Raw genomic sequence first — 57,671 nt, 5'->3', positions numbered from 1 at the left:
CCTATGCGCGACGGGGTGAGATCACGCCCGAGATGGAGTTCGTGGCCGTACGGGAGAACGTTTCGCCTGAGGTGGTCCGGGAGGAGATCGCGGCCGGGCGGGCGGTGCTGCCGGTCAACGTCAACCATCCCGAGATCGAGCCGATGATCATCGGCAAGCGGTTCCTGGTGAAGGTCAACGCCAACATCGGCAATTCCGCGGTCACTTCCTCCATCGAGGAGGAGGTCGAGAAGATGACCTGGGCGACCCACTGGGGCGCCGACACGGTCATGGACCTGTCCACCGGCCGCAACATCCACACCACCCGCGAGTGGGTGCTGCGCAACTCCCCCGTCCCCATCGGAACGGTGCCGCTCTACCAGGCACTCGAAAAGGTCGACGGCCGCGCCGAGGAGCTGACCTGGGAGATCTACAAGGACACGGTCGTCGAACAGGCCGAACAGGGCGTGGACTACATGACCGTCCACGCGGGCGTGCGGCTGCCGTTCGTACCGCTGACGGCGAACCGCAAGACGGGCATCGTCTCGCGCGGCGGCTCGATCATGGCGGCGTGGTGCCTCGCGCACCACAAGGAATCGTTCCTGTACGAGAACTTCGAGGAACTGTGCGAGATCCTCGCCGCCTACGACGTCACGTACTCGCTCGGCGACGGCCTGCGGCCGGGTTCGATCGCGGACGCCAACGACGAGGCGCAGTTCGCGGAGTTGCGGACGCTCGGGGAACTCAACACGATCGCGAAGCGTTTCAATGTTCAGACCATGATCGAGGGCCCGGGACATGTCCCGATGCACAAGATCAAGGAGAACATCGACCTTCAGCAGGAGATCTGTGATGAAGCTCCGTTCTATACGCTCGGCCCGCTGACGACGGACGTCGCGCCGGCGTACGACCACATCACCTCCGGCATCGGTGCCGCGATGATCGCCTGGTGGGGCACGGCCATGCTCTGCTATGTCACGCCCAAGGAGCACTTGGGCCTGCCCAATCGTGACGACGTCAAGACCGGCGTCATCACCTACAAGATCGCCGCCCACGCAGCCGACCTCGCCAAGGGGCACCCCGGTGCGCAGGAGTGGGACGACGCGCTGTCCGACGCCCGCTTCGAGTTCCGCTGGGAGGACCAGTTCAACCTGGCCCTCGACCCGGACACGGCACGGGAGTTCCACGACGAGACGCTTCCGGCGGAGCCGGCCAAGACGGCGCACTTCTGTTCGATGTGCGGGCCGAAGTTCTGCTCGATGAAGATCTCCCACGACATCCGCCGTGAGCACGGCGGGAGTCGGGAGGAGATCGAGGTCGGGATGGAGCAGAAGTCGAAGGAGTTCGCGGCGGCGGGCAACCGGGTGTATCTGCCGATCGCCGACTGACGACGACCGGCTAGCTCTTCGACGGACCCTCGGCAGGCCTGAGGCACAGGGCATGGTCGACGAGGGTGCCTGTCGCGCGGTTGAGTGCGGCCAGGTCCGGCGGTGCGGTGGTGGTCGTGATGGAGACCGTCACCGCGCGCCTGCCGTCCGCGCTCACCGCGGGGCGGGTGTTGACGCCCGCGCCGTCGCCCTCGTGGGTGTAGTAGAAACCGCCGCAGGAGAGCGGGATCTTGCGCAGGCCGAGGCCGTAGGTTCCTTCGGGCATCTCGGCCACGTCCTCCGGGTCGTCGGTCCGCTCGACGGTCTGCCGCATCTCGCGCCACTCCTCGGCGGGGAGCAACCTGCCGTCGGCCAGGGCGCGGAAGAAGGTGTTCAGGTCGGCGGTGGTGCTCACCACGCCGGAGTCCGCGGTGTGCTGGAGGCTGTGGTCGGTGACGTCGAGACGCTTGCCGTCGGCGGTCGTCAGGTACGCGTTCACGTGTGGATCGGGCAGGAACGGGTCGAGCCCGGGGATGGAGGTGTTGCGCAGTCCCAGTTTCGCGATCACCCGGTGTGCGACCAGGTCCTGCCAGCTCGTGCCGCCGGCCTTCTCGGCGATCATCCCGGCCAACAGGTAGTTGGTGTTGGAGTACGCCCAGCGGGTGGGCTCGCCCGGCTGCGGTACGAACACCGGCCGGTGCTTCATCGCCACCGCGACCAGGTCGGCCGTGGGGGTGATGTCGTAGCGGTTCTCGTCGAAGTGGTTGATCAGCCCGTCCTGGATCGCCGGGTCGTCGATGTAGTCGTACAGGCCGCTGGTCTGGCGGAGCAGGTCGCGGACGGTGATGCGGCCGCCGTCGTTGCCGTTGCCCGAGACGACCCCCGGCAGCCAGTGTTCGACGGAGTCGTCGAGCGACAGCCGCTTCTCCGCCACGAGTTGCAGGACCACGGTCGCCACGAACGTCTTCGTCGTGCTGGCCACGCGGAAGTGGGCGTTCCAGGGGATAGGGGCCGTGGAGTCGGCGGTCCGGGTGCCGATGCGGGCCATGAGCGGCGGGCCCTTCGGTCCGTCGACCCTGGCCAGCACGTTCACATCCCCGCCGCCGACTTTCCGTACGGCTGCGAGGTCCTGCTGAAGTGTGTGCTCGGTGTAGGACGACGGCCTCGGCGCCGTGTGCCCGGCGGTGGCGGTAGCGGTGGCTGGGGCAGTGGCGGTGACGGCGGTCGCGGCCAGGGGTGAGCCCAGCGCGAGCAGCGTTGCTGCCAGCACGGTGGCACCGGCCTTCTTCGACGACGGCATCTGCATGTTCGTATCCCCCGGTGCTCCGGTTCCCGATCAGCGACGATCACCAGCCAACCGGATCTGCCGGCGCGAGGGGATGGGACTGCCCTCCGCATGAGGGGTGCACCTGGCCCCCGTACGAACTACGGGTTCACCCCCGGCTGTACCGCCTCGACCGCGAGGCGTACGGCACGCGAAACACTCCCCATCGCGGACTGACGCCCGTAGATTGGCGCTGTTCCGGGGGGTTGAGTGCCTTTGGGGCAGCGCTGTTGCGTTGGGGACCAGGGGGAGTGATGGAGACCGTAATTCTTCTGCAGGTGACGGACGAGGCACAGTCGCTGGCGTGGGACGGCGATGATCTGGTCGATGTCGTGGGTGGCCGGCGGTGGGGTCCTGATCGTGTGGAGCGCCACGTCTCGGTCGATCATGGGTTTTCCTTCGACCGGAGCGTCAGCTCTCCGTCCGGCCGCTTCACCGTGGTCTACGACGAGCGGGGCACCGAGGCGCTGTTGCTCGAAGGCGATCGGCCGGTCCGTGAGCTGGAGCGCGATAACGACCACGCCGAGGACTTCGACTATCCCGTCGCCCTCGGGGTGCTGTGGGACGGCCGTGAGGTACTGGTCCACTGCCCGGACGAGTACGACGTCCTTGAGATCGAGGACGCGGAAACGGGCGAACGGCTCACCGGCGGCGACCGTACTCGGAACGACGTCTTCCACTCGCGGCCGGCGGTGTCTCCGGGTGGGACCCACCTGTTGTCGGCGGGCTGGGTGTGGCATCCGTACGGGATCGTCGAAGTCTTCGACCTGGACCGGGCGTTGACGGACCCCGCGGTGCTCGACGGCCGTGGCGTGCTGTCCTTGTACCCGGGCAACAGTTCCGAGGTGATCTCGGCCTGCTGGCTCGACGGTGACCGCGTGGCGGTGGCGACCGGGGAGGAGTTCGTCGACGAGGAGGAGACCGCGGAGGCCGCGGACCTGGGCCGACGGCAGTTGGGCGTGTGGTCGCTCTCCGAGAAGCGGTGGGTTCATCGCAACAGGGTCGACTTCCACATCGGCACGCTGATCCCGCGGGGTGACACGGTCGTCTCGCTGTACGGGCATCCACGGCTGATCGACGTCACGACGGGGGCGTCGATGATGGAGTGGCCGACTGTGGAGGTGCCGAGCAGGGAGGGGAGTTACGGGATCACCCACATCCCGACGCCCGTCGCGGCCCTGCATCCGGACGGCAATCGACTGGCTGTCGCCCAGCCGGACAGCATCGCGATCATCGCCCTTCCTGAGAAGGCGTTCTGAGGGGACTCGCTGTTCGACGAGCGCACCACACGGCCGCCCCTGTGAACCTGCGGCCCACTGATCCCGTGACCGGGTGTTCGGCTTGCGCTCCCCTGGGTGGGGGCGCAAGCCGAGGGGCTACTCCGGCTGGTGTTCGGGCCCCCCGAAGTCCGGGCTGCTGAAGTCCGGGCTGCTGAAGCTCGGGCGGTGACCCGGTTCCGGGCCGTCGTCCGGGCTGGAGAAGCCGGGCCGGTCGTAGCCGAGGTGCGGCATGCGACTCGGTGCCGTGGGTGTCGTACGGCGCAGTGTCGCCGTGCCCGGAGCCGCCAGCGCCTCCTGGAGGAACGGCAGGATGCCGCGTTCCAGGAGGGCGTCGTGCCAGGCCTCCCTGGCCCGGGCGACTTCACCGCCCGACTCGCCGTAGGGGCCGGTGTCGAGCGAGGGCCTGTTGCGCAGAGCGGTGAGCAGCAGGCCGACGATGGCGACGAGGATCGCCGCGGCGGTCATGGCGCCGAACACCCATCCGGCGGTCAGCATGGTCTTGGCGAACGCCGGTTCGGGGCTGAGCATCTTGAGGATGTAGCCCACGAGCAGGAATATCGCCGCGGCCGTGCCGGCGAGGACGGGAGTGAGGACGGCGGCGACGGCGATGGCGCCCGCACCCTCGGCCGCCTCCCCCAGGGTGGTGGCGAGCCCCATCGCGCCCACGCCGTCCGGCTCCGCGGAGCCGGACTCGCGGACGGCCGACGGGGTGGACGACGCCGGCTGGCGCAGTTCCTCGCGGACCTTCACGTAGTGCTGGTACTCGGTCGCCGCGGCCGCCGTGATGAGTGCGGTGGCGTTGAGCGCCATGGTGCGCAGCTGTTCGGGGTTGAGCCGCTTACCGACAGCGGCCAGTTCCGGGCGTTGTGGTGCGGAGCGCAGCGCCTCGTCGAGGATCCGCTCGTACTCCTGGCGGTCCTCGCTGTGCAGGTGCTGCGGAACGCTGTTCATGTGCATCCCCCGATGCTCCGTAGGGCTTGGGGCTCGCATGCCAACGAGCCGTCGGGCAGAAACGGAGGGGAGCCTGCTACGGATAAGCCGATGGTAGAGCGGCGACGGCACACGGTGACAGGGGGTTTCCAGAAATTGGCCCCTGGCCAGCGCTGTCGTCCGCCAGTCCTCCGAGGGGGACGCCTGCCCGATAAACGCTCAGATATCCAGGGGAAGTTGCTGGACCAGCAGTTTTCCGGCCATGGTCACTCCGCCGTCCATCGCGATGGCGAGTCCCTCGGCGTAGACGTGCGGTCCCTCGACCACGGGACCGGCGGTGTCCTCGCCGTCCTCGGAGCCCACGTCGCCCAGGAGATAGGGAATCGGGCTGTGCCCGTGCACGATCCGGGTCCCGCCGTACATGTCGAGCAGGGAGCGGACATGGTCGGCGCCGCCCTCGTCGCGGAAGGAGAAGCGCTTGGTGAGCTTGCGGAACACGTCCCAGACCTCGTCCGCGTCGTTGCGCGTGAGGGTCTCGCGGACGGTGTCGTTGACCGCCTCGATCGAGTCGCCGTAGTCGAGGTAGGCGGTGGTGTCGGAGTGGACGAGCAGGTGGCCGTCGACCTGCTCCATGGCGTCCAGCCGGGCCATCCACTGCAGGTGGACGTCCTGGAGGCGGTCCATGTCGGTCTTCTGGCCGCCGTTGAGCAACCAGGCCGCCTGGAAGGTGGCGGTGCCCGCGCCGGAGTTGACGGGGGTGTCACCGAACCGCTTCGCGCCGAGCAGCAGGAGCTCGTGGTTGCCCATGAGCGCCTTGCAGTAGCCGCCGGCCGCGGCGGCCTCGGCGGACAGCCGCATCACCAGGTCGATGACGCCGATGCCGTCGGGTCCGCGGTCGGTGAAGTCGCCGAGGAACCAGAGCCGGGCGGTGCCCGCGCACCAGCTTCCGGCCGAGTCGATCAGGCCCTTCTCCCGCAGCGCGGCCACCAGTTCGTCGAGGTAGCCGTGCACATCTCCTACGACGAACAGCGGACCGGGGCCCTCCGTCTGCTGCGGGGCCGCCGCTGACGCCGGGTCCACCGCGACCTGAGCCGTGTCACCCCGATGGATGACGGGCAGATCGCGCCGAGTGGGTGTGTAGCCCTCCGGATAGACCTCGTCGAAGGCCTCGTCAAAGGCCTCCTCGTCGGGCCGTTCGGCCTCGCCGGGCTGCGCGCTGTCGGCGTACGGACCGGTCTCGTGGACGTACGCGGGTACCCGGAAGTCGCGCAACGTCGCCGTCCGCTCCATCTCGGGTCCCTGACCGGCCCCCTGAGTCATCGACCCCTCCACCATCGCGCCGCAGCTGCACCGCGTCGGACTGCCTGGTCGCAGCGGCCCGCGGTGTCGTGGGCCCATCATAGGAATGCGGATCGCGCCATGTGATGACCCAGGGGTGCCGAATCGGAGCAGGACTCCGCTCCACCGCGGCTTTCGCCCCGATTGGGCAGGTCTTCGGCTGTTGGCCGTCTGCTTGACGGGGGTTGGTTCGCGCCGTCAGGGCGGCTGGATTTCGCCGGTGGGGGCCCGCTTGGGTGGGGCTGGAGTGGACCGGTTGTCCGGCGTCGGAGTGGGCCGCTTGGGTGGGGGTGGTGCTGGACGTCTGTTCGATGCCGGTACTGGTGGTCGCTCACGCCGGTACTGATCGCTCGCCCTGGTGCTGGTCGCTCACCCCGGTACTGGTCGCTCACGCCGGTGCTGAGACCGGGTGCCTGCTTCGGCGCCGGGTGCAGGGTGCCGGGCGCCTGCTTCGGCGCCGGGTCCAGGTGTCGGGCGCCTGTGTCGCGTCCGGTCCACGCTGCTCGGCCTGTCGGCCAAGGTGCCGGTTCCGCAGTCCGCCCTGCCGGTCCCGGTGTCGACCGCCTGCACGGCGACGGCGCCGGTCGCCCACCCTGGTACTGGTCAGCATCGACCGCCCTGCCTCTCACGAAGCCGGCCTCACTGCCCGCCTTGCCGGCCCCGGCGCCGGGTGGGAGTCCCGGCGCCGTTCGGCCCGCCACGGGCACCGGAGGGGGGTTCTGCGCGCCGCGGGCCGAGCGGAGTCCCCGGTACCGCTCCGTCCATCCGCATGGCGCCTGGCGGCACCGCCCCGGTCGCGCTCGTGGCACCCGGCACGAGTACTCCGGGCCCTGCCGCGGCCGGACTGCGGTACTCGATGGGAGTCCGAGTACCGCTTCGCCCGCCACCACGTCCCGAAGGAAATCCCGGCACCGTTCCCACCCCTGACGGTCACCCGAGGGGAGTGCTCGACACCGAGCCGTCCCCCTCCGGCGGCACTGGACGGCAGCCCCGGCACCGAGCCTCACGGGCACCCGGAACAGTCCGGCCCCCGCCTCCGCCCGACCACGGCGGCACCCAGCGGAAGTCCGGACACCGCCCCGCCTGCCACCAGACGCCGAACGCTCCCGGCACTGCGCCAACCCCGTCACGGTGCCGGGAGCGAATCAGACCCCCGTCTGCACCCGCTCACGACGCCCGGAGCGAACCGGCCTCCGCCTCCGCCTGACACGGCGGCACCCAGCGGAAGTCCGGACACCCTCACCCCTCACTCCACCCGAGCCCACACCCGCCCGGACGGCACTGGCACCGACCCTGCCCCCCCGGGGGGAACCCCGCCCCCTACTTCCCCTCAGGCGACCGAGGCGGACTGACCGTCGTCCGGGGCGGACGTCGCTGGGACGACGTCCGCACGATCAGTTCCGTCGGTATCACCTGCTCGATCGGCAGGTCGGATTCGACTCCCTCGATGGCGTCGATGAGGAGTTGGACCACCGCCGTACCGATCCGGCGCGGCTTCAGGGACAGCGTGGTGACGGGCGGCTCGGTGTTCGCGTACACCGTGGACTCGCTGCAGCACACGAGCAGCAGGTCCTCCGGCACGCGCATCCCGTACCGACGCGCCGCGGCCAGCAGATCCGTGCCGTTGGGGTCGAACAGGCCGTAGACCGCGTCGGGCCGGTCGGGGCGGGCGAGCAGCCGGTCGGCGGCTACGGCGCCCGCGCACGGATCGTGCGCCGGATAGGACTCGTACACCGGGTCCTGGCCCACCCGCTCGCACCAACGCAGGTATGCGGTGGTCGAGAGGTGCGTGTACGTGTCCGTACTGGTGCCCGTGAGCAGGCCGATCCGGCGGGCGCCGGCGTCGGCCAGGTGGTCCAGGATGCCCAGGACCGCGGCCTCGTGATCGTTGTCCACCCACGCGGTCACCGGGAGCGAGCCGGCCGGGCGGCCGTCGGAGACGACCGGTAAACCCTGCCGGACCAGCTCGGTGACCACCGGGTCCTGGTCGGACGGGTCGATGACGACCGTGCCGTCCAGGGCGACGTTCGACCACACGTCGTGGCGCGAGGTCGCGGGGAGGATCACGAGGGCGTAGCCGCGGGCGAGCGCGGCCGAGGTGGCGGCGCGCGCCATCTCGGCGAAGTACGCGAACTCGGTGAAGGTGAAAGGTTCATCCCCGTACGTCGTCACGGTCAGGCCGATGAGGCCCGACTTGCCGGTACGGAGTGTGCGAGCCGCCGCGGAGGGCCGATAGCCCAGCCGGTCGGCGACTTCTCGGACATGGCGTCGGGTGGCGTCCGGGAGCCGGCCCTTGCCGTTGAGGGCGTCGGAGACGGTCGTGATGGAGACTCCGGCCGCGGCGGCCACGTCTCTGATTCCCGCCCGGCCCGGCCGGCTTCCTCGACGAGAGGTTTCCGCGCGGCTCACCTGGTGCTTCCCTGCTGCTGTCATGGCGAGCCGATAGTAGGGCTCATGCGGTGGGGTAGTGCGGACGCATATGCACGCGTTGACAGGCACGTTTCTGCAAGGTCAGAAGGGGTCAACTACCTTAGAAACAAAGTCAGTTAAGCGATGCGATGGCATTACGTGACTTGTCGGCGCGCATGGGCCTGCCAAGTCCCCCATGTTTCGAAGAGGTCTCAACTCACCTGCACGAGGGACGCGCGCCACGGCGCGAGCTACCGGCGCATAGATATATGTACAGCGCGCCCCCGGTTCGTGCGCCTTCGTATGGTGTTGCCCCTGATGCGGATGTGACGCGTGGGGCGATCCCGACCGACACCCGGCGGATGCTCATGCGAACACCGGAGACTTCTCATGCGAACACCGGAGACTCAGCATGCGGACACCGGCGGCTGTTCATGCGGACACCGGAGACGGTTCACGCCGACGCCGGAAGCTGCTCGTGTGGACGCCGAGGTTGTTCTCCCGGACGCCGACGACTGCTCGCGTGGACGTTGGCGATTGCTCCCGTGGACGCCGACGACCGCTCACCCGGACCGGACCTGTACGCGCCGGCCCCGAATCCTCATAAGGTGAGCAGTATTGAAAGCCGGTGGTGGTCACAAGGAGGACTGCGGTGAGCGAGACGAGCCCGAAGCTGCGCGCCGAGCTGGAGGGTATCCCCACCTACAAGCCGGGCAGGCCCGCCGCGGCCGACGGTCCGGTGGCCTACAAGCTGTCCTCCAACGAGAACCCGTACCCCCCGCTGCCCGGCGTGATGGAGAGCGTCACCGCCGCGGTCCTGAACTTCAACCGGTACCCCGACATGGCGTGCACCGGTCTGATGAACGAGCTGGCGGAACGGTTCGGCGTCCCTGTCTCCCACCTGGCCACCGGCACCGGCTCGGTCGGCGTCGCCCAGCAGCTGATCCAGGCGACCTCCGGCCCCGGCGACGAGGTCATGTACGCCTGGCGGTCCTTCGAGGCGTACCCGATCATCACGCGGGTCAGCGGCGCCACGGCGGTGCAGGTCCCGCTGACCCCGGGTGACGTGCACGACCTGGACGCGATGGCGGACGCCATCACCGACCGCACCCGGCTGATCTTCGTCTGCAACCCCAACAACCCGACGGGCACGGTCGTCCGGCGGGCCGAGCTGGAGCGCTTCCTGGACCGGGTGCCCGGCGACGTGCTGGTCGTACTGGACGAGGCCTACCGCGAGTTCATCCGCGATATGGAGGTGCCGGACGGCGTCCAGCTCTACCGCGACCGGCCGAACGTCTGCGTCCTGCGGACCTTCTCCAAGGCGTACGGCCTCGCCGGGCTGCGGGTCGGTTTCGCGATCGCCCATGAGCCGGTCGCGGCGGCGCTGCGCAAGACGGCGGTGCCCTTCGGCGTGAGCCAGCTCGCGCAGGACGCGGCGGTCGCCTCGCTGCGCGCCGAGGACGAACTGCTCGGCCGCGTCGGCTCGTTGGTCGGCGAGCGCACCCGCGTGGTCGACATGCTGCGCGCCCAGGGCTGGACGGTCCCGGAGACCCAGGCCAACTTCGTGTGGCTACGGCTGGGGGAGCGCACGCTCGACTTCGCGGCGGCCTGCGACCAGGCGGGCGTGGTGGTGCGGCCGTTCGCGGGCGAGGGGGCGCGGATCACGATCGGGGAGACCGAGGGGAACGACATCTTCCTGAAGGTGGCGGAGGGGTTCCGCAAGGAGTTCTAGCGGTCGCCCGCGGGTCGTTCGCCACGACTGCCGATGGGTGGTTCGTCACAACCGCCGATGTGAGGGTTCGTAACGAGTGACGTCAGGGGGGTTGCCGCAGGGTGACCCCCCTTCGTAATGGGGACCCCGCTTCCTCTGTCGAAAATCGGTACGTCATAATAGCTTGTGAATGTGAACGCGTTCACAAGCGTGTCCCGGTTCGTCCCATGATGCGTGCGACAAAAGGGGCAAACTGCCGCTGTACCACGGCGACGTAAGGAGACTGACGACGTGGAATTGGCTCTGGCGCCGGAGACCCTGGCGCGATGGCAGTTCGGCATCACCACCGTCTACCACTTCCTGTTCATCCCCCTGACGATCTCGCTCGCCGCTCTCACGGCCGGGCTGCAGACCGCGTGGGTGCGTACGGAGAACGAGAAGTACCTCAGGGCCACCAAGTTCTGGGGCAAGCTCTTCCTGATCAACATCGCCATGGGCGTCGTCACGGGCATCGTGCAGGAGTTCCAGTTCGGCATGAACTGGTCCACCTACTCGCGGTTCGTCGGTGACATCTTCGGTGCCCCGCTCGCCTTCGAGGCGCTGATCGCGTTCTTCTTCGAGTCCACCTTCATCGGGCTGTGGATCTTCGGCTGGGACAAGCTGCCCAAGAGGATCCACCTGGCCTGCATCTGGATGGTCTCGATCGGCACGATCCTGTCGGCGTACTTCATCCTCGCGGCCAACTCGTGGATGCAGCACCCCGTCGGCTACAAGATCAACAAGGCCAAAGGGCGTGCCGAACTCACCGACTTCTGGCACGTGCTGACCCAGAACACCGCGCTCGCCCAGGCCTTCCACACGCTCTCCGCGTCCTTCCTGACCGGCGGCGCGTTCATGGTCGGTATCGCGGCCTTCCACCTGTTCCGCAAGAAGCACATCTCGGTGATGAAGACCTCGCTGCGACTGGGCCTGATCACCGTCACCATCGCCGGCCTGCTCACCGCCGTCAGCGGTGACACCCTCGGCAAGGTCATGTTCAAGCAGCAGCCGATGAAGATGGCCGCCGCCGAGGCGCTGTGGGACGGCCAGAACTCCGCGCCGTTCTCGATCTTCGCCTACGGCGACGTCAGCAAGGGCCACAACTCCGTCGAGCTGTCCATCCCCGGGATACTGTCGTTCCTCGCCGACGACGACTTCAGCTCGTACGTCCCCGGCATCAACGACACCAACAAGGCCGAGCAGGCCAAGTACGGTCCCGGCGACTACCGGCCCATCATCCCCGTCACCTTCTGGGCGTTCCGCTGGATGATCGGCTTCGGCATGGCGTCCTTCGCCATCGGCCTGGCCGGACTCTGGCTGACCCGCAAGAAGTTCATGCTGCCCCAGCATCTGCGGGTCGCCGAGGACGAAGTGCCGAACGTCGTCCTCTTCAAGAACAAGGCCCTCGGCCCGAAGCTCACCCGGCTCTACTGGCTCGTGTCGATCTGGACCCTCGGCTTCCCGCTGATCGCCAACTCCTGGGGCTGGATCTTCACCGAGATGGGCCGCCAGCCCTGGGTCGTCTACGGCCTCTTCCAGACCCGTGACGCGGTCTCCCCCAGCGTCTCCCAGGGCGAGGTCCTCACCTCGATGATCATCTTCACCTCGCTCTACGCCGTTCTCGCCGTCATCGAGGTCAAGCTGCTCGCGAAGTACGTCAAGGCCGGCCCGCCCGAACTCACCGAGGCCGACCTCAACCCGCCCACGAAGATCGGCGGCGACTCCCGTGACGCCGACAAGCCGATGGCCTTCTCCTACTAGGCCGAGGGAGCTGCAACAGTCATGGAACTGCACGACGTCTGGTTCGTCCTCATCGCCGTCCTGTGGACCGGCTACTTCTTCCTGGAGGGCTTCGACTTCGGGGTCGGCATCCTCACCAAGCTGCTCGCCCGTGACCGCACCGAGAAGCGGGTGCTGATCAACACGATCGGCCCTGTCTGGGACGGCAACGAGGTCTGGCTCCTCTCGGCCGGCGGCGCGACCTTCGCCGCCTTCCCCGAGTGGTACGCCACCCTCTTCTCCGGCTTCTACCTGGCCCTGCTGATCATCCTGGTCTGCCTGATCGTCCGGGGCGTCGCCTTCGAGTACCGGGCGAAGCGGCCGGAGGAGAACTGGCAGCGCAACTGGGAGACGGCGATCTTCTGGACCTCGCTGCTCCCCGCGTTCCTGTGGGGCGTGGCCTTCGGCAACATCGTCCGGGGCGTGAAGATCGACAAGAACTTCGAGTACGTGGGCACCTTCTGGGACCTCCTCAACCCGTACGCGATCCTCGGCGGCCTGGTCACGCTGACGCTCTTCACCTTCCACGGCGCAGTGTTCACAGCACTCAAGACCGTCGGGGACATCCGGATGCGGGCGCGGAAGCTGGCCCTTCAAGTCGGGCTCGTCACCGCCCTGTTGGCGCTGGCCTTCCTGATCTGGACCCAGGTCGACAGCGGTGACGGCAAGAGCCTCGTCGCGCTGATCGTGGCCGTCGTCGCACTGGTCGCGGCGCTGGGGGCGATCCAAGTCGGGCGTGAGGGCTGGTCGTTCGCGTTCTCCGGCGTCACTATCGTGGCCGCCGTCGCGATGCTCTTCCTGTCGCTCTTCCCGAACGTCATGCCGTCCTCGCTCAACCCGGACTGGAGCCTCACGGTCACCAACGCCTCGTCGAGCCCGTACACCCTGAAGATCATGACCTGGTGTGCGGGGATCGCCACGCCGATCGTCCTGCTCTACCAGAGCTGGACGTACTGGGTGTTCCGCAAGCGGATCGGCACGCAGCACATCGCCGAAGCCGCGCACTGAGCCTGAGCGTTGAGCCCGAGGGCTGAGTCTGAGGGCCGAGTCCGACTTGGGGCATGTTTCACGTGAAACATGCCCCGTTGGGACCTACTGAGAAGTCGGGACCTCCTGAGAAGAGGGTGTGTTTCACGTGAAACCGATCGATCCACGTCTGCTCCGATACGCCCGCGCCACCCGCCTCTTCCTGATGGCGGTCGTCGGCCTGGGTGCCGTCGGTGCGGTGCTGGTCATCGCTCAGGCGATGCTCATCGCCGAGGTCGTGGTCGGTGCCTTCCAGCACCGGATGTCCGTCGGTGAACTCGGCACTCCCCTGCTGCTGTTGGTGGCGGTCGCCGTCGGCCGTGCCCTGGTCTCCTGGCTCACCGAACTCGCCGCCCACCGCGCCAGCGCCGCCGTGAAGTCGGAGCTGCGGGGTCGGCTGCTGGAGCGTTCCGTGGAGCTGGGCCCCGGCTGGCTGAGTGGGCAGCGGACCGGATCGCTGGTCGCCCTCGCCACCCGGGGCGTCGACGCACTCGACGACTACTTCTCGCGCTATCTCCCGCAGTTGGGGCTCGCTGTGGTCGTCCCGGTGGCGGTGCTGGCGCGGATCGTCACCGAGGACTGGGTCTCGGCGGCGATCATCGTCGGCACGCTGCCGCTCATCCCACTCTTCATGGTGATGATCGGCTGGGCCACGCAGTCCCGGATGGACCGTCAGTGGCAGTTGCTCTCCCGGCTCTCCGGGCATTTCCTGGACGTGGTCGCCGGATTGCCGACCCTGAAGGTGTTCGGACGGGCCAAGGCGCAGGCCGACTCGATCCGGCGCATCACCGGCGAGTACCGGCAGGCGACCATGCGGACGCTGCGGATCGCCTTCGTCTCCTCCTTCGCCCTGGAGTTGCTCGCCACGCTCTCTGTGGCCCTGGTCGCCGTGACGATCGGCATGCGGCTCGTTCACGGCGACATGGACCTCTACATCGGTCTCGTCGTCCTCGTCCTGGCCCCCGAGGCGTACCTGCCGCTGCGTCAGGTGGGCGCGCAGTACCACGCGGCGGCGGAGGGCCTCGCCGCGGCCGAGGAGATCTTCTCGGTACTGGAGACACCGGTACCGTCCTCAGGCAGCACTGAAGCGCCGTCGGACGCCCTGCTCTTCGAGGGCGTGACGGTCCGCTATCCCGGGCGGTCCGCGGACGCCGCGTCGGACGTGTCCTTCACCGTGGAACCCGGAGAGACGGTCGCGCTCGTCGGTCCGAGCGGCTCGGGCAAGTCCACTGTGCTGAACGCCCTGTTGGGGTTCGTACGGCCCGCCGAGGGCCGGGTGTGTGTCGGGGGAGTCGATCTCACCGACGTCGACCTGGAGCGGTGGCGATCGAGGATCGCCTGGGTGCCGCAACGCCCGCAGCTGTACGCCGGAACGATCGCCGAGAACGTACGGCTGGCCCGGCCCGACGCCGACGACACGGCCGTACGGCGGGCGTTGGCCGATGCCGGTGCCCTGGACTTCGTGGACGCGCTGCCCGAGGGCATCGAGAGTGTGCTCGGTGAGGACGGGGCCGGGCTGTCCGCCGGGCAGCGGCAACGGCTGGCGCTGGCCCGGGCCTTCCTCGCCGACCGGCCCGTCCTGCTCCTCGACGAACCGACGGCCGCGCTGGACGGAGCGACCGAGGCCGAAGTGGTCGAGGCGGTACGGCGGTTGGCGGTCGGACGGACGGTCCTGCTCGTGGTGCACCGGCCGGCCCTGCTGGCGGTGGCCGACCGGGTGGTGCGGGTGACGGAGGGTGAGACCGCGGTTCGCGCGGAGGCCGTGCCGACGCTCGCCGATACGAGCCCGGTCTCGTCGGAGGCGCCGGTGAGTCCCGTTGCCCTCGACGAACCCGAGACGCGGCTCACGGCCCACGCGGGTGGCGTTCTCACCCGGGTCCGTGCCATGTCCGGCGCCCGGCGTGGACGTTTCGTCCTGGCGCTGCTGCTCGGAAGTCTCGCGCTCGGCAGTGCCGTTGGACTCATGGCCACCTCGGGGTGGCTGATCTCGCGGGCCTCGCAGCAGCCGCCCGTGCTGTACCTGATGGTGGCCGTGACGGCGACGCGAACCTTCGGGATCGGGCGGGCCGTGTTCCGGTACGCGGAGCGCCTCGTGTCGCACGACGCGGTGCTGCGGATGCTGGCCGACACCCGGGTCGCCGTCTACCGGCGCCTTGAACGGCTGGCACCCGCCGGGCTGCGCGACACCCGCCGCGGCGATCTGTTGTCCCGGCTCGTCGCCGACGTGGACGCGCTGCAGGACTACTGGCTGCGCTGGCTGCTGCCCGCCGGGGTCGCGGTCGCCGTCTCCGCCGCGACGGTCGGCTTCACGGCCTGGCTGCTGCCCGAGGCCGGGGCCGCCCTCGCCGTCGGCCTTCTCGCGGCCGGCGTCGGCGTCCCCCTCGTGACCGGCGCCGTGGCCCGCCGTGCCGAACGGCGGCTGGCCCCCGCCCGCGGTGCACTCGCCACCCGCGTGACCGAACTGCTCACCGGCACCGCGGAGTTGACGGTCGCCGGCGCGCTGCCCGCCCGTACGGCGGAGGCCAAACGGGCCGACGGCACACTCACCCGGATCGCCTCCCGCGCCGCCACCGCCACCGCCCTCGGCGACGGCCTCACCGCGCTGATCTCCGGCCTGACCGTCGCCGCCACCGCGCTCGTGGCCGCCCAGGCCGTCGCCGCGGGACGGCTCAGCGGTGTCCTGACGGCCGTCGTCGTCACCCCGCTCGCCGCCTTCGAGGCCGTCCTAGGGCTGCCGCTCGCTGTGCAGTACCGGCAGCGGGTCCGCAAGAGCGCCGAGCGCGTGTACGAGGTCCTGGACGCCCCCGAGCCCGTACGGGAACCGGAGAGGCCCCGCCAGGCGCCCGCGACACCCTTCCCACTCGTCGTACAGGGACTGGCCGCCCGGCACACCGGGCAGGAACGGGACGCGCTGGCCGGGCTCGACCTGACGTTGGAGAAGGGCCGCCGGGTCGCCGTCGTCGGGTCCTCCGGGTCCGGCAAGACGACGCTGGCGCAGGTGCTGCTGCGCTTCCTCGACGCGGACGCGGGTTCGTACACGCTGGCCGGCGTGGACGCGTACGCCCTGGACGGCGACGACGTACGACGGCTCGTCGGGCTGTGTGCCCAGGACGCGCACCTCTTCGACAGCTCGGTGCGCGAGAACCTGCTCCTCGCGAAGAAGGACGCGACCGAGGACGAACTGCGGGCCGCGCTGGCGCGTGCCCGGCTGCTCGACTGGGCCGACGGGCTGCCCGACGGCCTGGACACGCTGGTCGGTGAGCATGGAGCGCGGCTGTCCGGCGGGCAGCGGCAGCGGCTGGCGCTCGCCCGCGCGCTGCTCGCCGACTTCCCGGTCCTCGTGCTCGACGAGCCCGCCGAACACCTGGACCTGGCGACCGCCGACGCGCTCACCGCCGATCTGCTGGCCGCCACGGAAGGCCGTACGACACTGCTCATCACGCACCGGCTCGCGGGTCTGGAGGACGTGGACGAGGTGATCGTGCTGGACGAGGGACGTGTGGTGCAGCGGGGGCCGTACGCCGGACTGGCCTCGGTGGAGGGGCCGTTGCGGGGGATGGCGGAGCGGGAGGCGGAGTCGGAGCTGCTGGTGGCGGCGGGTTAGGGGCCTTGCTGCCGAGCCGCTCGACTTTCCGGAACAAATAGGGCTAATTAGGCTCGGGGTATGCCAGCCACCCCGCGCCCCGGTCCCCCGCCACCGCCCTCCCCGGGACTGTCGGCCGGACTGGCCGTGCGGGTACCGCAGTTGCTGGAGGCTATGCGGTCCGTGGGGAGTGGGCTCGAACTGCACTCCACGCTGGAGCGGATCTGCGGGGCGGCGGCCACGCTGACGGACGCCTGGTACGCGGGGATCGGTGTCATCGACGAGGACGGCGACGCGCTCGCCGACTTCGTCTTCCACGGGGTCGACGCGGGGACCGCGCGGCGCATCGGGCGGTTTCCCGACGGGCACAAGGGGCTGCTCGGCGCGCTCATCCGGGAGTCGGAGCCGGTGCGGCTGGTGGATGTGATCGAGGATCCGCGGTCCTGGGGTTTCCCCGAGCACCATCCGCGGATGCGCGGCTTCCTCGGCGTTCCCATCCGCGTCCAGGGGGAGGTCTTCGGGAACCTCTATCTGGGCGAGAAGCGCGGCGGGGATCCCTTCAACGACTACGACGTCAACATGGTCCGGGTGCTGGCGACCGAGGCCGGTATCGCCATCGGCAACGCCCGGCTGTACGAGGCCGCCAAGCAGCGCGAGCGGTGGATCGACGGGTCGGTGGCCGTCACGACCGCCCTGTTGTCCGGCGGCGATGCCGAGGACGCGCTGCAGGTCGTCGCGGAACGGGCCCGCCGGCTGTCCGGTTCGGCGGCCGGGATCGTGCTGCTGCCCGCCGACGAGGGCGGCATGGAGATCGTCGCCGTGGCCTCGGAACAGCCGTCGAACCAGCTCGGCAGGGTCGTCCCGCCGGAGAGCGAGATCGTCGCGCGACTCCTCGACGGACAGCCGGTGTTCGTGGCGGACGCGGCCACCGATCCCCGTATGCTCAGCGCCCTCGCGCGCGCGTACGGGCCGATCATGGCGCTGCCCCTGCAGAGCGGAGGACGCGTCCTGGGCGCCCTGGTCACGCCCCGCGCGCAGGGCGAGCGGCCGTTCACGGAGGCCGAGCGCACCCTCGCGACCCAGTTCGCCTCGCAGGCGGCACTCGCGCTGATGATGGCCGAGGCACAGCGCGACCGGGAGCGGCTCGCGGTGTACGAGGACCGCGACCGGATCGCCCGCGACCTGCACGACCTGGTCATCCAACGGCTGTTCGCCACCGGGATGATGCTGGAGAGCGCCCAGCGCGGGTCGCTCGTCCCCGAGGTGCGGCACGGCGTGGGCAACGCCGTCGACGAACTCGACGTCACCATCCAGGAGATCCGCACCGCGATCTTCGCGCTCCAGCAGGGCCCCGCCGAGGCGCCCTCCGGGTTGCGCACGCGGGTGCTGCGGGAGATCAACATGGCCGCCGTGCCGCTCGGTTTCAAGCCCGCGCACCGTTTCGTCGGCGCGGTCGACACGACGGTCGGCGACCTCACCGGCAAGAACCTCATCGCGGCCCTGCGCGAGGCCCTCTCCAACGCGTTCCGGCACGCGGAGGCGGCTCGCATCGAGGTCGTCGTCGACGCGACCGCGACCCTGCCGGACGGCCGGCCCGGCGTACGGCTCACCGTGGCGGACGACGGGGTCGGCATCCCCGCGGGCGGCCGGCGCAGCGGCCTGAAGAACCTCAAGCGGCGGGCCGAATCCCTGGGCGGCGACAGCTGGTACGGGCCGGGCACCGGCGAGGACGGCGGCGGTACGACGGTGGTGTGGCAGGCGCCCCACTGAGCCCCGGCGGGACCCTGTCCGGTGCGGCTTCCGCTGAGCCCTGCCGGGACCCTGTCCGCCGTGACTCCCGCCGAGCCCTGTCAGACACCCGTCCGGTGCGGCTTCCGCCGAGCCCTGTCAGGCACCTGCCCGCCGTGGCTCCCGCTGAGCCGTTCGCAGCAACGCGTCCCCCATGCGTACGACTTGAACAGGGCCTTCGTCCGCCGCGCGGGTCACGATCGCTGACATGCGCTCATCTCGCCGTCATCCGCTGCTCGTTCCGGTGCTGCTGTGCGCGCTCGCCGTCCTGGCGGCCCGTCCCGGCGACGGTGACGACGACACCCACGCCGCCGCCGGTGCCAGTGCGCAGGTGGCGCGGCTGTACCAGGACGCGGCCGTCGCGACGCAGCGATACGAGGTGGGACGGCAGGCGGCCGACGCGCAACGGGCCCGCGCCCAGCAGGTCGAGGGGCAACTGGACAGCGAACGACGGGAGATCGCACGGCTGCACGCGGACCTGGGCCGGATCGCCCGCGCCCAGTACCGCAGCGGCGGCGGTATCCCGATGGCGGCCCGGATCATCCTCGCGGACAGCCCCGAGGATCTGATGCGCGATCAGCATGTCTTCTCCCAGGTGGATCTCGCCGTCGGCAACGCGATCGGCAGGAGCCACCGGGCCGAGGTACGGCTCACCGCCGACGAGGCGAAGGCCGCGTCGGCGTGGCGGACGCTGGAGAAGCGGAACGCCGAACTCGCCGACCTGAAGCAGGGCATCCAGCGCAAACTCGAAGAGGCGCGCGGCCAGTTGCAGGGCCAGGCGGACGCCTCGGTCGCGGCGGGCAGTTGTCGGGGCGCCGTCCGCCTCGACCAGCCGCCGACCCACGTCACCGGCCCGTGGGTCGCGCCGGTGGAGACCGTCGAACTCTCCGCCGGCTTCGGCAGCGGCGGCTCCCGCTGGGCGAACCGGCACACCGGCCAGGACTTCGCGGTGCCCATCGGTACGCCGGTGCGCGCGGCCGGAGCGGGCCGGGTGGTGCGGGTGTCGTGCGGAGGTGCCTTCGGCATCGAGATCGTCATCGAGCACCCGGGCGGCTACTACACGCAGTACGCCCACCTCGCCGCCGTCACCGTCGACCAGGGGGACCGCGTCACCACCGGCCAGTGGATCGCCCAGTCCGGCACGACCGGCAACTCCACCGGCCCCCACCTGCACTTCGAGGTGCGGGTCACCCCGGACATGGGATCCGCGGTCGACCCACTGCCCTGGCTGACACAGCGGGGCGTGCCGATCGGCTGAACGTCCGGGTAAGGGGTGCGCTCCAGGACTGCGCCTGTTACGCCCGTGACCGCCGCTCCGCCAGCATCCGCTCGATCACGACCGCCACACCGTCCTCGTTGTTGTCGACGGTCCGCCCGGAGGCCGCGGCGAGCACGTCGGGGTGCGCGTTTCCCATCGCGTACGACTGTCCCGCCCAGGTGAGCATCTCGACGTCGTTCGGCATGTCCCCGAAGGCGACGACCTCCGCGGGCGCGATACCGCGCTCCGCACAGCACAGGGCGAGGGTGCTCGCCTTGGAGACGCCGGGGCCGCTGATCTCCAGCAGGGCGCTGGGGCTGGAGCGGGTGACGTTCGCGCGGTCGCCGAGGGCGAGGCGGGCTACGTTCAGGAAGACGTCCGGGTCCAGCTCGGCGTGGAACGCGAGGATCTTCAGCACCGGCTCGTCGGCGCCCAGGGCGTCCGGTGCCAGGAGTTTCTCGGCGGGGGCGAGGGTGTCCGGTATCTCCAGGTGCAGCTTCGGATACGCCGGCTCCTGATAGAAGCCGTACGTCTGCTCGATCGCGTACACGGTCCCGGGCGCAGCCTCGCGCACCAGGCGTACGGCGTCGAGGGCGTTCTCCCGGGCCAGTTCGCGGACCTTCACGAAACGGTGGGCGCCGGGGCCGCCGTGCAGGTCGACCACGGCGGCGCCGTTGCCGCAGATCGCCAGGCCGTGGCCGTGGACGTGGTCGCTGACGACATCCATCCAGCGGGCCGGGCGGCCGGTGACGAAGAAGACCTCGATACCCGCCTCCTCGGCCGCCGCCAGGGCCGCCACCGTGCGGGGGGACACCGACTTGTCGTCGCGCAGCAGAGTGCCGTCCAGGTCGGTGGCGATCAGCCGTGGCGGGACGGCGGAGGCCGGGGTCTCGGGCTGTCGAGTCGCTGAGGTCACCGGGCCATTCTCCCGCACTGTGCCCGCACGTCCGTGCGGGAGTGCGCACAGGTGAGTAGATACCGCCCCTACCAGGGCCGTTGCGCTCCGCGGTGCCTGCGGAGCCGCGGTGCCGACTCAGCGGAGCTGCGTCGGAGCCTCCATGGCGATCTGCTCGAAGATCTTCTCGTCGGCGGCGAAGTCGGAGTCCGGGATGGGCCAGTGGATCACGATGTCGGTGAAGCCCAGTTCCTGGTGCCGGCCCGCGAAATCGACGAACGCGCCGAGGGACTCCAGCGGACGGCCGCGGTCCGGGGTGAAACCGGTGAGCAGGATCTTGTCGATTCCGGCCGCGTCCCGGCCGATCGCCGCGCAGGCGTCGGCCAGCTTCTCGACCTGCCCGCGAATGGCGTGAACCGACTGCTCAGGAGTGCCGTTCTCGAACAGCTTGGGGTCGCCGGTGGTCACCCACGCCTGTCCGTACCGGGCGGCGAGCTTCAGCCCACGAGGACCGGTGGCCGCCACCGCGAAGGGCAGCCGGGGCCGCTGCACGCAGCCCGGGATGTTGCGCGCCTCGTGCGCCGAATAGAAGTCGCCCTTGTACGACACGGAGTCCTCGGTGAGCAGCCGGTCCAGCAGCGGAACGAACTCCCCGAACCGCTCGGCACGCTCACGCGGGGTCCACGGTTCCTGCCCGAGCGCGGTGGCGTCGAAGCCGGTCCCGCCCGCGCCGATGCCGAGGGTGACGCGCCCGTCGGAGACGTCGTCGAGAGAGATGAGGTCCTTGGCGAGGGTTACCGGGTGCCGGAAATTCGGCGACGTGACGAGGGTGCCCAGGCGCATCCGCTCGGTGACGGCAGCGGCGGCGGTCAGCGTCGGTACGGCACCGAACCACGGGCCGTCCCGGAAGGTGCGCCAGGACAGATGGTCGTAGGTGAAACCGGTGTGGAAGCCGAGTTGCTCCGCGCGCTGCCATGCCTCGCGGCTCCCCTCGTTCCAGCGGCGGTACGGGAGGATCACGGTGCTCAGGCGCAGGCTCATGATTCCTAGGCTATGCGTCTGTCCGTGTTTCACGTGAAACCGTCACTGTATGCGGCTGTTGAGCCACGGCGTGAGGGTGATCATCGAGATCCACTCCTTGTGCGTCCGGTCGCCGGGCAGAGGTACCACCAGGCGGCAACTGGGCGGGAAGCTGCGGGTCTTGACGTAGGCGTGGCCGTCGAAGACGGAGCGGAGGAAGGCGGGGACGTCGTCGCGGGCGATGTCGGGGCAGTCGATGCCCTCGACCGTGATCAGGGCGTCGTCCTCGGGATAGAGCCGCACGCTCACGCGCGGCAGTCCGCCGAACTCGATGTAGGCCTCGTGCGGGAGCGAACCGTCCGGGTCGGTGGTGACGCCGAAGCCCGCGGAGGTGCGGCGTGAGGTCTGGTCGGCGCCGATGTCATGGGTGACCTCGATCTCACGCGCGTACTCGGACGCGATGGCGCGGAGGGCGGTGACGGCGGCCTCGGTGGTCGGGAAATGGTCCATACCACTGATCATGCCGGGGGCGGTGCCGCTGAGGCCATACCGGGGAGGCACTCCTCAGGCCGCACGGAGTCAGTGGGATTCGGGAAACCGCAAGTACCGCACGGGTACCGACTCCGTGAGCCACACGCCGTTCTCGCTGACCCGGAACACCTGGCCGTGCTTGTGCATCGTGCCCGCGTCCACGGAGAGCACGACGGGGCGGCCGCGGCGGGCGCCGACGCGGGTCGCCGTCTCCCGGTCGGCGGAGAGGTGTACGGCGTGACGGTTCATGGGCCGGAGCCCCTCGGCCCGGATCGCGTCCAGGTTGCGTGCGACCGTGCCGTGGAAGAGGTACGGCGGTGGGATGGCCGGGGGCAGTCCGAGGTCGACCTCGATGCTGTGGCCCTGGCTGGCGCGGATACGGGTGCCCTCGATCGCGAAGCGGCGCTTGTCGTTCGTGACCACCACGTGGTCGAGTTCTTCGCGGTTGAACCGGAACCCGTGTGCGGTACAGGCGGCGATCAGCGTGTCGATCTCGACCCAGCCGGCCTCGTCGAGGGTGAGCCCGATCCGCTCGGGTTGGTGGCGCAGATGCTTGGAGAGGTACTTCGACACCTTCACGGTGCGTCTTTCATCCATCCGCTCAGCATGACGGGAGAGACGTGGATCACGCACTTTCTTTTGTGGCCGATGTTTGATCCACAACCAACTGTAGTTATCCACAAGGGAATTGGCGTTTCTGTGGATAACTCCCTGTCATGTCACCCCAGTTCGTCAAGATCGGCTGGGGACACCGCCTTTGGCATGAGCGCATCCAACGCCCTTGCCCGCAGCTCCCGTTCGGCAGCCAGCGCGACGAACTCTGCCGCCTTCGCAGGGCCAACCAACGCCTCCACGGCCCGCATTGTCGTTTCGGGAACGGCCACGGAACGTGACGAGGACACGGATCGCGAAGGCTCCGCCGCCCCGAGGTGCCGGCGCAGGGGCCGGTTCGCGAACAGGCGCATCGCGCGGGCGAGTTCGGCGTCCACGGTCTGCCGCGCGAGCGGCCGCAGTCGTCGTACGAGTGAGGCCGCCTCGGTGGCGTCCGCGTCGGTCGGACGGTGCGAGCCGTCGAGGTAGCGGGCGAAGACGTGCTCGGTGGTGAACTCCAGGAAACGGGAGGCGATGTGCTCGACCTGGACCCTCAACTCCCGTAGGTGGGACGAGATCGCGGGCAGGGGGACCCCGGAGGCGTACAACTCGACGGCCACCGCCAGCTCTTGGGGGCTCGGTACGAGGAAGGAGTCGGTGTCTCCGGGGACCGGCTCCAGTACGCCGAGTTCGATGGCTTCGGCGACGGCCGCGTCGTCCGGGCTGTCGCCGAAGCGCTGCTCCAGCTCGGCGCGCGAGATCCGGACCGCCTCCTCGTCGGTCCACGGCCCGTCGACCTCGGCGGCCAGCCCGAGCACCCCGCCCAGTCCCCGGCCCGCGTCCCAGGCGTCCAGCAACTCCTTGATGGAGGCCAGGCCGTAGCCGCGGTCGAGAAGGTCCGCGATCTGCCGGAGCCGGGCGAGATGGACGTCGGCGTACACATTGGCCCGGCCCCGCCGCTCGGGGCGGGGGAGCAGGCCGCGGTCCTGGTAGGCACGGATCGTCCGGACGGTGGCCCCGCTGAGATGCGCGAGGTCCTCGATCCGGTAGGAGACCTCTCTGGGGCTGGGGCTAGGACTGGAGCCGGTGCCTGGGCCGGAGTTGGAGTCAGCGCCGGGGCGAGAGGGGCGGGAGCCCGAATCGGGGCCGCTCTCTGCGCGTTGCCCGGAGCCGGACCTGGAGCCCGAAGCCGAACCTGAGCCGGAGCCGGGCGCGGAGCAGGAACCCGGATTGGACCCGGTCCCCGACCCGGCCACCGCACCTGGCCGCGCCCCGGACCCGACCGTTGCCCGTGGCCCGCCCTCGCCCCCAGCTGCTCCCCTGACCCCATCCTCGTTGCCGCCCGCGGCCGCCCCGGACCTCACGCAGCCCCCGCCCGTGCCGCCGGTGACCTTCTCAGGTACTCCACCGCCCGGTTCAACGACCCCTCCCGCGACGGATGGTAGGAGCGCCGCAGATAGCGGGGGACGGCCGCGCCGAGTGAGCGCCAGGTGGGCAACAGGCCTTTTCGTACGGCCTTGTTGTGCGCGGCGAGCGAGTAGCGGACGCGGCCCGCGAGTTGGGGGTCGTGGCGTATCAAGTAGGCCGTGCCCCAGGTCCACATGGCGAGCATCACGGGCGCCGTCACCGCCATGCCGGCGACACGGCGGGCGTAGCGGGGGAGGCCGTGGCCTCCGCAGTGCTGGAACATGTCGTAGGCGACCGCGCGGTGTTCGACCTCCTCGGCGCCGTGCCAGCGCAGCAGGTCGAGCATGATCTCGTCGGCGCCGCCCCGGTCGAGGGCCTCGGCGGCCAGTATCCAGTCGCCGAGCACCGCCGTGAACTGCTCGATCGCCGCGACGACCGACAGCCGGAAGCGCAGCCACTCCCGCTCCGGCACCGGCGCGCCGAGCGGTGGGCGTTCGCCGAGCAGCCGTTCGAAGAGGAAGTCGACGTACCGGGTGAAGTCCGCGGTGTCGAGCCGCTGGGCCGCGAGATGGTCCAGCACGTGCGCGTGCTGGACGCTGTGCGTGGCCTCCTGGCCCATGAACCCCTTGACGTCCGCGAGGAGTTCGGGGTCCCTGACCAGCGGCAGGCCCTCCTTGAAGACCTTCACGAACCACCGCTCCCCCGCCGGCAGCAGCAGATGCAGCACGTTGACGACATGGGTGGCGGTCGGCTCGTCCGGTATCCAGTGCAGGGGCGTGCGCGACCAGTCGAAGCAGACCCTGCGCGGGACGATCGCGTGCTGCTCGCTCTCGGAGGTCACAGCGGCGGTTCCAGGCGGGCCATCGCCCGCAACGCGCGCGGGGCGAACCGGGACATCAGATGGGCGCCGCGCGCCTCCGGGGTGACGGGCACGACGGCCTCGTTGCGTACGACCGCCCGCAGGATCGCGTCGGCGACCTTCTCCGGCGGGTAGTTCCGCAGCCCGTACAGCCGCGCCGACTTCTTCTGGCGCCGTTTCTCCTCGTCGGCGTCGACCCCGGCGAAGTGCGCGGTCGAGGTGATGTTGGTGTTGACGAGGCCCGGGCATATCGCCGAGACGCCGATCCCCTGCCCAGACAGCTCCGCGCGCAGGCACTCGCTCAGCATGAGCACGGCCGCCTTGGAGGTGCTGTAGGCGGGCAGTGCCTTGGAGGGCTGGAACGCCGCCGCCGACGCGGTGTTGACGATGTGGCCGCCCTGGCCGCGCTCGGCCATCTGTTTCCCGAAGAGCCGGCACCCGTGGATGACGCCCCACAGGTTGACGTCCAGGACCTTCTTCCAGTCCTCCGGGGTGGTGTCGAAGAAGGAGCCGGAGAGTCCGATTCCGGCGTTGTTCACCAGGACGTCCACCACGCCGTACTCGGTGGCGACCTTCTCGGCGAGCTTCTCCATGGCCTGCTCGTCGGAGACGTCGACCGTCTCCGCCCAGGCCTCGGGGGCGCCGATCAGCCGGGCCAGCTCGGCGGTGCGGGCCGCGCTCTCCGTGTCCCGGTCGACGGCCACCACGCGCGCGCCGGACTCGGCGAAGGCGAACGCCGTGGCCCGCCCGATGCCGCTGCCCGCGCCCGTGACCAGCACGAGCTGCCCGCCGAACCGCTCGACGTACTTGCCGGTCGCCGGTGTCGACCTGGGGCGATCGCCCTCGTTGGCGGTCACGAACTCCGTGATCCAGGACGCCAGTTGATCGGGGCGCGTACGCGGGATCCAGTGCTTGGCCGGGAGCGTGTGGCGCACCAACCCCGGTGCCCACAGCTCCAGTTCGTCGTAGAGCCGCTCCGAGAGGAACGCGTCCCCCAGGGGCGTGACGAGCTGCACGGGCGCGTGCGCGTACGCGTCGGGGCGTGGCCTGCGCAGCCTCGCCCGGACGTTGTCCCGGTACAGCCAGGCGCCGTGGGCCGCGTCCGTGGGAAGCGACGACGTCGGGTAGTCGCCGCGGGGGATCTTCTCGACGCGCTCCAGGATCTTCGGCCAGCGTTTGCCCAGGGGGCCGCGCCAGGCGAGTTCGGGCAGCACGGGCGTGTGCAGCAGGTACACGTACCAGGACTTGGCGCCCTGGCCGAGGAGTTGGCCGACGCGGCGCGGGGTGGGCCGGGTCAGGCGCTTGTTGATCCAGTGGCCGAAGTGGTCGAGGGAGGGCCCGGACATCGACGTGAAGGAGGCGATCCGGCCCACCGTGCGCTCGACGGTGACGAACTCCCAGGACTGCACCGAGCCCCAGTCGTGTCCCACCAGGTGCACCGGCCGGTCCGGGCTGACCGCGTCCGCGACCGCCAGGAAGTCGTCCGTGAGCTTCTCCAGGGTGAACCCGCCCCGCAGCGGCTCCGGGGCCGTCGACCGGCCGTGGCCCCGGACGTCGTAGAGCACGACGTGGAAGCGGTCCGCGAGCCGGGACGCGACCTCGGACCACACCTCCTTGCTGTCGGGGTAGCCGTGCACCAGGACGACCGTGGGGCGCGAGGGGTCCCCCAACTCGGCCACGCACAGCTCGACTCCGCCGGTCCGCACCCAGCGCTCGCGCGCACCCTCAAGCGTCACTTGTCCTCCGCCCAGCGCCGCACGTGAGGCAGATCGTCGTCGAGCCAGAAGGCGCTCTGTTCGGGGTCCTTGGAGTCGGTGACGACCAGGATCTCCTCGAACTTGGCGCCCGTGCCCCGGAATCCGAGATGCGGTTCGACCGCCCACAGGCCCGGGTGCGGGGGATGATCGGAGAAGCGGTACGGCGACCAGAGCGGGGACCAGCCGTCGCGGTGGCCGTGCAGCGCGTCGCTCGCGAGGCCCTTCAGGGACTGGGTGCCGAACCCGAACAGCCTGGGGGACCAAGGGCGTTCGGCGACCCGGTCGACCTTGTGCGCGATCACGCCGAAGGGGTACGCGCGGTGCCGGTTGGCGTAGCCCTGGCGGACCATGAGGCGGTCCACGTCCTCGTAGATCTCGCGCAGCGGTCGCCGCTCGCGCACCTCGCGCAGGAGCAGCGCGCGATGCGCCTCCAGGTCGGCCATCAGCCTGTCCTGCACCGGGTTGGCGCCCAGGGAGCCCGAATAGCCGATGTCGGCCGTGAAGCCCTTGTACACCGGGGCCATGTCCAGGATGAACGGCATCCCGGGCTCCAGCCGGCGGCCCGTGGGGAAGAACTGCAGCGGCACCCGGAAGTTCGTGAACGCCGTGCGGTCGCCGAACCAGGCGAAGGGCAGATGGAACCAGTCCCGCACGCCCCGCGCGCGCAGCCACGACCGCTGCATCCGCGCCGCGTCGCGCTCGCTCACCCCGGGCTCCAGCCGGGCCGCGACGGCTTCGGCGCATTCGTACGCCAGCCGCTGGACCTCCCTGAACCCCCGCAGTTCCGCGGAGAGTTCGCGTGTCACCGCCGTAGTCATGCCACCGCCCCACCTGTCCACACCGACTGCGGTACGTGCTCGTAACTTGACACTCGTGAATGTGACAGTTGTTAGAGGCTGCGTCAATAGGCGTGATCTCTACCTGTGGACAACCGCGAGGGTGACGCTGGGTAGCCCTCAAGCAGGGGATCCCCTACGGACCCGTACGCCTGGAGTCTGACGTGAGGACAGCTCTGCGGGGTGACGACCGTAGTGGTCCGCGTCACTACCTTCGTAGACGTGACTGTGATCGCGACCGAAAGCCTGAGCAAGCGGTTCCCACGGGTGACCGCGCTTGACCGGCTCTCCGTGGACGTCGGACCCGGTGTTACGGGGCTCGTCGGTGCCAACGGAGCCGGCAAGTCCACCTTGATCAAGATCCTGCTGGGTCTGTCCCCCGCCTCCGAGGGCCGAGCCGAAGTGCTCGGCCTCGATGTCGCCACCAAGGGTGCCGACATCCGCGAGCGCGTCGGGTACATGCCGGAGCACGACTGTCTGCCGCCCGACGTCTCGGCCACCGAGTTCGTCGTCCACATGGCGCGCATGTCCGGCCTGCCGCCGGCCGCGGCGCGCGAGCGCACCGCGGACACCCTGCGCCATGTCGGTCTGTACGAGGAGCGCTACCGCCCCATCGGCGGCTACTCGACGGGCATGAAGCAGCGCGTCAAGCTCGCGCAGGCCCTCGTCCACGACCCGCAGCTGGTCTTCCTGGACGAACCGACCAACGGCCTGGACCCGGCCGGCCGTGACGAGATGCTCGGCCTCATCCGCCGCATCCACACGGACTTCGGCATCTCGGTGCTGGTGACCTCGCACCTGCTGGGCGAATTGGAGCGCACCTGCGACCACGTGATCGTGGTCGACGGCGGCAAGCTCCTGCGCTCCAGCTCCACCACGGACTTCACCCAGACCACGACGACCCTGGCGATCGAGGTCACCGACACGGACGACCACCCGGACGGCACCCGCTCGGTGCGCGACGCGCTCCACGCGCGCGGGGTGGACACCCACGACAGCAGCGGCCTGCCGGGCGCGGGCCACGTCCTCCTCCTGACGGCCACGGGCGAGGAGACGTACGACGTGGTCCGGGACGTGATCGCGGACCTCGGCATCGGACTGGTGCGCATGGAGCAGCGCAGGCACCACATCGCCGAGGTCTTCACCGACACCGGTACCGACACGGGCACCGACAACGACGCAGAGCGGAAGGAGGCCGTAGGCCATGGCAATTGACCAGCCCCTGGTCCCCCAGCCGGGCGACCAGACCCGTATCCACAACATCGGCTACCGCAGCTACAACGGCCCCCGCCTGGGCCGCGCCTACGCCCGCCGCTCCCTCTACTCGCAGTCCCTGCGCGGCGCCTACGGCCTCGGCCGCTCGGTGAAGTCCAAGGTGCTGCCCATGCTGCTGTTCGTGGTCATGTGCGTGCCCGCGGCCATCATGGTCGCCGTCGCGGTCGCCACGAAGGCGCACGACCTGCCGGTGTCCTACACGCGCTACGCGATCATCATGCAGGCCGTCATCAGCCTCTACGTAGCCTCGCAGGCACCCCAGTCGGTCTCGCGCGACCTGCGCTTCAAGACCGTACCGCTGTACTTCTCACGGCCGATCGAGACCGCCGACTACGTGAGGGCCAAGTTCGCGGCCCTGGCGTCGGCCATGTTCATCCTGACCGCCGCCCCGCTGATCGTGCTCTACGTAGGCGCCCTGCTCGCCAAGTTGGACTTCGTCGACCAGACCAAGGGCTTCGCCCAGGGACTCGTCTCCGTGACCCTCCTCTCGCTGCTCTTCGCCGGCATCGGCCTGGTCATCGCCGCGATCACCCCGCGCCGCGGCTTCGGCATCGCGGCCGTCATCGCCGTACTGACCATCTCCTACGGCGCCGTCTCCACCCTCCAGGCGATCGCCGACGCGCAGAACGCCACGAACGCCATCCCCTGGATCGGCCTCTTCTCGCCCGTCACGCTCATCGACGGTCTCCAGTCGGCCTTCCTGGGCGCGACTTCGGCGTTCCCCGGAGGCGTGGGCCCCACCCACGGAGAAGGCGTCGTCTACGTCCTCGCCGTCCTGGGCCTCATCGCCGCGACCTACGGCCTCCTGATCCGCCGCTACCGGAAGGTGGGCCTGTGACCACGCTCTCCATCGACCACGTCTCCCGCTGGTTCGGCAACGTGGTCGCCGTCAACGACATCACCATGACCGTCGGCCCCGGAGTCACCGGGCTGCTCGGCCCCAACGGCGCCGGAAAGTCCACCCTCATCAACATGATGGGCGGCTTCCTCGCCCCCTCCACCGGCACCGTCACCCTCGACGGCCAGCAGGTGTGGCGCAACGAACAGATCTACAAGCACATCGGCATCGTCCCCGAGCGCGAGGCGATGTACGACTTCCTCACCGGACGCGAATTCGTCGTCGCCAACGCCGAGTTGCACGGTCTCGGAGCCAAGGCCGCCCAGAAGGCGCTGGCCACGGTCGAGATGGAGTACGCGCAGGACCGCAAGATCTCCACGTACTCCAAGGGCATGCGCCAGCGCGTGAAGATGGCCAGCGCCCTGGTGCACGATCCGTCGCTGCTGCTGCTCGACGAGCCCTTCAACGGCATGGACCCGCGCCAGCGCATGCAACTCATGGACCTGCTGCGGCGGATGGGCGACGAGGGCCGCACGGTGCTGTTCTCGTCCCACATCCTCGAAGAGGTCGAGCAACTCGCCTGGCACATCGAGGTGGTGGTGGCCGGCCGGCACGCGGCCAGCGGCGACTTCCGCAAGATCCGCCGCCTGATGACCGACCGACCGCACCGCTACCTGGTCCGCTCCAGCGACGACCGCGCCCTCGCGGCCGCCCTGATCGCCGACCCGTCGACGTCCGGCATCGAGGTCGACCTGGCCGAGGGCGCGCTGCGCGTCCAGGCCGTCGACTTCGGCCGGTTCACGGTCCTGCTGCCCCGGGTGGCCAAGGACCACGGCATCCGGCTGCTCACGGTCTCGCCGTCCGACGAGTCTCTTGAATCCGTCTTCTCGTATCTCGTCGCGGCGTAGGAGGCCAAGAGATGTACGACCCCACAGTCGCCCGACTCACCTACCGGGCCCTGCTCGGCCGGCGCCGGGCCCTCATCCTGGGCGCCCTGCCCTTCCTGCTGATCGCGATCTCCGTGGTGGTGCGCGGCCTCGCCGGCGCCGACGACCAGACCGCGGTCGACGTCCTGGGCGGGCTCGGCCTCGCCACGATGGTGCCGATCATCGGCGTCATCGCGGGCACGGGCGCGATCGGACCCGAGATCGACGACGGCTCGGTGGTGTACCTGCTGTCCAAGCCGCTGAAGCGGCCCACGATCATCTTCACCAAGCTGATCGTGGCCGTCGCCGTCACCATGGTGTTCTCGGCGGTACCGATGCTGATCGCCGGCCTCATCCTCAACGGCAACGGACAGCAGATCGCCGTCGCCTACACGGTGGCCGCCCTGGTCGCCTCCATCGCCTACGCGGCACTCTTCCTGCTGCTCGGCACGGTCTCCCGGCACGCGGTGGTCTTCGGACTCGTCTACGCCCTCGTCTGGGAAGCCCTGTTCGGCTCCCTGGTCGCCGGCGCCCGCACGCTGAGCGTCCAGCAGTGGTCCCTGGCCGTCGCCCAGAAGGTCGCCGGCGGCGACCTGGTCACCTCGGACGTCGGACTGACCACGGCGACGGTGTTCCTCGTCGCGGTCACCGTGGGAGCCACCTGGTACGCCGGACAGAAGCTGCGCTCGCTGAAGCTCGCCGGCGAGGAATGACAGGTCCTGATCTTGACGGGGGCTTCATCTCTGTCCGGGCACACTGGGCAAACGGGACGCACGGCTGGGAGGACGGGGATGGCCGGAGAGGCGACGTACGGCGGCGGACAGGCGGAGTCCGGGGACGGCTGGGACAAGCTGGTCCTGGACGACGACTTCATACGGTCCGCCGAGACGGCCGAGCCGTCCGCCCGGGCCCGGATGCTCGCGGCGCGCTGGCGCAACGAGTCGCCCGAGCCACAGCCCTGGCGCTCGGACGAGCCGCCCGCCGGATGGTTCTTCAGCAAGGCGCGACGGCGCAGGTGGCGGCGGCGTTAGCGGGAGTCCGGCCGCGGGTTAATTGAGTGGCGTCCAACTCGGCGTACAGGCACAGTTGTTGTGTCGACGTCGGATCAGGCCGGCGCCACTTACCGGGAGAGGAGCTGGGCGATGTCCATGCACGGCAGTACGCCCAACTCCCTTCAGGGCAGCCCGCGGCGGTCTCCGGAGTAGTTACCCCTCCGTCGAGCCGCCCACCACGGGGAGCTGCCCGGGGCGGCCGCTTCGAGCACGCGATTCATTGTCGCGTGGGCCGCCCTCCCTTTCGCCCCCATCAGCAGGGGGCATTCTGCGCTGGGGCGGGTCGGTCGCGCGGACCGGTGCCACGAGGTGCCGCTCTCCGTGGGACGGGCGCCGCCCCAGCGGCATCACCTGTGCGAGACGTTGTCACTGGGACTGGACCGACTTTTTGGGGCCGCGGTTCGTCGAAGAGGCGTCCGGCGCTGCAGGCCGTGCCCACCCTCGGCTTCGCTCGAGCGAGGGACCCCATTGCCCTGCGGAACGACTGCCCACAGCGGTTGGGGCCGTTGGAGCGGTGGCGGTTGTAGCGCCTGCCACCTCCCCGGGCCCACCCTTCAGCCCAGCAACCGCTCCAGCACCACCGCGATGCCGTCGTCCTCGTTCGACGACGTCACCTCGTCCGCCACCGCCTTGAGTTCCTCGTGCGCGTTGGCCATCGCCACGCTGTGGGAGGCCCAGGCGAACATCGCGATGTCGTTGGGCATGTCGCCGAAGGCGATCGTGTCGGCGGCCTTCAGGCCCAGGCGGCGTGCCGCGAGGGACAGGCCCGTCGCCTTGGACAGGCCGAGCGGGAGCAGCTCGACGATGCCCGCGCCGGCCATCGCGACCCCGACGAAACCGCCCGCCGCTTGGCGGGCCGCCTCGGCGAGTTCGTCGTCCGTGAGGGTCGGGTGCTGGATGTAGATCTTGTTCAGGGGTGCGGTCCACAGGTCGGACGCGTCCGTGAACGGGGTCGAGGGGAGCGTGCCCGTGACCGCGTACCCGGGGCCGACCAGCACATCGCCGTCCAGGCCGTCCCGGCTCGCCGCGAGGTACAGCGGGCCGACCTCCGACTCGATCTTGGCGAGTGCCACCCCGGCGAGCTGCCGGTCCAGGGTCACCGACGTCAGCAGGCGGTGCGCCCCGGCGTCGTAGACCTGGGCGCCCTGGGCGCAGACCGCGAGGCCCTTGTAGCCGAGGTCGTCGAGGATGTGCCGGGTCCAGGGGGCCGCGCGGCCGGTCACCACGATGTGCGCGGCGCCGGCCTCCGTGGCCGCCGCGAGGGCGGCCCGGGTGCGCGGCGAGACCGACTCGTCGGAGCGTAGGAGCGTCCCGTCGAGGTCGGTCGCGATCAGCTTGTACGGGAAGCCGGTGCTCACTTGGCGACCGGTGACAGGACCTCACGGCCGCCCAGGTACGGACGCAGCACCTCGGGCACGCGCACGGAACCGTCGGGCAGCTGGTGGTTCTCCAGGATCGCCACGATCGTGCGCGGTACGGCGCACAGCGTGCCGTTGAGCGTGGCCAGCGGCTGCACCTTCTTGCCGTCGCGCAGCCGTACGGACAGGCGCCGGGCCTGGAAGCTGTCGCAGTTGGAGGCCGAGGTCAGCTCGCGGTACTTGCCCTGGGTCGGGATCCACGCCTCGCAGTCGAACTTGCGGGACGCCGACGAGCCCAGGTCGCCCGAGGCCACGTCGATGACCTGGAAGGGCAGTTCGAGGGCGGTGAGCCACTGCTTCTCCCAGTCCAGGAGCCGCTGGTGCTCGTTCTCGGCGTCCTCGGGGAGGACGTACGAGAACATCTCGACCTTGTCGAACTGGTGCACGCGGAAGATGCCACGCGTGTCCTTGCCGTACGTGCCGGCCTCGCGGCGGAAGCACGGGGAGAAGCCCGCGTAGCGCAGCGGCAGCTTCTCCGCGTCGAGGATCTCGTCCATGTGGTACGCGGCGAGGGGGACCTCGGAGGTGCCGACCAGGTAGAAGTCGTCCTTCTCCAGGTGGTACACGTTCTCCGCGGCCTGCCCGAGGAAGCCGGTGCCCTCCATGGCGCGCGGGCGGACCAGCGCCGGGGTCAGCATCGGGATGAAGCCGGCCTCCGTGGCCTGTGCGATCGACGCGTTGACGAGCGCCAGCTCCAGGAGGGCGCCGACGCCGGTGAGGTAGTAGAAGCGCGAGCCGGAGACCTTCGCGCCGCGCTCGACGTCGATGGCGCCCAGAGACTCGCCGAGCTCCAGGTGGTCCTTGGGCTCGAAGCCCTCGGCTGCGAAGTCGCGGATCGTGCCGTGCGTCTCCAGGACGACGAAGTCCTCCTCGCCGCCGACGGGCACGTCGGGGTGCACGAGGTTGCCGAGCTGGAGCGCGAGGCGCTTGGTCTCCTCGTCCGCCTCGTGCTGCTCGGCGTCGGCCGCCTTGACGTCGGCGGCGAGCTGGCCGGCCTGCTTGAGCAGCTCGGCCTTCTCGTTCGGGGAGGCCTTGGGGATGAGCTTGCCGAGCGACTTCTGCTCGGTGCGCAGCTCGTCGAAGCGGACGCCGGACGACCTGCGCCGCTCGTCGGCGGACAGGAGAGCGTCGACGAGCGCGACGTCCTCTCCACGGGCGCGCTGGGACGCGCGCACACGGTCGGGGTCCTCACGGAGCAGGCGAAGGTCAATCACGCGGACCAGGCTACCGGTGCCGAGTTCCGGCTCACGACTCACCATTCCGAACTGCGGCTTACATCCAGTTATGGGGTAATTGCGCAGAGTGTTCGCTCATGTCAAGGCGTGTCAATGAAAAGGCGTCCCGCTCCCTGGAACGGGGCAGGCGCGAGGCGGCCTGTTGACCCGAATCCCTTGTGGGAAACGGGACTTGAGGTCGCGGTTGTCCACAGGAATCCACATCCCGGAAGAGTTATCCACAGGGTGTGCGAAAGATCTGTGGACATCGGAAATGATCATTTCCAAGGGGTTTCGCGAGACGGGCAATTCCTGTCCCAAACGCACCTCCCACCCACTTTCGGGTGGAAATGCGTCGCTCCATAGGATTGCTCGAAGGAAACAGGTGGACGAAGAGTGACCTACGCGCCGGTGGACGCGTCGACGGCCTGTAGGGAGATTTGTCGACTGGATCGCACTTCGTTGTCGACTTGTCCCCAGGTCGAGAAGCGGACCTGTGGATAACTTCTGTGGATAACGAAGATACGCAGGTAGTACCGGGAGACTGCACAGGTACTACGGGTCAGAAACGGCCGTCCTGGCAGTGCGCGACCCAGTCGGCCGCCGCCAGGAACGCCTCGTCCGAGGTCGCCGGGAACAGCGGCCGCACCCCGTCCACGCCGACGTCCGCGCGGGGGTACGAACCGAGGAAGCGCACCTGCAGACAGATCCGCTTGAGCCCCGCCAGCGCCTCGGCCACCCGGCGGTCGGAGATGTGTCCCTCGGCGTCGATGCAGAAGCAGTAGTTGCCGATGCCGGCGCCGGTCGGACGGGACTGCAGCAGCATGAGGTTGATGCCCCGGGTGGCGAACTCGCCCAGCAGGTCGCGCAGACCGCCGGGGTGGTCGTCGCGCTGCCAGATCACGACCGACGTCTTGTCCGCGCCGGTCGGGGCCGCCGGGCGGGCGGGCCTGCCCACCAGCACGAACCGGGTCTGCGCGTTCTCCGCGTCGTGGATCTCGGTCTCCAGGGCTTCGAGACCGTACCGGGCGGCGGCGAACTCACCGGCGAAGGCCGCGTCGTAGCGGCCCTCCTGGACCAGGCGGGCCGCGTCCGCGTTCGAGGCCGCCGACTCCCACAGGGCGTCCGGGAGGTTCGCCTTCATCCAGTTGCGGACCTGCGGCTGGGCGGCGGGGTGCGCGGAGACCGTCTTGATGTCGGAGATCTTCGTGCCCGGCCTGACCAGCAGCGCGAAGGTGATCGACAGCAGCACCTCGCGGTAGATCATCAGCGGCGCGCCCGCGACCAGCTCGTCCAGGGTGGTGGTGATGCCGCCCTCGACGGAGTTCTCGATCGGCACGAACGCGGCCTCGGCCTCGCCGGTGCGCACCGCGTCCAGCGCGGACTGCACCGACACGTACGGGATCAGCTCCCGGGTGGCCGCCTCGGGAAGCGTCCGCAGGGCGACTTCGGTGAAGGTGCCCTCAGGGCCGAGATACGCGTAGCTGGCTGGCATGACCTCACCCTAATGGGCCTTGCGAAACCCGGTACACGCTTCCTCGCCCAGCCACCCCATAGGGCGACGGACTCACCCCTCCAGCAACCGCTGCCCCACGTACTCGCCCTCCGCCGCCCCGCCCGGCACCGCGAACAGGCCGCTCGCCTCGTGGCGGATGTACGTCGACAGGGCATCACCGCGGTCGAGTTTCCGCTGCACGGTGACGAAGCCGCGCAACGGGTCCGCCTGCCAGCAGACGAAGAGGAGCCCGGCGTCCGGGGTGCCGTCGGCGGCGATGCCGTCGTGGTACGAGAAGGGGCGCCGGAGCATCGCCGCGCCGCCGTTCTGGTCGGGCCGGGCGATGCGGGCGTGCGCGTTGATGGGCACGACCAGGGCGCCTTTCGCGTCGGTCTTCTCCAGGTCCATCGCGGTCGTCTCGCCGCCCCCGGACAGCGCCGCGCCGTTGGACTTGCGGCGCCCGACGACGTTCTCCTGGGCGCCGGTCGAGAGCTTCTCCCAGTCGTCGAGGAGCATGCGGATACGGCGTACGACGGCGTAGGAGCCGTTCGCCATCCACGCCGGGTCGGTCGAACCGGACGCCGGCACGAAGATCCGCTTGTCGAAGGTGGACTCCGTCGGCTTGGGGTTGCGGGTGCCGTCGAGCTGGCCCATCAGATTGCGGGCCGTCATGGTGTGGGCTGTCGCGCCCGGAGTCCGGTTGAAGCCGTTCATCTGCCAGCGGACCCGGGCCGCGCCGCCCGCGTCCTTCTGGATCGTGCGCAGGGCATGGAAGGCGACCAGCGCGTCATTGGCGCCGATCTGCACCCACAGGTCGCCGTTACTGCGCGCCTTGTCGAGGTGGTCGGAGGAGAAGTCGGGGAGCGGGTCGAGGGAGACGGGGCGCTGCTTCTCCAGCCCCGTACGGGAGAAGAAGGAGTTGCCGAAGCCGAAGGTGATCGTCAGCGACGAGGGTCCCGCGTCCCGGGCGACATCCGTGTCGTCCTGCGCCGCCGCCTCGCCCGCCATCAGCCGCTGGGCGGTCGTCGACCAGCGGCGCAGCAGGGCCGCCGCCTCCTTGCGGCTCGCGCCCGCCGCCAGGTCGAAGGCGACGAGGTGGCCGCGCGCCTGGAGGCCCTCGGTGATGCCGGGCTGATGTTTCCCGTGAAACATTGCCATGTCCTCGCCCAGCGAGGTGAGCGCTGTGGCCCCGGCGGGCGCGGACGCGTACCCCACGGCCCCGCCCGCCGCACCGAGCACGAGCCCGGTGGCACCGGCCGTACCGAGGAGCCGTCGGCGGGAAATGCCCTCCCCGGGGGAGGCGTTTTCGGAAACGGCCTCCCCGGGGGACGCCTCTGCGATGCGGGCCTCGGGAATGGACTGGTCAGGCATGGCGTGGTTCAGCCGATCTGCGCGTTCTTGTCGACGGTCGTCTGGTCGATGTCGGAGGTCCGCACGGTCACCGAGATCTTCCAGTCGCCCGCCATGGGGATCTGGATTCCGGTCGCGGCCCAGTGCCCGGTGGTGATGCGGTCGGGCGTCACGGGCAGCGGGCCGATCTTCTTGGCGGCGAGGGTGAAGGCGACCTTCACCTCGGGGACGTCGAAGGCCCGGCCGTTGGGGCGCTGCACATAGACGTGCATCTCGTTGCCGCCCACGCGCGCGGGGTCGAGGTCGAGCCGTATGACGCCCTTGCCGTCCGTGCCTCCGGTGTCGAACGACATGTCCAGGGTCAGGGCGCCGGAGGACGACGTGGCAGCGGACGAGGAGGAGGCCTTGGCCGCCTTGGCGTCCTCCTCCGTGCGGCCCGGTTCGCTGGCCGTCAGGGCCGTGGTGACGGCCAGGACGACGACGGCGACGGCGGCCTCGGCGAGGACCGAGCGGCGCAGCCCGAAGCGGACCGGGTCGGCGTCCCGCAGCCGCTTCTGCCGTGTGGTGTCCACGGCGGCCTGCTGGCGGGCGAGTTGGGCGGCGCGCTTGGAGTCGCCGGTCGTGGTGGACGCGGCGGTCACACCGGAGTCGGCCTCGGCGGACGTGGCGGTACTGGAGTCAGTGGACCCGGTGGACGTCGTAGTGCTGGAGTCGGCGGTCTTCGTGGACGCGCTGACGTGGGCCTTCTCCTTCTCCGGCTCGCGTTCCTCGACGACTGTCCCGGTCGTCTCGGCGGTCGCGGCCGCGTCCGCCAGGCGTGCCGTCCAGCGCCGCGAGATCGACGCGATGCCGACGAGCAGCGCCACGAGGCCGATCTTCACGAGCAGCAGTTGTCCGTAGCCGGTGTCGGTGAAGGCCGACCAGGAGCCGAGCTGGCGCCAGGACTGGTAGACGCCGGTCGCGACGAGCGCGAGGACGCTGCAGAACGCGATGCGCGAGAAGTTCTGTACGGCCGTCCGCCCGACCTGGTTGTCGGAGGGGGCCCGGTAGAGCGCGACGAGGAGGGCGGAGAGGCCGCCGAGCCAGGTCGCCACGGCCAGCAGGTGGACGACGTCGACGGGCATCGCGATGCCGGGCTGCAGCCCGGTCGAGGCGTGTTCGGCCAGCGCCCAGCTCGCGGCGAGCCCGGCGGCCACCACACCGCCGCCGATGGCCAGTCCGAAGGTGAGGTCCCGCTTCTCCTCGTCCTCCCTTGAATCAGGCAGCCGGCGCGCAGCGCCGTCGGTCAGGGTGGTGGTGGGAGACGGGCGGGCATACGCCCCGAAGAGCACGGCGATGAACAGCGCGGCGGCGGCGAGGAGCAGCAGCCGGGAGACGAGCGCGGCGCCCGTCTTGGTCTGGAGGACCTGGCCGAGGAGGTTCAGGTCGAAGATGTCGCCGACCTTCCCGGTGGTCGCGTACGAGCCGCGCAGGAGCAGCAGCCAGAGCGTGGCCGCGGTGAGCGTGACCCAGCCGGAGACGACCAGCCGCTGGAGGGCGCGCACGCCGGCGCCCCGCTGCCAGCAGGCCAGGATGAAGGCGGCGCCGCCGATCATGACGATGAAGCCGGCGTACGACATGTAGCGCCCGAAGCCGTACAGCCCGCCGACGAGTCCGCCGCCCACGTCCTGGTCGGAGACCGAGACGGTGGTCTTGGAGGGGGCGCCGACGGAGAAGGTGAAGGCGCCGGCGACGGGGTGGCTGTCGGCCGACACGACCTGCCAGGCCACCGTGTAGGTGCCGTCGGGCAGGCCGCTGTGGACCTGGATGGCGTACGTCGTACCGCTGATGTTGGACGGTTTGCCGACGTCGACGCGTGTGCCCTTCGGGTTGAGCACGCGCAGCGAGTCGTTGTTCGTCGAGACCTTCTCGGAGAAGGTGAGCGAGATCTGCGTCGGAGCCTTGTCGACCACCACCCCCGAACTGGGGTCGCTGCCGGTCAGCGCGGCGTGCGCGGAGGCCGGACCGGCCCCGGCGAAGAGCATGCCGGTGACGGCCAGGAGCAGCAGCACCAGATTGCGGACGCGGGGGGTGATGGTCGTCTTCAAGGTGGGGTCCCTCCCTCAGTGCCCGGTCGTGGGGTTGTACGTGGCCGACTTCACGGGCATCTCAACCGTGAGAGGGCCGGACTTGGCAAAGTGCAGCTTCACGGTCACGTGATCGCCCTGCTTCAGCGTGTGCTTCAGCTTGTCGAACATCAGGTGGTTGCCCCCGCTCTTGAACACGAGTTGACCGTGTGCGGGCACAGCGAGGGACGTCACCTCCTCCATCGCCTGGCCGACGGTCTCGTGCACGCTGACGGGACCGAGGTCGCTGGTGACGGAGGTCAACTCGTCCTTCGCGCCGCCCTGGTTGGCGATGTCCAGGAAGCCCGCCGCCATGTCCGAGACCGGCTGGGGCATGTAGGCGGAGCTGACGGAGAGCTGGGCCTTCGCGTCGTCCGAGCCGCCGCAGCCGGTGAGGACCAGCGTGCCGGTCAGCACCGCGACGGGCACGACGAACTGCCTCACGGAGTCTCCCCCTTGACGATCTTGGGGAGGTCCTTGGTGTAGTCGTCGACGGTGGTGTCCTGGCCGTAGAGCAGGTAGCCGCCGTTGGTCTTCGGGGAGAACGCGACGACCTGGGTGCCGTGGACCGAGACGAGCTTGCCGTTCTTGTCCTTCGTCGTCGGCTCGACGGAGATGCCCATCGTGCGGGCGCCGGCCTGGATGGTGGCGAAGTCGCCGGTCAGGCCGACGAACTGGGTGTCGATGCCCTTGAGCCACTTGCCGAGCTCGGAGGGGGTGTCCCGGGCCGGGTCGGTGGTGACGAACACGACCAGCAGCTTGTCCTGCTCGGCCTTGGGCAGCGACTTCTTGGCGACGGCGATGTTGTTCATCGTCAGCGGGCAGATGTCGGGGCAGTGGGTGTAGCCGAAGTAGACCAGCGTCGGCCGGCCCTTGGACTCGGCCCGGAGGTCGTACTTCTTGCCGTGCGTGTCCGTGAGCACCAGGTCCGGCTTCTCGAACGGGGTGTCGAGCACGGTGGCGGCCTGCGTCGCGGTGTCCTCGGAGACCACGGAGACGGGGCTCTTGCCGTCGTCGCCGCTGCCGCAGGCGGAGAGCGTCAGGGTGGCGGCGGCGAGCAGAACGGCCGCCGCGAACGTCTTCTTGCGCATAGAGAAATGTCCCAGTTGTGAGAGCTCCGGCGCGCACCGGGGTCGTACGCAAGAGTCGCACGGACCCCTGTGCGCGCCATGAAGCGGACGGGCCTCAGACGGTCGTACGCCGCCGACCGGCGAGGACGCCGTACGCCACGCCCGCGGCACCGACGACGATGCCGACCACGCCGAGGACGCGGGCGGTGGTGTCGGAGGAGCCGGCGGACGACGAGGTGGAGTCGGCGGCGGTGGTCTCGGTCTTCTCGGAGGCGTCCTCGGCGGTCGCGCCCGAGGCCGAGGCGGAGGTCAGCTCAAGCGTCGGAGCGGGGTTCTCGGGCTCCTTTTCGCCGTCCTTCTGCACCTCGATCCAGCGCACGACCTGCTTGTCGGAGTACGTCTGCAGCGCCTTGAAGACGAGCTGGTCGGCGTCCGTGGGCAACATGCCGACGGAGACCGGGAACTTCTGGAAGTAGCCCGGCTCGACGCCCTTGCCGGTCGCGGTCCAGGTGACCTTGGTGACGGCCTCGGTGATCGTCTCGCCGTGCATCTCGGCCGGCTTGGCCAGCTTCGACCTGGTGACCTTGACGGTCCAGCCGCTGATCGGCTCCGGCATCACGGAGGCCAGCGGGTGGTCTGTCGGGAAGCTGACTTCCAGCTTCGTGGTCGAGGCGTCGTCACGCTCGTTCGGGACCTTGAAGTCGACGACCGCGTAACCGCCCTTGACGGCCGCGCCCTCCGGCTGCACGGAGACGTGCGCGAAGGCGGGGGAGGACAGGACGAGCACGGCCGAGCCGGCGACGGCAGCGGCGGCGGCGATACGCGAGGTCTTGATGGACGTCATGGTCTTCATGGAAAGGAGCACTCCACTTCGAGTTCGAGTGAGTTCCGGTGGTGAAGAGGGGCGCGTGGTGTCCCGGGTGCGTCAGGGGTTTCCCGGCTGAAAGACACGGGCACGCGCGTGTGCCGCACGACGGCGGCCTCTCCACACACAGAAGGGAGTGCGGGGTCGGTGGTCGCGTCGCGTCAGGCGGCGAGGGTGTGTGCGGCGGCGGCCGGCGGGCCGCGGCGGATCACCGAGTGCTGGAGTGCGGTGGTGTGCGGCGCGGGCGGCGCGAACAGGGCGGTACGGCGCAGGCGCGGGCCCGCCTGGGGCGCCCCCGGCAGCCCGGCCCGCAGGGCGCGCACCAGGGCGAGCGCACCACGCAGGGACCGTACGAGCGCCCCTTCGGCGACGCCGTGCGCCGACAGTTCCATGAGACGCAGCAGCGCCAGGTCCCCGCGCCGCAGCAGCCAGCCCGCGGCGAGTGCCGCGAGGACGTGACCGAGCAGCATGGACAGGGACGGGAACAGCGACATCGAGGAGGCGGTGGAGGTGGACATGGCGTCCGCCGGGTGATGCATCGACCCCATGGAGCTCATCGAGCCCGTCGAACCCGAAGTCGGCAGCAGCCGCGCGTCGGTGAGGATCTGGTGGGCCTGCGCCGGGCTGATCGCCGCGGCGGTGGTCCCGCACAGGAGATGCGCGGCGCGTGCGACGAGCGTGGCGTCGGACGCCGACAACGCGCCGGTTGTCGATGTACCCGCGCTCTGACCGAGCCCGAACAGCGTGTGCAGCACGGTCTGTCCGACCGCGAGCAGCGCCGTGATCCCCGGCAGCGAGCGCTCGCGCCCGGCGAGCGGGGCCACGACGAGGAACGTGACGAGGAAACCCGCGCCCAGTGTCCACAGCGGAACGGTGGCGCAGGAGGCGATCGCGTGACCGGCCGCGGCCAGCACGGCACAGACCGCGGCGAACACCGCGGCCCGCAGGACCCGGAGTTCACCTCCGGAGCGCGCCGTACGTGGGTGGGGGGCAGTCATGGCGGGCTCATCATCGCACCGGCCTTATCGCCGTCCTACGGCAGGTCCGCAACATCGGGACCATGGTGTGTCGTAGCTCACAAAGATCACTCTCCGACGTGAGCTACCTCCAGATACACCAATTACGTTTGGGACACATCCCCCATATGGGCGGCATCACGTCAACTCCGTGCTTACACAGGGGCACTGGCGGCAATAGGTATCACTATGTCGAGCCGCGGCCGGGAGGCTGGAGCATGAGCATCTGGTGGTCACTCCATCTGAGGCGCGAGGCCGCGAGCGTGCCGCTCGCGCGGCGGCTGCTTCTCGGCACGATGGAGACCGCGGGCGTCGACCCGGACATCTCCTACGACCTCTCCGTCGCCCTGAGCGAGGCGTGCGCCAACGCCGTCGAGCACGGCGGCGACACCGCCCACGGCGCGCGCTCGGAGGCGTACCGGGTCACCGCGTACCTCGACGGCGAGACGTGCCGTATCGAGGTCGCGGACTCGGGACCCGGTTTCGCCCGCACCCAGTCCGTCCGCCCGGCCCCGAGCGAGGCCGAGAATGGCCGCGGCCTGTGTCTCATCCAGGAACTCGCCGACCACGTCCACATCGGCAACAAGCCGGGTGTGGGCGGCGCGGTGGTGAGCTTCGACAAGATCCTGAAGTGGCGGAAGGACGCGCCGCTGATGGCGGTGTAGCGCGTAAGGGGCGCATGGTTCCGGCCGACTTCAGCTTTCTGAGCATTCTTACCTTGCGCACAGCGCATGCTCACGTCCTTGACGGCGGCCGTCCCTAGCTTCGTGATCATGACGGGAAACCACAAAGACAAGACCCTCAGCCGGCGTCGAGCCCTCGCGGTGACCGGCGGGACGGTCGCGGCCGGCGGGCTGGTGGCGGCCGGGTTCCAGTCGGCGTTCGCGGACACCGCGGACACGACGGCCGACGCGGACGCCACAGCCTCGGCGAGTGCGACCGGTTCGACCGGCAGTGAGTGCATGACGCTGATGACGAGTGTCACGGAGGGCCCCTACTACCTCGACGGTGCCTTGGTGCGCAAGGACATCACCGAGGGCAAGGCGGGCGTCCCGCTCACCCTGCGCCTGACCGTGGTCGACGCCACGGACGGCTGCACCCCGGTCAAGGGCGCGGCCGTGGAGATCTGGCACTGCGACGCCTGGGGCTACTACTCCGGCTACACCACCGCCAACCCCGGCGGCTCGGCCCCCGCGGAGAGTGAGGAGGGAGACTCCGCGAACGACCAGACCTATCTGCGCGGTTACCAGGTCGCCAACGCCAACGGGGTCGTCAAGTTCGAGACGATCTTCCCGGGCTGGTACACGCCCCGCACCTGCCACATCCACGTCAAGGTGCACACCGGCGGCGAGAAGGAGGACGGCACCTACGAGGGCGGCAAGGTCAACTACACCGGCCAGCTGTTCTTCGCCGACGACATCGCCGAGGAGATCTTCACGCTGGAGCCGTATGCCAAGCACACGGGCTCGTACACCGTCCTCGCGGACGACATGGTCTACGACGGCGGCGGCGCCTCCAGCGGCCTGCTCACCCTCAAGGCCGTGCACAAGAAGGACCCGTCCAAGGGCTACAAGGGCTCGCTGACCCTCGGCGTCGACCCGGACGCGGAGAACACGGGCGCGGGCGGCGGCGGAGGCGGTACGCCTCCGAGCGGCACCCCGACGGGTACGCCGCCCAGCGACAGCACCTCCCCCTCGGCCTCCCCCTCCTCGTAAGGTATGACGATGACGAGCCGCGAGGACGAGGCGCTGGCGCGGGCCGCTGTGGACGCGCTCACCGGGCAACTGGCGCTGGCTCCCAAGCCTGGGCTGCCCGACCCGCGCGACCTGGCCGCCCGTACGACCCGTGTGGACCACTGCGCCCTGCGCTGGTCCGCCAAGGCGCTGGCACCCGGCCTCGCGGCGATGGCGGCCGCCGCCCGCCGCACCGGCGAGCCAACTCTCGTGCTCCGCGCGGAACTCGGTGCGATCGGCCGCTGCACGGAACACTCCGTCGCGCTCGCCGGCGGCGGCCACCGCGGCGCCCTGTGGGCCCTCGGCCTGTTGGTCGCGGCGGCCGCCCTGGACCCTCACGCCGGGGCCAAGGACGTCGCCGCGACCGCGAAGCGCATCGCCGCCCACCCCGACCGACGCGCCCCGCGCAGGCCCTCGCGCGGCTCGTCGATCTCGGTGAAGTACGGGGCGGCCGGCGCGCGGGGCGAGGCGAAGGCCGGATTCCCGCACGTACGGCGGGCGTTGGACATCCTCGCCACGACCCGCGCGGCCGGGGCGACGGAGACACAGGCCCGCCTGGACGCCCTGCTCACGGTGATGTCCACCCTCCAGGACACCGAACTCCTGCACGCCGTAGGCCCGTTGGGCCTGCGTCACGTCCAGGCGGGGGCCCGCGGCGTCCTGGAAGCGGGCGGCACGGCGACGGCGGCGGGCGCGGAGGCCCTGACCGCCTTCGACACCGACCTCCACGCGCGCGCGTGGAGCCCTCGCGGCAGCGCGGGGCTCCTGGCGGGCGCGTTGTTCCTGGACTCTTTACCGGTCAACTCACCGGCACGGGCCGCCTGAACCTGAAGAGGACCGATACCGGTCAACTCACCGGCACGGGCCGCCTGAACCTGAAGAGGACCGATACCGGTCACTCACTGGCGTGGGCGGCGTGATCGGACCGGTGCCGGTCAACTCGCCGGCGCGGGCTGCCTGATCACCTCGCCCGCCTCTCCCTCCGCATCGGCCTCACGACCGGCGCCGGCTGCCCTCCGCGCCGCCGGCCCCATCGCGTACGACGCCACCAGGGTCGCCCCGCCCAGCAGCAGCCAGCCCGGCGTCCCCCACTCCAGGAGGAGGGACGTCAGCACCAGGGGACCCATCGTCCTGGCCACGGTGACGCCGGTGCCGAAGAAGCCCTGGTACTCGCCCACCCGGTCGGCAGGGGCCAGGTCGAAGGACAGTTGCCATGAACCCGCCGACTGCCCCATCTCGGCGGCTGCTTGGAGCACCGCCCCGACCACCAGCGCCCCCACGGCCACCCACGGCGACGCGCCCGCCGACAGCGCGAACACCGCGCAGGCCGCCAGCATGATCCAGCCGGACCGCCGTACCGCGCGAGTGGCCGACGCGAGTCCCGTGATGCCGCGGGCCGTCCGCACCTGGAAGACCATCACCGCACCGGTGTTGAGCACGAACAGCGCGGAGACCAGCCAGGTCGGCGCGTCGGTCTGCTCGGCGATCCACAGCGGCAGCCCGAGGCTGAGCAACGGCATCCGCAGCAGCAGCACGGTGTTGAGCAGCGTGACGACGACGTACGGCCGGTCCCGCAGCACACCGAGGCCGCCGTCGGCCTTCCTCACCTGGACGCCCCGTACCGACGGCAGCCGCACCAGCAACCCCGCGCACACCAGGAAACTCACCGCGTCCAGCGCGAACACCCCGAGGTACGCCGACCGCGTCCCCGCCCGCAGTGCGAGCCCGCCGAGGCCCGCGCCCACCGCGAGACCGGCGTTCAGCGTCGACTGCAGATGCGCCAGCAGCCCGGTCCGCTCCCCGGCGGACACCAGCCCCGCCAGCAGCGCCTGCCGGGCCGCCGCGAGCCCCGACTGCGCGGAGGCGTAGGCACACGCGGCGATCACGAACGGCACGAATCCCCGTACGACGAGGAAGGACGCCACCGCGAGCCCCGTCGCCAGCGCCAGCAGCACCGCCGTACCGCGCGCCCCGCGCCGGTCGGCCAGCCGCCCCAGAGGCACCCCGACCAGCGAACCGACGGCCCACGCGAGGGTGAGCCCGAGTCCCACACGCGCGGGGGCGAGCCCGACGACGTGGGTGAAGTACAGCGCCGAGGTCACGTAGTAGGCGCCGTCGCCGACGGAGTTGGCCAACTGGGCCAGCGCGAGGGTGCGTTGCGGGCCCGCGGGTGGGACGAGTGAGTTCGTCATGTCTACGACGGTAGAGCTCGGTTGGATCCGTAAGAAGGCCCACTCGGTCGCTCTGTCATTGGCCCAATTCGGAAGCCCGCCTGGTCCCGTCAGGCCCCCGCCAGAAACCCGCCCGGTCCCCTCAGGCCCCCTCCAGCACCCGCCCCAGCACCTCCAACGCCTCCGGATACACCCGCTCCCGAGGCGTCCCGTACCCCACCACAAGCCCCTGCGGCCGCCCGGCGTCCCCGCCCTCGCCCGCCGCATGCCAGTGCTCACCGAGCCGCCCGACCGCGAGGCCCTCCTTCTCGGCCCGCGCCAGCACGGCCTCCTCGTCGGCGACCTCCACCAGCGCGTGCAGCCCGGCCGCGATGCCGTGCACGCTTCCGTGCGCCCCCAGCCGGCCGAGGAGCTGGTCGCGGCGGCGCCGGTACCGCAGTCGGCACGCGCGCACGTGACGGTCGTAGGCATGGCTGTCGATCAGCTCGGCGAGCGCCAACTGGCCGATGGTCTCGGTGTGGTGGTCGCTGTGCAGCTTGGCGTCGGCGACCGCGTCGACCAGGTGCGGCGGCAGCACCATCCAGCCGAGCCGCAGCGCGGGCCCGAGCGTCTTGGAGGCGGTCCCCAGGTACACGACCTGCCCCGGCGCCATCCCCTGGAGCGCGCCCACGGGCTGGCGGTCGTAGCGGAACTCCCCGTCGTAGTCGTCCTCGACGATCAGCCCGCCACGCGCGCGTGCCCAGTCGGTCAGCGCCCGTCTGCGCTCGGGATGCAGGGTGACGCCGGTCGGGTACTGGTGGGCCGGTGTCACCACCACGGCCGCCGCGTCCCCCAAGTCCTCGGCGCAGGCGCCCCGTTCGTCGACCCGCACGGGCACCACGCGCCCGCCGTTGTGCCGCACCACCTCCCGGTGGAACGGCAGCCCCGGGTCCTCCATGGCGACATCGGCGACACCACGGCCCGCCGCCGCGTCCAGCACGCGCGTGAGGAGCGCGAGTCCCTGCACGTACCCGGAGGTGATCACGATCCGCTCCGGCGGCGCGATCACCCCGCGCGCCCGCCCCAGGTACCCCGACAGCGCGGTGCGCAGTTCGATACGGCCGCGCGGATCGCCGTAGTCGTACGCCAAGGAGGGTGCCGTCGCGATGGCGCGGCGCAGCGAGCGCAGCCAGGCCGCCGCCGGGAACGCGCCGACGTCGGGGCTGCCGGGCCGTAGGTCGAAACGGGGTACACGCGCGCGTGCCGCCGCGCCCGGGGCCTCCGCGTCGACGGAGGGCAGCAGCGCGACCTGGGTGCCCGAGCCCTGGCGCGCGGTCAGATAGCCCTCGGCGACGAGCTGGTCGTAGGCCGCCTTCGCGGTGCCCCGGGAGACGCCCAGTTCGGTCGCGAGGCGTCGGGTGGCGGGGAGACGGGTCCCCGGGGCGAGCCGGCCGTCCCGTACGGCGTCCCGGAGCGCGCGTTCGAGACCGACCCGGCGGCCTCCCTCGGGGTCGGGTTCCAGATGCAGGTCGACCCCGACGCCGGACCAGAAGTCGTTCACGAAAAAGCCCTCCCCCTAGGCGCGTTCATGAAAAAAGCCCTCCCCCTAGGCACACGATCGGCACACGAATGGCCGGGCACCGCATGTGTGCCCGGCCATCAGTCTTGTATCAGCCGTCAGCCGTCGACTGTCAGCCCTTGAGGGACGCCATCCAGCTCTCGACCTCGGCCGAGGTGCGGGGCAGGCCGTCGGACAGGTTCCGGTTGCCGTCCTCGGTGACGAGGATGTCGTCCTCGATACGGACGCCGATGCCGCGGTACTCCTCGGGGACGGTGAGGTCGTCGGCCTGGAAGTACAGGCCGGGCTCCACCGTGAGGACCATGCCGGGCTCCAGGGTGCCCTCGACGTACGTCTCGGTCCGCGCGGCGGCGCAGTCGTGGACGTCCATGCCGAGCATGTGACCCGTGCCGTGCAGCGTCCACCGGCGCTGGAGGCCCAGCTCCAGGACGCGCTCCACGGGGCCCTCGACAAGACCCCACTCGACGATCTTCTCGGCCAGCACGCGCTGCGCCGCGTCGTGGAAGTCGCGGTACTTGCCGCCCGGCTGCACCGCCGCGATACCGGCCTCCTGGGCCTCGTACACGGCGTCGTAGACCTGCTTCTGGATCTCGCTGAAGCGGCCGTTGACCGGCAGCGTGCGGGTGACGTCGGCGGTGTACAGGGTGTGCGTCTCGACGCCGGCGTCCAGGAGGAGCAGGTCGCCGGAGCGGACCGGGCCGTCGTTGCGCACCCAGTGCAGGGTGGTGGCGTGCGGGCCCGCGGCGCAGATCGAGCCGTAGCCGATGTCGTTGCCCTCCACGCGCGCGCGGAGGAAGAACGTGCCCTCGATGTAGCGCTCGCTCGTGGCCTCGGCCTTGTCGAGGACCCTGACCACGTCCTCGAAGCCGCGGACCGTCGAGTCGACGGCCTTCTGCAGCTCGCCGACCTCGAACTCGTCCTTGACCAGGCGTGCCTCGGAGAGGAAGACCCGCAGTTCCTCGTCGCGCTCGGCGGTGACCTTGTCGGTCAGCGCGGCCTCGATGCCGGCGTCGTAGCTCCGGACGACGCGGACGGGGCCGGTGGCTTCCCGCAGGGCGTCGGCCAGTTCGCGGACGTCGGAGGCGGGGATGCCGTAGAGCTTCCCGGCCTCGGTGAGGGAGTGGCGGCGGCCGACCCACAGCTCGCCCTGGCCGGAGAGCCAGAACTCGCCGTTCTCGCGGTCGGAGCGCGGCAGGAGGTAGATCGTCGCCTTGTGGCCCTCGATGGTGGGCTCCAGGACGAGGACGCCGTCCTCGGTGAGGTTGCCCGTCAGGTACGCGTACTCGACCGACGCCCGGAAGGGGTACTCGGTGTCGTTCGAGCGGGTCTTGAGGTTGCCCGCGGGGATCACCAGGCGCTCGCCCGGGAAGCGCGCGGAGAGCGCGGCACGGCGGCGGGCGGTGTGCTCGGCCTGCTCGACCGGCCGCAGATCGTGCAGCTCGGTGTCGGCCCAGCCGGACTTCATGCTGTCTGCCAGTTCGTCGGACACGCCCGGGTACAGGCCGTTCTTCCGCTTCTTGATCGGCTCCTCAGACTCATCTTCCGGGGTCTCCGGGGTGAGCTCGTCGGCCACGGTCATCCTCCTAGATACGGCACTGGACCCCGTCCATCGTACGGTCGTACGGAAGGGGGTCCAGGGCCGTATGGCCTGTTACACATGGCTTCCCGGCGACTACTCGAAGCGAGCCGCCAGCAGGACGACGTCCTCGTCGCTGTCGGCCGTGTCGAGGCCGTCCGGCAGCACGGTCCGCAGGACGTGGTCGGCGATCGCGGCCGGGTCGTCGCGCAGTGCCTTGGGGACGCTCGCCGCCGCCGCGTGGAGGCGGGCGAAGGCGCGGTCCATGGGGTCGCCGGTGCGGTGCAGCAGCCCGTCCGTGTAGAGCAGCACCGTCTCGCCGGGCTCCGCCTCCAGCTCCACGCTCGGCGCCTCCCAGCAGGCCAGCATGCCCAGGGGCGCGGACACGGAGGTCTCCACGAACTCCGTGCGCCGCTCGCCGACCAGGAGCGGCGGGCTGTGTCCGGCGCCGGCCAGGGTGATCTTGCGCAGCGCGGGCTCGCAGTAGGCGAACAGGGCGGTGGCCGAACGGGCGGGTTCGGTGAGCCTGAGGAGGAGTTCGAGGTCGGACAGGACCGCGACCGGGTCCTCGCCCTCCATCACCGCGTACGCCCGCAGGGACGCGCGGAGCCGGCCCATCGCGGCGATCGCGCTCGGCCCGGAGCCGGTCACCGAGCCGACCGCGAGGCCGAGCGCGGCGTCGGGCAGCGGCAGCGCGTCGTACCAGTCGCCGCCGCCGCGCGGACCCGTGCGGTGCAGCGCGGCGAGCTGCACACCGGCCACGCGGGGGAGCCGGGACGGCAGCAGCTCCTCGCGGATGGTCGTCATGCACGCGCGCGTGCGCTCGACTTCGAGGACCCGGGCCAGGTGCTCGGTGGCGTACCGGGCGTACAGGCCGACGAGATGGCGCTGCCGCTCGACCGGCTCGGCGGGCTCGTCGTACAGCCACACGGCGGCGCCCAGGCGCCCGGCCGCGTCGGTCGCCAGGGGCAGCGCGTAACTGGCCGCGTAGCCGAGGCGTACGGCGACCTCGCGGTGGCGCGGGTCGAGGGCGTCCTCGGCGAACAGGTCGGGGTGGACGATCTCGCCGCCCTCGCCGCCGGGAGCGCCGACCGGTCCGTCGAGAATCTGGCCGTAGGACATCGCCCCGCGCGGGACGGTCTCCATGTGGCCGAGGTCGGAGCGGGCGAGGCCCAGGCCGATGGTGGTGTCGGGGCCGAGTCCGTCGCCGGGTTCCAGGACGACGAGTCCGCGGCGGGCGCCCACCAGGGCGGCTCCGGCGCGCAGCAGCTCCTGGAGCGCTTCGTCGAGTGCGTCCGTGCGTGCCAGTCGCTCCGTGAGTTCATGGAGGGTCGTGAGATCGGAGACCCAGCCGGCCAGACGGTCCTGGAGCAGGGCACTTGGCGCGTTCGGAGCGGTATCTGGCGTGTTCTGCGTGTTCGAAGAGGGGGCCGGAGGGGTACCGGTGGCGGCAGGCGCGGGCGCGACAGTGTGTGCGGGCGAGGGAACCGTTGAATCGATTCCAGCCACTTTCGAAGGGTGCGGGGCGGTCATGGCGTCCGGCTTTCCGACCGGTGCGTATTGCTCAAAAGCATCGCAAACCCCCATGTCATTCTGCGCCGCTGGCAGTGTCTCCACATGTACACGCACTCGTGAGGGGATGTCCAGCATTGTCCTGCCGGGATTCCTGGTGTCCATGGGTTTACCGGGGCGATTTCGCTCTCCTCTTGCGGATTGGCAAAGTTGGCCTAAAACTGCATCAGGGGACGGTCCATTGCGGTCGACTGGGCTTGCTCGACGGAGCGTCACAGCGGTCGTGATGGGTACGTACTCGGAGAAGGCCAGGGGTGGCTGGGGGCCACCCGGAACCTGGTGAGGGACCCGGGCGTCTTAACCACCGACGATCGTGCCCCATCCTCCCGTGGCGGAGGCGGAGAGAACTACGCGGGACAGCAAAACGCCAGACTTCGCCACCCCCATCGCCACGCCCATGCTTTTCCTGCACGCACGGGTTCCCCCTGCCGAAGGCAGGGGTGTGATGCGCCAACAGGTACGCACAGTGAAGTGATCGACACATGATGTGATGTGGTCCTCGGTGTTGCCAGCGGTGCAACGGAAAGGAACGAGCGCTCATGCGCGAGATCCTCGGAAAGCGACGCAGGCTCCTGTCCAGGCGAGACAACAGGAGGTCTGAGATGCTCAGCGCGGCCCTGACCTTCGCGACAGAATGGCAATGGCCCGTACTCCCGGGCGTGGCACCGGATCCCCAAGGGCGGGCCCGCTGCGGCTGTCCGGACCCGGAGTGCACGGTGCCCGGCGCACACCCCTTCGACCCCGGCCTCCTCGCGGCCACCACCGACGCCCGCATGGTGCGCTGGTGGTGGGGCAACCGACCCGCCGCGCCGATCGTCCTCGCCACCGGCGACAAGGCTCCCTGCGCGGTCAGCCTGCCCGCCCCCGCGGCCTCCCGGGCCCTCGCCGCGCTCGACCTCCAGGGCATGCGCCTCGGCCCGGTCGTCGCCGCGCCGACCCGCTGGTCGCTGCTCGTCAAGCCGTACTCCCTGGAACAGCTGGGCGAGCTGCTCTACGCCAAGGACCACGTCCCCGGCTCGCTCCGCTTCCACGGCGAGGGCGGCTACCTCGCCCTGCCCCCCTCCGAGACCGGCCAGGGCCAGATCCGCTGGGAGCGCGCACCACTGCCCGGCTCGTCCTCGCCCTGGGTACCCGATGTCGAGGCCGTGGTGGACGCCGTGGTCGAGGCCCTCACTCGTACGGGTGTGAGCGCGCCCGAGTTGTAGGGGTGTCGGGCGTGCGCGGGACATGGCGCCTGTAGTTGGTCGTTATCTTCCGTGACATGAACCTTCGTCTGCTCGCCCTCGCGGGCGTCGCGGTGTGCGCGGTCGCGCTGCCGCTGGCCGTGGCGTCCGCGGGACCCGTACGCGACGAGGGCCACGCAGTCGTACGGTCCCTGATCCACTCCTCCGACTCCTCCGCGGGCGACGCCAAGGCGCCGTCCGCCGCGCCCTCGCCCGCCCGCTCCCCGCTGACACTCGGCCTGGGGCTGGCGACGGCGGCGCGCTGCGGACCCGAACTCTCCTCCCCCGACGGCATCGAGGCGCAGACCTGTGTCATGACGCAGGGTGAGGACACCTGGGCGCGTACCTACTACCGGAACGCGACCGGCGACGACCTGGATTCGGTGCTGAGCCTCATGGGTCCGGCGGACCGCACCGTGCAGATGCACTGCGTCGTGGCGGCCGAGGACGAGCCCGCGCTGTGCGAGACACCCCGGGAGCGGACCCGGGGCGATCTGGCGGCCTACACGGCCGTAGCGGAGTTCGCCGGGCGGAGCGGGAGCGGGCCGCTGTTGCTGCGATCGGGGAGCAACTCATCGGCGCCTACGGCGAGTTGACGGACGACATCGTTCCGTACACGCGGGCCGGGCATGAAAAGACCCGGTTGCTGGCGACGGGGGATGCACCAGCAACCGGGCTACTCGAACGGTAACAAGAGATCGGCGGTTCGCAAATTCGATCTCGGCTATTCGGACACCGACTTCCCTTTCACAACGGGGAGTTGTGACAGGAGTCACCCGAGTGAACAGGCCTGTTGCGACTGAACGGTCGGTCAGTCGAACCCCTGCCCCATTCCGGGTGTCAGCTCAGCGTGACCTGCCGGTTGGTGAGACCGCCCCGCGCGCGGCGCTCGTCCGCGGTGAGCGGTGCCTCCGTGGCCAGAGCGGCGGTGAGGCGCTCGGCGAACTCGGCGGCCGGCTTCTCGATGTCGTCCGCACCGAGCCCGCTCGGCAGGTCCCAGACGGGCACGGTCAGCCCGTGAGCACGGAAGGACCCCACGAGACGGGTGCCCTCGCCGAGACCGGAGCGGCCCGCGGCGTGCAGCCGGGCGAGACCGTCCAGAAGCTGCTCCTCCGGGTACGGCATGACCCAGCGCAGATGGTTCTTGTCCGGGGTCTCGCACCAGTACGCGGCGTCCACGCCCTGGAGCTTCACGGTCGGGATGGCGGCGGCGTTGGCGCGCTCCAGGGAGGCGGTCACCTCCGGCGCCGCGCTCTCCGCCTCCGGGACCCAGAATTCGAAGCCCGGGTGCACAACTGGCTCGAACGTGCCTTCCGGGTCGAGCAGATCCTGCAGTCGCGGACCGTCGGCCGGGGCGCGGCGGGCCTGCACCGGAGTGCCCGGGTCGGCGACCAGCGCGCGCTGGAGGGTGTCGGCGAGGTCGCGGCTGATGTCGCCGGAGGCCGTGTCGTTCTGCAGGCCGAGCAGGACCGAGCCGTCGTCCCGGCGCAGGGCCGGCCAGGCCATCGGCAGCACCGTGGCGAGCGTGACCGACGGGACTCCCTCGGGGAGACCGCCCTTCAGGGGCAGGGCGACCGTGGCCGCGGGCACCAGCTCGCGCAGTGCCACCCAGTCGCCCTCGCCGGGCAGCCCCTCGAAGGGGCGCTGCACCAGCTCGGTCACCGCGTGGGCGGCGGCGCGTCCGTGGCAGGCCTTGTAGCGGCGGCCGCTGCCGCAGGGGCAGGGCTCGCGGGCACCGACGACCGGGACCTCGCTGTCGCTGAGCTGCGGCCGCTTGGCCGTGGTCTGGGGTCGCTTCTTGGCCATCGTGGGTGTCTCCCGGTTACGGCTCGTCTCGTACGGGCGGGAGCCTAGCCGTTCACGCCATGACCGACGGGAGCCTGTGGACAACCCGGCGGGTGTGGACGGCGGCCGACCGGCGGATCAGTCCAGGTCGTCGAACGCGTCCGCGAACTCCAGCCGGGGTATCGCGGCGACCGCGGAGATCTTCGGGGCGGTGACGCGCGTAGCGAAATCGTCGCGTCGGTGCCCGGCATCCGGATCATGGACGTCGTCCTGCACGATGACCCACACCGTGACCTCGCCCCGGGTGTCGTCGCGTACGCCCCAGTCGTCGGCCAGTGCCGTGACGATGTTCAGCCCGCGTCCGCCGCGCGCCGTCACCGACGGGGTGGCCGGAGCCGGGCGGGTCGGGCCGCCGCCGTCCGTCACCTCGACCGTGAGCCGTCCGCCCGTGTCCACGCGCCAGGCGCACCGAACGTCACCGTCACCGGCCAGGGCGTCGCCCAGGGGCCGGCCGTGCTTGCACGCATTGCTCAGAAGTTCGGAAAGGATCAGTACGGCATCGTCGATGACCGCCTCCGACACACCGCTCGTGCGCAGCTGATCGCGCATGCGATGTCTTGCTTCCCCCACGCCCGCAGGGCCATGGGACACGGCCATGCTCGACGACGTGGGCACCTCCTGTGCCACCACCAACGCCACCCCCGAGACCTCCTTCGCCCCACGCCACGGTGTGGATGCCCCATTGGCCTGTACCGGAAACCGGCCAATCCACGTTCAGTGACGCATTCGCAACGATCGAACACGGACCGAACGCGCCGGTGCACTCCCTGTAATCGAGTGGCTTGTTTTCGACGGTGTGGCCGGGTTCGGAGGATGGTGCAGGTGAGGTGGCCGGGTCAAGGGGTGTTTGGCGGTCTTTATGAGGTTCTTTAATGTTCGCGGCCGAGCTGGCTCAGAACGGCCCCCGGCCGGTTGGTGATGATGGCGTCAATGCCCAGGTCAACGCAGAGATCGACGTCCTCGGGCTCGTTGACGGTCCACACGTGCACCTGGTGACCGGCGCTTTTCAGCCGCTCGATGTACGCAGGGTGATTACGCACGATCCGGATCGAGGGGCCTGCGATCCGGACACCGGCCGGAAGTCGACCGTCCCTCAGGCGGGGCGAGAGGAACTGCAGCAGGTAGACCGTCGGCAGCGTCGGGGAGGCCGCCCGCACCCGGTGCAGCGAGCGCGCCGAGAAACTCATGACCCGTACCGGGGAGTCGGCGGCGGAGGCCGGGGCGTCCAGGCCGAAGCGCTTCAGGAGCACCAGCAGCCGTTCCTCGACCTGACCCGCCCAGCGCGTCGGATGCTTCGTCTCGATGGCCAACTCCACGCGCCGGCCCGCGTCTGCGACGAGTTCCAGCAGCCGCTCCAGGGTGAGCACGGAAGTGTCCTCCCGGTCCTCCGGAAGGTGCTCCCAGTCCGGCTCCTCGTCCCGCGTCTTCCAGGAGTCGCGGCCCTTCCAGGACCCGAAGTCGAGTGCGGCCAGATCGGCGAGCTCCAGCGCCGAGACCGCCCCGCGCCCGTTCGACGTCCGGTTGACACGGCGGTCGTGGACACAGACGAGATGGCCGTCGGCGGTCAGCCGTACATCGCATTCGAGGGCGTCCGCACCGTCCTCGATCGCCTTCCTGTAGGCGGCAAGGGTGTGCTCGGGGGCCTCTTCGGAGGCTCCGCGGTGGGCGACGACTTGGATCCGGTGCTGCCGTGCGAGGGTCACCGCGTCATGGTGCCACCGAGACGGGGAAGGCGTGGAACCGAAGGGTCGTAGGAAGGGTCGCGAACGGCTCGTAGGGAGTATGTCGTTTTAGCCCGACAGGTCCCTTATAAAGGTTCGCCATCAACCCACAGGCACCGCTTATGGTGCTCTGACGGCCGGTGGGAAAAGCTGACGGCATACAAAAGCACATGCACAGCTGTTTCGCGCCCGACCCATCGACAAGCGTGAACGAGTGTGACCGCATGCTTCCGAGAACAACAGCCGTGGACCGAGGAGAAGAGCTGTGAGCACCGAGAACGAGGGCACTGAGGTACCCCCGGCCCCGTCTGCACCTCCTGTGCCGGTGGAATCTCCCGCAGCTTCCCCGCAGGCGGCCGCGCCCGAAGGGGGCGCGGCCACGACGCAGCTCCCGCCGGTGCCTCCGGGCGCCCCGCAGGACACGCTGCACGCCGGCCCCGCGCCGGCGTACGCCGCCGCGCCCCCGCAGGGCACGGGATCGGCTCCCGACGCCGCCTGGCCGCCCCCGCCGCCCGCCACCCCGTCGTACGCCGACAGCGGCACGGGCGCGGGCGCGTACGGCGGCGAGGGCGTCGGCGGATACGGGGGCGACGGCTATGGAGGTGACGGCGCCGGTGCGGGCGGCGGCTGGGGCACCCAGTACCAGCAGCCCGCGCCCAAGAAGCCCGGCGGCGGACGCGGCGGCCTGATCGCCGCGGTGCTGATCGCCGCGCTGGTCGCCGGCGGCCTGGGCGGTGGCATCGGCTACACCCTGGCCAAGGACAACGACGACAACAACAACTCCACCACCGTCTCCTCCAACACCGGCGGCGCCGCCGTGAAGCGCGCCGCCGGCACCATCGCGGGAGTCGCCGCCAAGTCCCTGCCCAGCACGGTCACCATCGAGGCCGAGAGCACCAGCGGCGCGGGCGGCACCGGCACGGGCTTCGTGTTCGACACCCAGGGCCACATCGTCACCAACAACCACGTCGTCGCCGACGCGGTCGACGGCGGCAAGCTCACGGCGACCTTCCCGGACGGCAAGAAGTACGACGCCGAGATCGTCGGCCACGCCCAGGGCTACGACGTCGCGGTCATCAAGCTCAAGAACGCCCCCAGCAACCTGAAGCCGCTCGCCCTCGGCGACTCGGACAAGGTGGCCGTCGGCGACGAGACGATCGCGATCGGCGCCCCCTTCGGCCTGTCCAACACGGTGACCACGGGCATCATCAGCGCCAAGAACCGCCCGGTGGCCTCCAGCGACGGCAGCTCCACCAGCAAGGCGTCCTACATGAGCGCCCTGCAGACCGACGCCTCGATCAACCCCGGCAACTCGGGCGGCCCGCTGCTCGACGCGCAGGGCTCGGTCATCGGCATCAACTCGGCGATCCAGTCGACCAGCAGCGGCGGCCTCGGCAGCACCAGCCAGTCCGGTTCGATCGGCCTGGGCTTCGCCATCCCGATCAACCAGGCGAAGTACGTCGCCCAGCAGCTGATCAAGACCGGCAAGCCGGTGTACGCCAAGATCGGCGCCTCCGTCTCCCTGGAGGACAGCACCGCGGGCGCCACGATCACCGCCGAGGGCGTCAGCGGCTCCTCCTCGGTGGAGGCCGGCGGCCCGGCGGCCAAGGCGGGTCTCAAGGCGGGCGACGTCATCACCAAGCTCGACGACTCGGTGATCGACAGCGGCCCGACCCTCATCGGCGAGATCTGGACCCACAAGCCGGGCGACAAGGTCAAGATCACGTACAAGCGCGGCGGCTCGGAGCACACGACCGACCTGACCCTCGGGTCGAGGGTCGGCGACAGCTGACGTAGCGCCAGGCGATCGACCGGCGGGGCGGGGGAGGGTTTGCATTGCCCGCCCCCAAGGTTTTGGGGCCCGGGGTTTGGGGGGGGGGGGGTTGGGGGGGGGGGGGTTTGACCCCCCCCCCCCCCGGGGGCGCCCCAATAAACCACACA

At 70.4% G+C, this 57,671-nt stretch carries 47 protein-coding genes (1 of these 47 only partly in view); 19 read left to right on the top strand and 28 right to left on the bottom strand.

Going from position 1 to position 57,671, the window contains the following annotated elements; genetic code table 11:
* On the top strand, positions 1–1,367 hold the 3' portion of the coding sequence (gene thiC / locus ACFWP5_RS10780; protein WP_384153518.1) for a phosphomethylpyrimidine synthase ThiC. The gene continues 454 nt to the left of window position 1, outside the view; 1,367 of the gene's 1,821 nt are visible here — the last part of the coding sequence; its start codon lies off the left edge, out of view; its stop codon occupies positions 1,365–1,367.
* Positions 1,368–1,377: 10 nt separating this feature from the next.
* Here the strand turns inward: thiC and ACFWP5_RS10775 are convergent, their stop codons facing one another.
* Positions 1,378–2,652, bottom strand: coding sequence for a serine hydrolase domain-containing protein (locus ACFWP5_RS10775; protein WP_384153515.1), 1,275 nt, complete (start codon positions 2,650–2,652; stop codon positions 1,378–1,380).
* A gap of 272 nt (positions 2,653–2,924) precedes the next feature.
* On the opposite strand from ACFWP5_RS10775, the gene ACFWP5_RS10770 reads away from it, so the two are divergent.
* Positions 2,925–3,929 carry a hypothetical protein gene (locus ACFWP5_RS10770; protein WP_384153512.1) on the top strand — a complete coding sequence of 335 codons (1,005 nt, stop codon included), beginning with the start codon at positions 2,925–2,927 and terminating at the stop codon, positions 3,927–3,929.
* Positions 3,930–4,046: 117 nt separating this feature from the next.
* On the opposite strand, the gene ACFWP5_RS10765 is transcribed toward ACFWP5_RS10770, so the two are convergent.
* The 3 genes from ACFWP5_RS10765 to ACFWP5_RS10755 all read right to left on the bottom strand — a co-directional run bounded on the left by ACFWP5_RS10765 (position 4,047) and on the right by ACFWP5_RS10755 (position 8,651).
* Positions 4,047–4,907: a hypothetical protein gene (locus ACFWP5_RS10765; RefSeq protein ID WP_384153509.1), complete on the bottom strand. Its 861-nt coding sequence runs from the start codon at positions 4,905–4,907 to the stop codon at positions 4,047–4,049.
* 192 nt (positions 4,908–5,099) lie between these two features.
* Positions 5,100–6,215: a metallophosphoesterase gene (locus tag ACFWP5_RS10760; protein ID WP_384153506.1), complete on the bottom strand. Its 1,116-nt coding sequence runs from the start codon at positions 6,213–6,215 to the stop codon at positions 5,100–5,102.
* Positions 6,216–7,538: 1,323 nt separating this feature from the next.
* Complete coding sequence (locus tag ACFWP5_RS10755; protein ID WP_384153503.1) at positions 7,539–8,651, bottom strand: LacI family DNA-binding transcriptional regulator; 1,113 nt, start codon at positions 8,649–8,651, stop codon at positions 7,539–7,541.
* A 628-nt stretch (positions 8,652–9,279) separates the two neighbouring features.
* On the opposite strand from ACFWP5_RS10755, the gene hisC reads away from it, so the two are divergent.
* The 6 genes from hisC to ACFWP5_RS10725 all read left to right on the top strand — a co-directional run bounded on the left by hisC (position 9,280) and on the right by ACFWP5_RS10725 (position 19,811).
* On the top strand, positions 9,280–10,359 hold the full coding sequence (gene hisC / locus ACFWP5_RS10750) for a histidinol-phosphate transaminase (protein ID WP_384153499.1): 1,080 nt from the start codon (positions 9,280–9,282) through the stop codon (positions 10,357–10,359).
* Between the two features lie 270 nt (positions 10,360–10,629).
* Positions 10,630–12,138, top strand: a complete 1,509-nt coding sequence (locus tag ACFWP5_RS10745; RefSeq protein WP_384153497.1) for a cytochrome ubiquinol oxidase subunit I — start codon at positions 10,630–10,632, stop codon at positions 12,136–12,138.
* A 21-nt stretch (positions 12,139–12,159) separates the two neighbouring features.
* Positions 12,160–13,164: a cytochrome d ubiquinol oxidase subunit II gene (cydB, locus tag ACFWP5_RS10740; RefSeq protein ID WP_384153495.1), complete on the top strand. Its 1,005-nt coding sequence runs from the start codon at positions 12,160–12,162 to the stop codon at positions 13,162–13,164.
* 127 nt (positions 13,165–13,291) lie between these two features.
* Positions 13,292–16,786 carry a thiol reductant ABC exporter subunit CydD gene (gene cydD, locus ACFWP5_RS10735; protein ID WP_384153492.1) on the top strand — a complete coding sequence of 1,165 codons (3,495 nt, stop codon included), beginning with the start codon at positions 13,292–13,294 and terminating at the stop codon, positions 16,784–16,786.
* 60 nt (positions 16,787–16,846) lie between these two features.
* Positions 16,847–18,535 carry a GAF domain-containing protein gene (locus ACFWP5_RS10730; protein ID WP_384153489.1) on the top strand — a complete coding sequence of 563 codons (1,689 nt, stop codon included), beginning with the start codon at positions 16,847–16,849 and terminating at the stop codon, positions 18,533–18,535.
* A gap of 226 nt (positions 18,536–18,761) precedes the next feature.
* A complete protein-coding gene (locus ACFWP5_RS10725) occupies positions 18,762–19,811 on the top strand; it encodes a M23 family metallopeptidase (protein WP_384153486.1) in 1,050 nt (349 codons plus the stop codon).
* A 37-nt stretch (positions 19,812–19,848) separates the two neighbouring features.
* Here ACFWP5_RS10725 and ACFWP5_RS10720 read toward each other — a convergent pair whose 3' ends face one another.
* From ACFWP5_RS10720 to ACFWP5_RS10685, 8 genes are all read right to left on the bottom strand, one after another.
* Positions 19,849–20,727 (bottom strand): Cof-type HAD-IIB family hydrolase, encoded by an 879-nt coding sequence (locus tag ACFWP5_RS10720; protein WP_384153483.1) that lies wholly within the window; start codon positions 20,725–20,727, stop codon positions 19,849–19,851.
* 117 nt (positions 20,728–20,844) lie between these two features.
* Complete coding sequence (locus ACFWP5_RS10715) at positions 20,845–21,747, bottom strand: LLM class flavin-dependent oxidoreductase (protein WP_384153480.1); 903 nt, start codon at positions 21,745–21,747, stop codon at positions 20,845–20,847.
* Positions 21,748–21,789: 42 nt separating this feature from the next.
* Positions 21,790–22,236, bottom strand: a complete 447-nt coding sequence (locus ACFWP5_RS10710) for a hypothetical protein (RefSeq protein ID WP_384153477.1) — start codon at positions 22,234–22,236, stop codon at positions 21,790–21,792.
* A 69-nt stretch (positions 22,237–22,305) separates the two neighbouring features.
* Positions 22,306–22,854, bottom strand: coding sequence for an RNA 2'-phosphotransferase (locus ACFWP5_RS10705; protein ID WP_384153474.1), 549 nt, complete (start codon positions 22,852–22,854; stop codon positions 22,306–22,308).
* 122 nt (positions 22,855–22,976) lie between these two features.
* The gene (locus tag ACFWP5_RS10700; RefSeq protein WP_384153598.1) at positions 22,977–23,891 is read right to left on the bottom strand and encodes a MerR family transcriptional regulator; all 915 of its coding nucleotides are present in this window, start codon (positions 23,889–23,891) and stop codon (positions 22,977–22,979) included.
* Between the two features lie 317 nt (positions 23,892–24,208).
* Complete coding sequence (locus tag ACFWP5_RS10695) at positions 24,209–25,096, bottom strand: metal-dependent hydrolase (protein WP_384153471.1); 888 nt, start codon at positions 25,094–25,096, stop codon at positions 24,209–24,211.
* Positions 25,093–26,850: an SDR family oxidoreductase gene (locus ACFWP5_RS10690; protein WP_384153468.1), complete on the bottom strand. Its 1,758-nt coding sequence runs from the start codon at positions 26,848–26,850 to the stop codon at positions 25,093–25,095. Before ACFWP5_RS10690 ends, ACFWP5_RS10695 begins: the two co-directional genes overlap by 4 nt.
* Positions 26,847–27,689 carry a M24 family metallopeptidase gene (locus ACFWP5_RS10685; RefSeq protein WP_384153465.1) on the bottom strand — a complete coding sequence of 281 codons (843 nt, stop codon included), beginning with the start codon at positions 27,687–27,689 and terminating at the stop codon, positions 26,847–26,849. The genes ACFWP5_RS10690 and ACFWP5_RS10685 overlap by 4 nt, the downstream gene beginning before the upstream one ends.
* Positions 27,690–27,935: 246 nt before the next feature.
* Here ACFWP5_RS10685 and ACFWP5_RS10680 point away from each other — a divergent pair, with 246 nt between their 5' ends.
* The 5 genes from ACFWP5_RS10680 to ACFWP5_RS10660 all read left to right on the top strand — a co-directional run bounded on the left by ACFWP5_RS10680 (position 27,936) and on the right by ACFWP5_RS10660 (position 31,777).
* Positions 27,936–28,922, top strand: coding sequence for an ABC transporter ATP-binding protein (locus ACFWP5_RS10680; RefSeq protein WP_384153595.1), 987 nt, complete (start codon positions 27,936–27,938; stop codon positions 28,920–28,922).
* Positions 28,912–29,820: an ABC transporter permease gene (locus tag ACFWP5_RS10675; RefSeq protein ID WP_384153462.1), complete on the top strand. Its 909-nt coding sequence runs from the start codon at positions 28,912–28,914 to the stop codon at positions 29,818–29,820. Before ACFWP5_RS10680 ends, ACFWP5_RS10675 begins: the two co-directional genes overlap by 11 nt.
* The gene (locus ACFWP5_RS10670; RefSeq protein ID WP_384153459.1) at positions 29,817–30,728 is read left to right on the top strand and encodes an ABC transporter ATP-binding protein; all 912 of its coding nucleotides are present in this window, start codon (positions 29,817–29,819) and stop codon (positions 30,726–30,728) included. Before ACFWP5_RS10675 ends, ACFWP5_RS10670 begins: the two co-directional genes overlap by 4 nt.
* Positions 30,729–30,739: 11 nt before the next feature.
* The gene (locus ACFWP5_RS10665) at positions 30,740–31,459 is read left to right on the top strand and encodes an ABC transporter permease (protein WP_384153456.1); all 720 of its coding nucleotides are present in this window, start codon (positions 30,740–30,742) and stop codon (positions 31,457–31,459) included.
* Positions 31,460–31,537: 78 nt separating this feature from the next.
* The gene (locus ACFWP5_RS10660; protein ID WP_329253521.1) at positions 31,538–31,777 is read left to right on the top strand and encodes a hypothetical protein; all 240 of its coding nucleotides are present in this window, start codon (positions 31,538–31,540) and stop codon (positions 31,775–31,777) included.
* Positions 31,778–32,352: 575 nt separating this feature from the next.
* Here ACFWP5_RS10660 and ACFWP5_RS10655 read toward each other — a convergent pair.
* From ACFWP5_RS10655 to ACFWP5_RS10615, 9 genes are all read right to left on the bottom strand, one after another.
* On the bottom strand, positions 32,353–33,156 hold the full coding sequence (locus tag ACFWP5_RS10655) for an HAD family hydrolase (protein ID WP_384153453.1): 804 nt from the start codon (positions 33,154–33,156) through the stop codon (positions 32,353–32,355).
* Entirely contained in the window at positions 33,153–34,430 is a 1,278-nt protein-coding gene (gene serS, locus ACFWP5_RS10650) for a serine--tRNA ligase (protein ID WP_384153450.1), read from the bottom strand. The genes ACFWP5_RS10655 and serS overlap by 4 nt, the downstream gene beginning before the upstream one ends.
* Positions 34,431–34,992: 562 nt before the next feature.
* Positions 34,993–35,925: a prephenate dehydratase gene (gene pheA, locus ACFWP5_RS10645; RefSeq protein WP_384153447.1), complete on the bottom strand. Its 933-nt coding sequence runs from the start codon at positions 35,923–35,925 to the stop codon at positions 34,993–34,995.
* 72 nt (positions 35,926–35,997) lie between these two features.
* Positions 35,998–37,296 carry an iron uptake transporter deferrochelatase/peroxidase subunit gene (gene efeB / locus ACFWP5_RS10640; RefSeq protein WP_384153444.1) on the bottom strand — a complete coding sequence of 433 codons (1,299 nt, stop codon included), beginning with the start codon at positions 37,294–37,296 and terminating at the stop codon, positions 35,998–36,000.
* Positions 37,297–37,304: 8 nt separating this feature from the next.
* A complete protein-coding gene (locus ACFWP5_RS10635; protein WP_384153441.1) occupies positions 37,305–39,362 on the bottom strand; it encodes a copper resistance CopC/CopD family protein in 2,058 nt (685 codons plus the stop codon).
* Positions 39,363–39,377: 15 nt separating this feature from the next.
* Positions 39,378–39,824, bottom strand: coding sequence for a copper chaperone PCu(A)C (locus tag ACFWP5_RS10630; protein WP_384153438.1), 447 nt, complete (start codon positions 39,822–39,824; stop codon positions 39,378–39,380).
* Positions 39,821–40,471: an SCO family protein gene (locus ACFWP5_RS10625; RefSeq protein WP_384153435.1), complete on the bottom strand. Its 651-nt coding sequence runs from the start codon at positions 40,469–40,471 to the stop codon at positions 39,821–39,823. The genes ACFWP5_RS10630 and ACFWP5_RS10625 overlap by 4 nt, the downstream gene beginning before the upstream one ends.
* A 94-nt stretch (positions 40,472–40,565) precedes the next feature.
* The gene (locus ACFWP5_RS10620) at positions 40,566–41,303 is read right to left on the bottom strand and encodes a YcnI family protein (protein ID WP_384153432.1); all 738 of its coding nucleotides are present in this window, start codon (positions 41,301–41,303) and stop codon (positions 40,566–40,568) included.
* A 173-nt stretch (positions 41,304–41,476) separates the two neighbouring features.
* Complete coding sequence (locus ACFWP5_RS10615; protein WP_384153429.1) at positions 41,477–42,313, bottom strand: hypothetical protein; 837 nt, start codon at positions 42,311–42,313, stop codon at positions 41,477–41,479.
* Positions 42,314–42,549: 236 nt separating this feature from the next.
* On the opposite strand from ACFWP5_RS10615, the gene ACFWP5_RS10610 reads away from it, so the two are divergent.
* The 3 genes from ACFWP5_RS10610 (at position 42,550) to ACFWP5_RS10600 (ending at position 44,889) form a co-directional block, all read left to right on the top strand.
* Positions 42,550–42,996 carry an ATP-binding protein gene (locus ACFWP5_RS10610; RefSeq protein ID WP_384153426.1) on the top strand — a complete coding sequence of 149 codons (447 nt, stop codon included), beginning with the start codon at positions 42,550–42,552 and terminating at the stop codon, positions 42,994–42,996.
* A 108-nt stretch (positions 42,997–43,104) separates the two neighbouring features.
* Positions 43,105–44,046 (top strand): intradiol ring-cleavage dioxygenase, encoded by a 942-nt coding sequence (locus ACFWP5_RS10605; protein ID WP_384153423.1) that lies wholly within the window; start codon positions 43,105–43,107, stop codon positions 44,044–44,046.
* 9 nt (positions 44,047–44,055) lie between these two features.
* Complete coding sequence (locus ACFWP5_RS10600; protein WP_384153420.1) at positions 44,056–44,889, top strand: triphosphoribosyl-dephospho-CoA synthase; 834 nt, start codon at positions 44,056–44,058, stop codon at positions 44,887–44,889.
* Positions 44,890–44,999: 110 nt separating this feature from the next.
* Here ACFWP5_RS10600 and ACFWP5_RS10595 read toward each other — a convergent pair whose 3' ends face one another.
* From ACFWP5_RS10595 to ACFWP5_RS10580, 4 genes are all read right to left on the bottom strand, one after another.
* The gene (locus ACFWP5_RS10595; RefSeq protein ID WP_384153417.1) at positions 45,000–46,256 is read right to left on the bottom strand and encodes an MFS transporter; all 1,257 of its coding nucleotides are present in this window, start codon (positions 46,254–46,256) and stop codon (positions 45,000–45,002) included.
* Between the two features lie 121 nt (positions 46,257–46,377).
* On the bottom strand, positions 46,378–47,775 hold the full coding sequence (locus ACFWP5_RS10590) for a PLP-dependent aminotransferase family protein (protein ID WP_384153414.1): 1,398 nt from the start codon (positions 47,773–47,775) through the stop codon (positions 46,378–46,380).
* A 130-nt stretch (positions 47,776–47,905) separates the two neighbouring features.
* Positions 47,906–49,372 (bottom strand): aminopeptidase P family protein, encoded by a 1,467-nt coding sequence (locus ACFWP5_RS10585; protein ID WP_384153411.1) that lies wholly within the window; start codon positions 49,370–49,372, stop codon positions 47,906–47,908.
* 93 nt (positions 49,373–49,465) lie between these two features.
* Positions 49,466–51,019: a PP2C family protein-serine/threonine phosphatase gene (locus tag ACFWP5_RS10580; RefSeq protein WP_384153592.1), complete on the bottom strand. Its 1,554-nt coding sequence runs from the start codon at positions 51,017–51,019 to the stop codon at positions 49,466–49,468.
* A gap of 461 nt (positions 51,020–51,480) precedes the next feature.
* On the opposite strand from ACFWP5_RS10580, the gene ACFWP5_RS10575 reads away from it, so the two are divergent.
* A complete protein-coding gene (locus ACFWP5_RS10575) occupies positions 51,481–52,146 on the top strand; it encodes a bifunctional DNA primase/polymerase (RefSeq protein ID WP_262060858.1) in 666 nt (221 codons plus the stop codon).
* Positions 52,147–52,202: 56 nt separating this feature from the next.
* Positions 52,203–52,760: a hypothetical protein gene (locus tag ACFWP5_RS10570; RefSeq protein ID WP_384153406.1), complete on the top strand. Its 558-nt coding sequence runs from the start codon at positions 52,203–52,205 to the stop codon at positions 52,758–52,760.
* A 244-nt stretch (positions 52,761–53,004) separates the two neighbouring features.
* On the opposite strand, the gene ACFWP5_RS10565 is transcribed toward ACFWP5_RS10570, so the two are convergent.
* The 3 genes from ACFWP5_RS10565 to ACFWP5_RS10555 form a co-directional block, all read right to left on the bottom strand.
* A complete protein-coding gene (locus ACFWP5_RS10565) occupies positions 53,005–53,970 on the bottom strand; it encodes a DUF5926 family protein (protein WP_384153403.1) in 966 nt (321 codons plus the stop codon).
* Between the two features lie 117 nt (positions 53,971–54,087).
* Positions 54,088–54,648 (bottom strand): ATP-binding protein, encoded by a 561-nt coding sequence (locus ACFWP5_RS10560; RefSeq protein ID WP_384153400.1) that lies wholly within the window; start codon positions 54,646–54,648, stop codon positions 54,088–54,090.
* Positions 54,649–54,878: 230 nt separating this feature from the next.
* Complete coding sequence (locus ACFWP5_RS10555) at positions 54,879–55,712, bottom strand: glycerophosphodiester phosphodiesterase (protein WP_384153397.1); 834 nt, start codon at positions 55,710–55,712, stop codon at positions 54,879–54,881.
* A gap of 283 nt (positions 55,713–55,995) precedes the next feature.
* On the opposite strand from ACFWP5_RS10555, the gene ACFWP5_RS10550 reads away from it, so the two are divergent.
* Positions 55,996–57,522, top strand: coding sequence for a S1C family serine protease (locus ACFWP5_RS10550; RefSeq protein ID WP_384153394.1), 1,527 nt, complete (start codon positions 55,996–55,998; stop codon positions 57,520–57,522).
* Positions 57,523–57,671 lie beyond the last annotated feature (149 nt).

Origin of the sequence: Streptomyces sp. NPDC058469, from assembly GCF_042721125.1 — a bacterium.
GTDB lineage: Bacteria > Actinomycetota > Actinomycetes > Streptomycetales > Streptomycetaceae > Streptomyces.
The sequence above is the reverse complement of the archived record's forward strand: the minus strand, read 5'-3'. Positions and strand labels throughout refer to the sequence as shown.

What these genes read in the sequence shown, in the direction of transcription:
- ACFWP5_RS10775 (WP_384153515.1), bottom strand. Translation starts at nt 2,652, where the DNA reads ATGCAGATGCCGTCGTCGAAGAAGGCCGGTGCCACCGTGCTGGCAGCA.
- ACFWP5_RS10770 (WP_384153512.1), top strand. Translation starts at nt 2,925, where the DNA reads ATGGAGACCGTAATTCTTCTGCAGGTGACGGACGAGGCACAGTCGCTG.
- ACFWP5_RS10765 (WP_384153509.1), bottom strand. Translation starts at nt 4,907, where the DNA reads ATGCACATGAACAGCGTTCCGCAGCACCTGCACAGCGAGGACCGCCAG.
- ACFWP5_RS10760 (WP_384153506.1), bottom strand. Translation starts at nt 6,215, where the DNA reads ATGGTGGAGGGGTCGATGACTCAGGGGGCCGGTCAGGGACCCGAGATG.
- ACFWP5_RS10755 (WP_384153503.1), bottom strand. Translation starts at nt 8,651, where the DNA reads ATGACAGCAGCAGGGAAGCACCAGGTGAGCCGCGCGGAAACCTCTCGT.
- cydB (WP_384153495.1), top strand. Translation starts at nt 12,160, where the DNA reads ATGGAACTGCACGACGTCTGGTTCGTCCTCATCGCCGTCCTGTGGACC.
- ACFWP5_RS10730 (WP_384153489.1), top strand. Translation starts at nt 16,847, where the DNA reads ATGCCAGCCACCCCGCGCCCCGGTCCCCCGCCACCGCCCTCCCCGGGA.
- ACFWP5_RS10725 (WP_384153486.1), top strand. Translation starts at nt 18,762, where the DNA reads ATGCGCTCATCTCGCCGTCATCCGCTGCTCGTTCCGGTGCTGCTGTGC.
- ACFWP5_RS10715 (WP_384153480.1), bottom strand. Translation starts at nt 21,747, where the DNA reads ATGAGCCTGCGCCTGAGCACCGTGATCCTCCCGTACCGCCGCTGGAAC.
- ACFWP5_RS10710 (WP_384153477.1), bottom strand. Translation starts at nt 22,236, where the DNA reads ATGGACCATTTCCCGACCACCGAGGCCGCCGTCACCGCCCTCCGCGCC.
- ACFWP5_RS10705 (WP_384153474.1), bottom strand. Translation starts at nt 22,854, where the DNA reads ATGGATGAAAGACGCACCGTGAAGGTGTCGAAGTACCTCTCCAAGCAT.
- ACFWP5_RS10685 (WP_384153465.1), bottom strand. Translation starts at nt 27,689, where the DNA reads ATGACTACGGCGGTGACACGCGAACTCTCCGCGGAACTGCGGGGGTTC.
- ACFWP5_RS10675 (WP_384153462.1), top strand. Translation starts at nt 28,912, where the DNA reads ATGGCAATTGACCAGCCCCTGGTCCCCCAGCCGGGCGACCAGACCCGT.
- ACFWP5_RS10665 (WP_384153456.1), top strand. Translation starts at nt 30,740, where the DNA reads ATGTACGACCCCACAGTCGCCCGACTCACCTACCGGGCCCTGCTCGGC.
- ACFWP5_RS10660 (WP_329253521.1), top strand. Translation starts at nt 31,538, where the DNA reads ATGGCCGGAGAGGCGACGTACGGCGGCGGACAGGCGGAGTCCGGGGAC.
- pheA (WP_384153447.1), bottom strand. Translation starts at nt 35,925, where the DNA reads ATGCCAGCCAGCTACGCGTATCTCGGCCCTGAGGGCACCTTCACCGAA.
- efeB (WP_384153444.1), bottom strand. Translation starts at nt 37,296, where the DNA reads ATGCCTGACCAGTCCATTCCCGAGGCCCGCATCGCAGAGGCGTCCCCC.
- ACFWP5_RS10625 (WP_384153435.1), bottom strand. Translation starts at nt 40,471, where the DNA reads ATGCGCAAGAAGACGTTCGCGGCGGCCGTTCTGCTCGCCGCCGCCACC.
- ACFWP5_RS10620 (WP_384153432.1), bottom strand. Translation starts at nt 41,303, where the DNA reads ATGAAGACCATGACGTCCATCAAGACCTCGCGTATCGCCGCCGCCGCT.
- ACFWP5_RS10615 (WP_384153429.1), bottom strand. Translation starts at nt 42,313, where the DNA reads ATGACTGCCCCCCACCCACGTACGGCGCGCTCCGGAGGTGAACTCCGG.
- ACFWP5_RS10610 (WP_384153426.1), top strand. Translation starts at nt 42,550, where the DNA reads ATGAGCATCTGGTGGTCACTCCATCTGAGGCGCGAGGCCGCGAGCGTG.
- ACFWP5_RS10605 (WP_384153423.1), top strand. Translation starts at nt 43,105, where the DNA reads ATGACGGGAAACCACAAAGACAAGACCCTCAGCCGGCGTCGAGCCCTC.
- ACFWP5_RS10600 (WP_384153420.1), top strand. Translation starts at nt 44,056, where the DNA reads ATGACGAGCCGCGAGGACGAGGCGCTGGCGCGGGCCGCTGTGGACGCG.
- ACFWP5_RS10595 (WP_384153417.1), bottom strand. Translation starts at nt 46,256, where the DNA reads ATGACGAACTCACTCGTCCCACCCGCGGGCCCGCAACGCACCCTCGCG.
- ACFWP5_RS10585 (WP_384153411.1), bottom strand. Translation starts at nt 49,372, where the DNA reads ATGACCGTGGCCGACGAGCTCACCCCGGAGACCCCGGAAGATGAGTCT.
- ACFWP5_RS10580 (WP_384153592.1), bottom strand. Translation starts at nt 51,019, where the DNA reads ATGCTGGACATCCCCTCACGAGTGCGTGTACATGTGGAGACACTGCCA.
- ACFWP5_RS10575 (WP_262060858.1), top strand. Translation starts at nt 51,481, where the DNA reads ATGCGCGAGATCCTCGGAAAGCGACGCAGGCTCCTGTCCAGGCGAGAC.
- ACFWP5_RS10570 (WP_384153406.1), top strand. Translation starts at nt 52,203, where the DNA reads ATGAACCTTCGTCTGCTCGCCCTCGCGGGCGTCGCGGTGTGCGCGGTC.
- ACFWP5_RS10565 (WP_384153403.1), bottom strand. Translation starts at nt 53,970, where the DNA reads ATGGCCAAGAAGCGACCCCAGACCACGGCCAAGCGGCCGCAGCTCAGC.